At 42.5% G+C, this 57671-nt stretch carries 47 protein-coding genes, 5 tRNA genes and 1 pseudogene (1 of these 53 running past the window's edge); 18 read left to right on the top strand and 35 right to left on the bottom strand.

The window, feature by feature from the left end:
* From FTV50_RS09655 to FTV50_RS09595, 13 genes are all read right to left on the bottom strand, one after another.
* Positions 1-245, bottom strand: the 5' end (the start) of a protein-coding gene (locus FTV50_RS09655) for a TPM domain-containing protein (RefSeq protein ID WP_180024291.1). The gene continues 823 nt to the left of window position 1, outside the view; the window shows 245 of its 1068 coding nt (coding positions 1-245); the start codon lies at positions 243-245; its stop codon lies off the left edge, out of view.
* Between the two features lie 29 nt (positions 246-274).
* On the bottom strand, positions 275-865 hold the full coding sequence (locus tag FTV50_RS09650) for a LemA family protein (RefSeq protein WP_067762997.1): 591 nt from the start codon (positions 863-865) through the stop codon (positions 275-277).
* Positions 866-1013: 148 nt separating this feature from the next.
* Positions 1014-1898 (bottom strand): metal-dependent hydrolase, encoded by an 885-nt coding sequence (locus FTV50_RS09645; protein ID WP_180024290.1) that lies wholly within the window; start codon positions 1896-1898, stop codon positions 1014-1016.
* Positions 1899-2137: 239 nt separating this feature from the next.
* Entirely contained in the window at positions 2138-3559 is a 1422-nt protein-coding gene (locus FTV50_RS09640) for an FAD-dependent oxidoreductase (protein WP_180024289.1), read from the bottom strand.
* A gap of 69 nt (positions 3560-3628) precedes the next feature.
* Entirely contained in the window at positions 3629-8104 is a 4476-nt protein-coding gene (gene gltB, locus FTV50_RS09635) for a glutamate synthase large subunit (RefSeq protein WP_180024288.1), read from the bottom strand.
* Between the two features lie 445 nt (positions 8105-8549).
* The gene (locus FTV50_RS09630) at positions 8550-9389 is read right to left on the bottom strand and encodes a hypothetical protein (protein WP_180024287.1); all 840 of its coding nucleotides are present in this window, start codon (positions 9387-9389) and stop codon (positions 8550-8552) included.
* Positions 9390-9396: 7 nt separating this feature from the next.
* The gene (gene aroB, locus FTV50_RS09625) at positions 9397-10479 is read right to left on the bottom strand and encodes a 3-dehydroquinate synthase (RefSeq protein WP_180024286.1); all 1083 of its coding nucleotides are present in this window, start codon (positions 10477-10479) and stop codon (positions 9397-9399) included.
* A 14-nt stretch (positions 10480-10493) separates the two neighbouring features.
* The gene (gene aroK, locus FTV50_RS09620) at positions 10494-11039 is read right to left on the bottom strand and encodes a shikimate kinase AroK (protein ID WP_078189378.1); all 546 of its coding nucleotides are present in this window, start codon (positions 11037-11039) and stop codon (positions 10494-10496) included.
* A 36-nt stretch (positions 11040-11075) separates the two neighbouring features.
* A complete protein-coding gene (gene pilQ, locus FTV50_RS09615; RefSeq protein WP_180024373.1) occupies positions 11076-13190 on the bottom strand; it encodes a type IV pilus secretin PilQ in 2115 nt (704 codons plus the stop codon).
* 61 nt (positions 13191-13251) lie between these two features.
* A complete protein-coding gene (locus tag FTV50_RS09610; protein WP_078192530.1) occupies positions 13252-13779 on the bottom strand; it encodes a pilus assembly protein PilP in 528 nt (175 codons plus the stop codon).
* Positions 13776-14498, bottom strand: coding sequence for a type 4a pilus biogenesis protein PilO (locus FTV50_RS09605; protein ID WP_078192531.1), 723 nt, complete (start codon positions 14496-14498; stop codon positions 13776-13778). The genes FTV50_RS09610 and FTV50_RS09605 overlap by 4 nt, the downstream gene beginning before the upstream one ends.
* Positions 14495-15181, bottom strand: a complete 687-nt coding sequence (locus FTV50_RS09600; RefSeq protein ID WP_180024285.1) for a PilN domain-containing protein — start codon at positions 15179-15181, stop codon at positions 14495-14497. Before FTV50_RS09600 ends, FTV50_RS09605 begins: the two co-directional genes overlap by 4 nt.
* Complete coding sequence (locus FTV50_RS09595) at positions 15181-16239, bottom strand: pilus assembly protein PilM (protein WP_078192532.1); 1059 nt, start codon at positions 16237-16239, stop codon at positions 15181-15183. Before FTV50_RS09595 ends, FTV50_RS09600 begins: the two co-directional genes overlap by 1 nt.
* A 165-nt stretch (positions 16240-16404) precedes the next feature.
* Between FTV50_RS09595 and ponA the strand changes: the two genes are divergently transcribed.
* A complete protein-coding gene (gene ponA / locus FTV50_RS09590; protein ID WP_180024284.1) occupies positions 16405-18945 on the top strand; it encodes a penicillin-binding protein PBP1a in 2541 nt (846 codons plus the stop codon).
* A gap of 55 nt (positions 18946-19000) precedes the next feature.
* Here the strand turns inward: ponA and FTV50_RS09585 are convergent, their stop codons facing one another.
* From FTV50_RS09585 to FTV50_RS09545, 9 genes are all read right to left on the bottom strand, one after another.
* Positions 19001-19804, bottom strand: a complete 804-nt coding sequence (locus tag FTV50_RS09585) for a putative RNA methyltransferase (RefSeq protein ID WP_180024372.1) — start codon at positions 19802-19804, stop codon at positions 19001-19003.
* Positions 19805-19881: 77 nt separating this feature from the next.
* On the bottom strand, positions 19882-21000 hold the full coding sequence (mraY, locus tag FTV50_RS09580) for a phospho-N-acetylmuramoyl-pentapeptide-transferase (protein WP_180024283.1): 1119 nt from the start codon (positions 20998-21000) through the stop codon (positions 19882-19884).
* A complete protein-coding gene (gene murF / locus FTV50_RS09575; protein ID WP_180024282.1) occupies positions 21000-22409 on the bottom strand; it encodes a UDP-N-acetylmuramoyl-tripeptide--D-alanyl-D-alanine ligase in 1410 nt (469 codons plus the stop codon). The genes mraY and murF overlap by 1 nt, the downstream gene beginning before the upstream one ends.
* Positions 22410-22418: 9 nt before the next feature.
* Positions 22419-23915 (bottom strand): UDP-N-acetylmuramoyl-L-alanyl-D-glutamate--2,6-diaminopimelate ligase, encoded by a 1497-nt coding sequence (locus FTV50_RS09570; protein WP_180024281.1) that lies wholly within the window; start codon positions 23913-23915, stop codon positions 22419-22421.
* A 10-nt stretch (positions 23916-23925) separates the two neighbouring features.
* On the bottom strand, positions 23926-25752 hold the full coding sequence (gene ftsI / locus FTV50_RS09565; RefSeq protein ID WP_078192538.1) for a penicillin-binding protein PBP3: 1827 nt from the start codon (positions 25750-25752) through the stop codon (positions 23926-23928).
* 12 nt (positions 25753-25764) lie between these two features.
* A complete protein-coding gene (ftsL, locus tag FTV50_RS09560; RefSeq protein WP_078189390.1) occupies positions 25765-26097 on the bottom strand; it encodes a cell division protein FtsL in 333 nt (110 codons plus the stop codon).
* Positions 26098-26107: 10 nt separating this feature from the next.
* On the bottom strand, positions 26108-27019 hold the full coding sequence (rsmH, locus tag FTV50_RS09555) for a 16S rRNA (cytosine(1402)-N(4))-methyltransferase RsmH (RefSeq protein WP_180008673.1): 912 nt from the start codon (positions 27017-27019) through the stop codon (positions 26108-26110).
* Positions 27020-27204: 185 nt separating this feature from the next.
* Positions 27205-28221, bottom strand: coding sequence for a sulfate ABC transporter substrate-binding protein (locus FTV50_RS09550; RefSeq protein ID WP_180024280.1), 1017 nt, complete (start codon positions 28219-28221; stop codon positions 27205-27207).
* A gap of 249 nt (positions 28222-28470) precedes the next feature.
* Positions 28471-29478: a sulfate ABC transporter substrate-binding protein gene (locus FTV50_RS09545; protein ID WP_180024279.1), complete on the bottom strand. Its 1008-nt coding sequence runs from the start codon at positions 29476-29478 to the stop codon at positions 28471-28473.
* Between the two features lie 381 nt (positions 29479-29859).
* On the opposite strand from FTV50_RS09545, the gene FTV50_RS09540 reads away from it, so the two are divergent.
* The 4 genes from FTV50_RS09540 (at position 29860) to FTV50_RS09525 (ending at position 32494) form a co-directional block, all read left to right on the top strand.
* Positions 29860-30153 (top strand): hypothetical protein, encoded by a 294-nt coding sequence (locus FTV50_RS09540; protein ID WP_078192541.1) that lies wholly within the window; start codon positions 29860-29862, stop codon positions 30151-30153.
* A gap of 169 nt (positions 30154-30322) precedes the next feature.
* On the top strand, positions 30323-31831 hold the full coding sequence (gene gltX, locus FTV50_RS09535) for a glutamate--tRNA ligase (protein WP_180024278.1): 1509 nt from the start codon (positions 30323-30325) through the stop codon (positions 31829-31831).
* A gap of 91 nt (positions 31832-31922) precedes the next feature.
* Positions 31923-31998, top strand: a tRNA-Glu gene (locus FTV50_RS09530).
* A gap of 154 nt (positions 31999-32152) precedes the next feature.
* Complete coding sequence (locus tag FTV50_RS09525; protein ID WP_078189395.1) at positions 32153-32494, top strand: hypothetical protein; 342 nt, start codon at positions 32153-32155, stop codon at positions 32492-32494.
* A gap of 25 nt (positions 32495-32519) precedes the next feature.
* On the opposite strand, the gene FTV50_RS09520 is transcribed toward FTV50_RS09525, so the two are convergent.
* The gene (locus FTV50_RS09520; RefSeq protein WP_078192543.1) at positions 32520-33491 is read right to left on the bottom strand and encodes a zinc transporter; all 972 of its coding nucleotides are present in this window, start codon (positions 33489-33491) and stop codon (positions 32520-32522) included.
* 354 nt (positions 33492-33845) lie between these two features.
* On the opposite strand from FTV50_RS09520, the gene FTV50_RS09515 reads away from it, so the two are divergent.
* Positions 33846-34256: an SEL1-like repeat protein gene (locus FTV50_RS09515; protein WP_180024277.1), complete on the top strand. Its 411-nt coding sequence runs from the start codon at positions 33846-33848 to the stop codon at positions 34254-34256.
* Positions 34257-34319: 63 nt separating this feature from the next.
* On the opposite strand, the gene ettA is transcribed toward FTV50_RS09515, so the two are convergent.
* Positions 34320-35981 carry an energy-dependent translational throttle protein EttA gene (gene ettA, locus FTV50_RS09510; protein ID WP_078192544.1) on the bottom strand — a complete coding sequence of 554 codons (1662 nt, stop codon included), beginning with the start codon at positions 35979-35981 and terminating at the stop codon, positions 34320-34322.
* Positions 35982-36300: 319 nt separating this feature from the next.
* Here ettA and FTV50_RS09505 point away from each other — a divergent pair, with 319 nt between their 5' ends.
* From FTV50_RS09505 to FTV50_RS09450, 12 genes and pseudogenes are all read left to right on the top strand, one after another.
* On the top strand, positions 36301-37578 hold the full coding sequence (locus FTV50_RS09505; RefSeq protein ID WP_180024276.1) for an O-acetylhomoserine aminocarboxypropyltransferase/cysteine synthase family protein: 1278 nt from the start codon (positions 36301-36303) through the stop codon (positions 37576-37578).
* Between the two features lie 399 nt (positions 37579-37977).
* Positions 37978-38865 carry an SDR family NAD(P)-dependent oxidoreductase gene (locus tag FTV50_RS09500; protein WP_180024275.1) on the top strand — a complete coding sequence of 296 codons (888 nt, stop codon included), beginning with the start codon at positions 37978-37980 and terminating at the stop codon, positions 38863-38865.
* Positions 38866-38968: 103 nt separating this feature from the next.
* Positions 38969-40280 (top strand): annotated as a pseudogene (locus FTV50_RS09495) (FAD-dependent oxidoreductase).
* Between the two features lie 96 nt (positions 40281-40376).
* Positions 40377-41159: a bifunctional phosphoribosyl-AMP cyclohydrolase/phosphoribosyl-ATP diphosphatase HisIE gene (hisIE, locus tag FTV50_RS09490; RefSeq protein WP_180024274.1), complete on the top strand. Its 783-nt coding sequence runs from the start codon at positions 40377-40379 to the stop codon at positions 41157-41159.
* A 9-nt stretch (positions 41160-41168) separates the two neighbouring features.
* Positions 41169-42671, top strand: a complete 1503-nt coding sequence (locus tag FTV50_RS09485) for a UvrD-helicase domain-containing protein (RefSeq protein ID WP_111884125.1) — start codon at positions 41169-41171, stop codon at positions 42669-42671.
* 46 nt (positions 42672-42717) lie between these two features.
* Entirely contained in the window at positions 42718-44121 is a 1404-nt protein-coding gene (locus FTV50_RS09480; protein ID WP_180024273.1) for an ATP-binding protein, read from the top strand.
* Positions 44122-44465: 344 nt separating this feature from the next.
* On the top strand, positions 44466-47306 hold the full coding sequence (locus FTV50_RS09475; RefSeq protein WP_180024272.1) for a monovalent cation/H+ antiporter subunit A: 2841 nt from the start codon (positions 44466-44468) through the stop codon (positions 47304-47306).
* Position 47307: 1 nt separating this feature from the next.
* Positions 47308-47673 (top strand): Na+/H+ antiporter subunit C, encoded by a 366-nt coding sequence (locus FTV50_RS09470; RefSeq protein ID WP_078192550.1) that lies wholly within the window; start codon positions 47308-47310, stop codon positions 47671-47673.
* Positions 47673-49481: a monovalent cation/H+ antiporter subunit D gene (locus FTV50_RS09465; protein ID WP_180024271.1), complete on the top strand. Its 1809-nt coding sequence runs from the start codon at positions 47673-47675 to the stop codon at positions 49479-49481. Before FTV50_RS09470 ends, FTV50_RS09465 begins: the two co-directional genes overlap by 1 nt.
* A 1-nt stretch (position 49482) precedes the next feature.
* Positions 49483-50004, top strand: a complete 522-nt coding sequence (locus FTV50_RS09460; RefSeq protein WP_180024270.1) for a Na+/H+ antiporter subunit E — start codon at positions 49483-49485, stop codon at positions 50002-50004.
* Positions 50001-50276, top strand: coding sequence for a monovalent cation/H+ antiporter subunit F (locus tag FTV50_RS09455; RefSeq protein WP_078192553.1), 276 nt, complete (start codon positions 50001-50003; stop codon positions 50274-50276). Before FTV50_RS09460 ends, FTV50_RS09455 begins: the two co-directional genes overlap by 4 nt.
* Positions 50277-50288: 12 nt before the next feature.
* The gene (locus FTV50_RS09450) at positions 50289-50690 is read left to right on the top strand and encodes a Na+/H+ antiporter subunit G (RefSeq protein ID WP_180024269.1); all 402 of its coding nucleotides are present in this window, start codon (positions 50289-50291) and stop codon (positions 50688-50690) included.
* On the opposite strand, the gene FTV50_RS09445 is transcribed toward FTV50_RS09450, so the two are convergent.
* The 11 genes from FTV50_RS09445 to FTV50_RS09395 all read right to left on the bottom strand — a co-directional run bounded on the left by FTV50_RS09445 (position 50656) and on the right by FTV50_RS09395 (position 57608).
* Complete coding sequence (locus FTV50_RS09445) at positions 50656-51159, bottom strand: hypothetical protein (protein ID WP_180024268.1); 504 nt, start codon at positions 51157-51159, stop codon at positions 50656-50658. The two genes, FTV50_RS09450 and FTV50_RS09445, sit on opposite strands and share 35 nt — an antisense overlap.
* Complete coding sequence (locus tag FTV50_RS09440; RefSeq protein WP_180024267.1) at positions 51084-51305, bottom strand: hypothetical protein; 222 nt, start codon at positions 51303-51305, stop codon at positions 51084-51086. The genes FTV50_RS09445 and FTV50_RS09440 overlap by 76 nt, the downstream gene beginning before the upstream one ends.
* A complete protein-coding gene (locus FTV50_RS09435; RefSeq protein WP_180024266.1) occupies positions 51289-51537 on the bottom strand; it encodes a hypothetical protein in 249 nt (82 codons plus the stop codon). Before FTV50_RS09435 ends, FTV50_RS09440 begins: the two co-directional genes overlap by 17 nt.
* 170 nt (positions 51538-51707) lie before the next feature.
* The gene (locus FTV50_RS09430) at positions 51708-52115 is read right to left on the bottom strand and encodes a ribosome-binding factor A (protein WP_078189413.1); all 408 of its coding nucleotides are present in this window, start codon (positions 52113-52115) and stop codon (positions 51708-51710) included.
* Positions 52115-54808, bottom strand: coding sequence for a translation initiation factor IF-2 (gene infB, locus FTV50_RS09425; protein WP_078192557.1), 2694 nt, complete (start codon positions 54806-54808; stop codon positions 52115-52117). The genes FTV50_RS09430 and infB overlap by 1 nt, the downstream gene beginning before the upstream one ends.
* Before the next feature lie 10 nt (positions 54809-54818).
* The gene (nusA, locus tag FTV50_RS09420) at positions 54819-56303 is read right to left on the bottom strand and encodes a transcription termination factor NusA (RefSeq protein ID WP_180024265.1); all 1485 of its coding nucleotides are present in this window, start codon (positions 56301-56303) and stop codon (positions 54819-54821) included.
* A 35-nt stretch (positions 56304-56338) separates the two neighbouring features.
* Complete coding sequence (rimP, locus tag FTV50_RS09415; RefSeq protein ID WP_078192559.1) at positions 56339-56863, bottom strand: ribosome maturation factor RimP; 525 nt, start codon at positions 56861-56863, stop codon at positions 56339-56341.
* A 216-nt stretch (positions 56864-57079) separates the two neighbouring features.
* A tRNA-Met gene (locus tag FTV50_RS09410) sits at positions 57080-57156 on the bottom strand.
* A 90-nt stretch (positions 57157-57246) separates the two neighbouring features.
* Positions 57247-57323 (bottom strand) — tRNA-Met (locus tag FTV50_RS09405).
* Between the two features lie 58 nt (positions 57324-57381).
* Positions 57382-57458, bottom strand: a tRNA-Met gene (locus FTV50_RS09400).
* Between the two features lie 73 nt (positions 57459-57531).
* Positions 57532-57608 (bottom strand) — tRNA-Met (locus FTV50_RS09395).
* Positions 57609-57671 lie beyond the last annotated feature (63 nt).

The following is a 57671-nucleotide window of genomic DNA, read 5'->3' as shown; positions in this document are numbered from 1 at the left end:
TCTCCATCTACCATATCATTGGCAATATTCGGCTGCTGAATTTTGATTTCAGGCTGTGCTGTTGTTTCTTTTTGCGTAGCTGACTGCTGATCTTTTAATATTTTACCGACAACAACTGTTTCAGCATCTACATCTGTAGCGGTGGCAGTTTCTGCATGTGTGAAACCCACCACACACAATAAGCATGCTAAAACCATGCGCTGCAACCACAACAAACCTGTATGTTTTAGCTCAAAATACACCATCAGCCCACCTCACAATGCAGTGACGCCAATTAATTAAAATCAACTTTTGGTGCAGTTTGTGCACTTTGCTCTGCGCTAAAGTTAGGCTTTGTATCCATACCAATGACTTTAGCCGTCATCACTTGCGGGAATTGGCGTGCATAGCCATTAAAGTCTTGTACCGTAGTAATGTAGCGATTACGTGCGACAGCAATTCGGTTTTCAGTGCCTTCAAGCTGTACCTGTAAATCACGGAATTGCTCATTGGCTTTTAAGTCTGGATAATTTTCCGAGACTGCAATTAAACGAGAAAGTGCGCTGGTCATCTGCGCTTGTGCTTCTTGATATTTTTGGAACAGTGCTGGATCTTCTAAAACTTCTTTATCCACTTTTAGACCTGCTACATTGGCACGTGCCTGCGTTACTTCCGTTAGCACTTGCTCTTCATGTTTTGCATAGCCTTTTACAACATTCACCAAATTAGGCACCAAATCTGCACGGCGCTGATATTGGTTTTGTACTTCAGACCATGCTGCCGTAACGGCCTCATCTTTGACTTGTAAAGTGTTATAGCCACAACCGCTTAATGTTAGTGTGCTCACAAGGGCTACAGTGAGCATGCTTTTTTTCATTAAATTCATATCCCTTAACCTCAAGTATTTATTTGTAATTGTTTAAATAAATTCATTCTAACCTGAATTTTTACCTTTTTTATGTATTTTCTTTGTGATCCATTTTATCACCTATTCTTTTTATTCAAAGAAAAGCCCTCTTTCGAGGGCTGCAATCTTAACTATATAAAATTTGTGTTTGATGATCTTGAAAACCTTCAAATTGGTAGTCTTCAGCAAGTCTAGTTTTCCAATAACCGACAATTTTACTGTAATCAATCTCAGCGGGATGAAATCCTGCTTTGTAATAAGATAAGTATTCTGGCAACAACTGAACAAACATTTTGCCCAATAAATATATACCAAATAAATTACCTCCCACTTTAGGTAAGCTTTTTTTCTTATCTTGCAAAAACAATCTAGTGGCAGAATAAAAAGTTAAGCTCGCAAAACCTGTGGTCACACTGCGCATAATCATGCGACGGATTTTGTCATCACCATAGACATGTTGATAGACATCAAAAGCTACTGCACGGTGTTCAATTTCTTCAATTGCATGCCACACCCATAGTTTAATCGCGTCATCATCCAAAGTACTGAGCACTTCAGGATGTCTTAAAATATACCCCCCCAACAGCGCAGTAAAATGTTCAAAAGCACAGGTAATAGCGAGTTGTATTTTGGGATGTAGATTTTTTACATACCTATCTTTTCGAGCTAACCATGCTTGAAAGCGATCCAAATTATAGCTTTCACTGCGCCAAGCATCATTAAATTCTGCATGTGCTTTTGAGTGCATCGCTTCTTGCCCAATGAATGCTGCGATCTCAGCTTGTAATTTTTCATCACTGACTTTATCGCGTACATTACGCACGCTATGCACAAAGAATTGCTCACCAATGGGAAAGGTCGATGACAATGCCGTCAACAAATGCGACATGACCGGTGAGTTGGCAAAATAATGCCGGCGAATCGCTTTAGGATTGAATTGTGCTCGACGTACCGTAATGCCTATGGCTTTAGGACGATTTAAATATGCTTTTTGTGTCGTCACTTGCGTCATGGTCGCTTCCTAAGATTTGGATCATGATCGCAGTATGTAATTCCTAAGCTCTTTCACACATGGCAAAATGTGCTAGCACACTTGCATAATTCACCATTCTAAAGCGCTGTCTGACAACTTTTCAGCGTATTTATCTGCAAAATCCATTTACTTGTCATTTGAGGTAAATTCCAAAAAATAAAAACCCGCCGAAGCGAGTTTTTTGAATAAATCCAATGCAATCACTGGCATGTCATGACTTAAACATCTAAGTAGTCAAGAATACCTTCTGCAGCTTGGCGACCTTCCCAGATTGCGGTTACCACAAGGTCAGATCCACGGACCATATCACCACCGGCAAAAATTTTCGGATTCGATGTTTGGAACTTAAATTCTTGCTGTTCAGCAGCAATGACGCGGCCTGAACCATCCATACTGATGTTTGATGTAGTAAACCAATCTGCGGGGCTGGTACGGAAACCAAAGGCTAGCAATACTGCATCTGCTGGTAAAATTTCTTCTGAACCCGGAACTGGTTCAGGGCTACGACGACCGCGACTATCAGGTGCGCCAAGCTGTGTAGTCACAACTTTAACACCTGTCACTTTGCCATTTTCACCCACAATTTCAATTGGCTGGCGATTAAATTGGAAATCCACACCTTCTTCACGTGCATTTTTCACTTCACGACGTGAACCCGGCATGTTTTCTTCATCACGACGGTAGGCACAGACAACGGATTCGGCACCTTGACGGATCGAGGTACGGTTACAGTCCATCGCGGTATCACCACCACCGAGAACAATCACTTTTTTGCCTTCCATGCTGATGTATTCAGATGGATCTTTTTCCCAACCTTGCGTACGGTTGACATTGGCAATCAAGAAATCCAGTGCATCATGAACACCAACAAGATCTTCACCCGCAAAACCACCCTTCATGTAAGTATAGGTTCCCATACCCATGAATACAGCGTCGTAATCAGCCAAAAGCTGATCAATGGTCACATCTTTACCAATTTCAGTATTTAGACGGAATTCAACGCCCATGCCAGAGAAAATCTCACGGCGACGTTTCATTACGTCTTTTTCCATTTTAAATTCTGGAATACCAAATGTCAGCAAACCACCAATTTCAGGGCGTTTGTCGAATACAACTGGCTTCACACCATTACGTACAAGAATATCGGCACAGCCAAGGCCAGCAGGACCTGCACCAATAATCGCAACTTTCTTGTCTGTCCACTTAACGTGTGACATATCTGGACGCCAGCCCAATGCAAAAGCCGTATCGTTAATATATTTTTCAGCATTACCAATGGTGACTGCACCAAAGCCGTCATTTAGCGTACACGCGCCTTCACATAAACGGTCTTGCGGGCACACACGACCACAAACTTCAGGCAAGGTGTTGGTTTGATGACACAATTCTGCCGCTTGGAAAATGCGACCTTCTGCAATCAGTTTTAACCAGTTTGGAATGTAGTTATGTACTGGACATTTCCATTCACAATACGGGTTACCGCAACCTAAGCAGCGGTGCGTTTGATTTTTTGCAACTTCAGCTGTAAACGGTTTATAGATTTCCACAAATTCTGCTTTGCGGACAACTAGATCTTTTTTCTCTGGATCTTGGCGTGCTACATCCAGGAACTGAAAGTCATTATTTAGGCGCTCTGCCATGTCTCTCTCCGTGGGTAGGTGTAAGCATGTTTGGACTTACACCTGCCTATCAAATCTGCAGTAGTGGAATTATTGTGGATCAGCTTGAGTTGTTTTCAACAAAGTCTGCAAATTAGCAGCTTTTGGTTTCACAAGCCAGAATTTGCGGCTATAGAAGTCAAACTCGTTGCGGATCTTATACGCCCAAGCACTACCTGTTTCTTTAATATGTTCATCTAAGATACGGCACAAGAACTCTTTGTGTTCTTCCATCGATTCTGTAGAGATACGGTTCAATTCAATCAGTTCGTGGTTGTAGTGGTCAACAAAGTCATTGTCGAGGTCGAGCACATAAGCGAAACCGCCTGTCATACCCGCACCAAAGTTATGACCCACTTTACCCAATACAGTCACGATACCACCCGTCATGTATTCACAGCAGTGGTCGCCTGCACCTTCAATCACGGCAAACGCACCTGAGTTACGTACAGCAAAACGCTCGCCTGCTGTACCTGCAGCAAACAATTTACCGCCTGTTGCACCATATAAACAGGTGTTACCAATGATTGCAGTATTTTGCGTTTGGAACGGTGAACCTTTCGGTGGGAAGATCGAGATACGACCACCAGCCATACCTTTACCCACGTAGTCATTCGCATCGCCTTCTAGGCTGATGTGTAAACCACCTGCGTTCCAAACACCCAATGACTGACCTGCAGTCCCTGTTAATTTAACTTTAACAGGATGTGCTTCCATGCTGAGGTTGCCATAACGTTTTGCAATCTCACCCGAAATACGCGCGCCAATTGAACGGTCACAGTTACCGATAGTGAAGCTATATTCACCGCCTGTGCCTGCTTCAATCGCTGGCAGCATTTCAGCTACCATTTTCTCAGCCAAGAGGCCTTTATCAAATGGTGCATTACCTTGTACTTCACAGTACTGTGCTTTGCCTTCAGCCGCAGGATGCGATTGGAGCAATGCGCTCAAATCAAGGTGTGCATGTTTTTCAGTTTCACCCGGAAGCATTTCCAGTAAATCTGTACGGCCAATCAAATCTTTCAGACTTGAAACGCCTAGCGCTGCTAACCATTCACGTGTTTCTTCCGCAATAAAGTGGAAGAAATTGATCAACATTTCAGGCTCACCAATATAGTGTTCCTGACGTAAATGATCTTGTTGTGTTGCTACACCGGTCGCACAGTTGTTTAAGTGACAAATACGTAGGTATTTACAACCCAATGCGATCATCGGTGTAGAACCGAAACCGAAACTTTCAGCCCCAAGAATCGCTGCTTTCACAACGTCTAGACCTGTTTTCAAGCCACCATCGGTTTGTACACGGACTTTGCCACGCAGGTCATTCACACGAAGCGCCTGATGCGCCTCAGATAGACCAAGCTCCCATGGAGAACCTGCATGGTGAATTGAAGAAAGTGGAGAAGCCGCTGTACCGCCGTCATAACCAGAAATGGTAATGAAATCTGCGTATGCTTTTGCTACACCAGCCGCAATCGTACCAACACCCGGCTCAGAAACCAACTTAACGGACACCATCGCCTGTGGGTTAACCTGTTTTAAATCGAAAATTAACTGTGATAAATCTTCGATTGAGTAGATGTCGTGATGCGGCGGCGGAGAAATTAATGTCACACCCGGTACTGAGTAACGTAAACGTGCAATTAAGCCATTCACTTTACCGCCCGGCAACTGACCACCTTCACCTGGTTTTGCACCTTGTGCCACTTTAATTTGAAGGACTTCTGCAGAAGTTAGATATGCAGGGGTCACACCAAAACGGCCAGATGCAATTTGTTTGATTTTCGAGTTACGAATAGTGCCGTAACGCGCTGGGTCTTCACCGCCCTCACCTGAGTTCGAGCGACCACCAATGGTATTCATAGCGATTGCAATAGCTTCGTGCGCTTCAGGCGATAATGCGCCTAAAGACATCCCAGCCGAGTCAAAACGTGGCAGAATCTCTTCTACGGATTCAACTTGATCGAGTGCAATCGATTGATCTGTTTTCAGTTTGAATAAGTCACGAATCGTTGCGATTGGACGGTTATTCACTAGCTCTGCGTATTCTTTAAAGTCCGCATAATTACCAGAACGCACAGATTTATGCAGTGCATTGATCACATCTGGGTTAAATGCGTGATATTCCTTACCGAATACAAATTTCAGCATACCGCCTTGATCAATTGGTTTACGTGATTTCCACGCCAAATCGGCCAATTTTTTCAAGTCATTTTCTAGATCAGAGAATGTTGCGCCTTTAATACGGCTCGGCACGCCAGTAAAGCATTTTGCAACCACTTCATCAGAGAGGCCGACCGCTTCAAACAACTGACCGCCACGGTAAGAGGCAACAGTAGAAATACCCATCTTAGAAAGGACTTTCAATAAGCCTTTCTCAATACCTTTACGGAAGTTAGCTTGCGCATGAATTGGATCACCCAACAACTCACCTTTCGCGATCAAGTCATTGATCACGTCATATGCAAGGTAAGGATAGATCGCTGTCGCACCGAAACCAAGAATCACCGCAAACTGGTGTGCATCACGTGCTAAACCAGTTTCGACAATAATGTTGGCATCGGTACGAAGACCCACATTGATTAAATAATGGTGAACCGCGCCAGTTGCCATCAATGCATTTGCAGGTAAGAAACCTTGACGGATTTTCTTATCAGACAATACAAGTAAAGTCTTTCCATCGCGAATCGCTTGTGCTGATTCTTCACAAATACGCGCGATGGCAGCTTCTAAGCCTTCATCTTCTGCATAGTTCAGGTCGATGTCTGCAATCTCGTACCCTTTACGGCCAAGGGTACGGATTTGATGCATTTTCGAATTTGACAGTACAGGGCTTGAAATGATCAGACGATCTGCATGCTCTGGACCTTGTTCAAATACATTTTGTTCACGGCCGAGACATGTCTCTAAGGACATTACGATCGATTCACGTAATGGATCGATTGGCGGATTCGTAACCTGCGCGAACTGCTGACGGAAGTAGTCAGACACATGGCGCACTTGACGAGACAATACTGCCATTGGCGTATCGTCACCCATTGAGCCCACGGCTTCCTGACCGCTTTCAGCAATTGGACGAAGCAATTGGTCACGCTCTTCAAAGGTAACCATGAACATTTTTTGTGAAGCTTTCAGGTCATCGCCTTTTAAGCCTTGGTCACATAAATATTCTTCGAGCTCTGGACTGCCTTGCACACGTACTGAGTTTTCACGTAACCACTGACGGTACGGACGCATACGTTTGAGGTGATTACTCACATCTTGAGTATCGAGCATTTTGCCGGTAAAGGTATCAATCACCAAGATTTGACCCGGACCGACACGGCCTTTAGACACAACGTCTTCTGGTTCATAACCCCAAACACCAATTTCTGACGCCAAGGTGATGTAACCATTTTTGGTAATTACCCAACGTGCTGGACGTAAACCATTACGGTCAAGCATACAAATCGCATGACGACCATCTTGAATTACCAGACCTGCTGGACCATCCCATGCTTCCATATGCTTCGAGTTGAATTCGTAGAATGCACGTAAGTCCGCATCTAAAGTTTCAACGTTTTGCCAAGCAGGTGGAACCAACATGCGTAGCGCACGGAACAAGTCCATACCGCCACCGACAAGGATTTCCAGCATATTATCTAAGCTTGAAGAATCCGAACCTGTACGGTTTACAATTGGATTCAGCTCAGTTAAACCCGGCAATAATGGGTTTTCAAATTTTGGTGTACGTGCCATCGCCCAGTTACGGTTTGCGGTAATGGTATTGATCTCACCATTGTGTGCTAAGTAACGGAACGGCTGAGCCAATGGCCAACGAGGCAAAGTATTAGTTGAGAAACGCTGATGAAATACAACAATGTGTGACTTTAAACGCTCATCAGCAAGATCGGTATAGAAGTCAGCAATGGCTGCTGGCATCATCAAACCTTTATAGCTGATCACAGTTGAGCATAAAGTGGTTACATAGAAGTATGGGTCAGCAGTCAGCTGTTGTTCTGCACGACGACGTGCCATCACCAACTTACGGTTGAATTCAACCTCTGAAACACCCATTGGGCAATTCACGATAATTTGTTCAAATGCAGGCAATGACTGCATCGCGATTGAACCCAACGCATCGTTATTGGTTGGCACAACACGCCAAGCGATGACTTTACAACCTTCGTCTTCGATTTCTTTGGTTAAAATTTGTTTTGCATGTGCGGCTAATGCAGGGTCTAGGTTTAGAAATACCGTACCTACAGCAAAGATTTCACTCAATGTAATGTCACTGAGTTTTTTCGCTTCTTCACGGAAAAATTCTTTTGGCATAGCAAGGAGTAGACCACAGCCGTCACCGGTTTTGCCATCTGCGGCAATACCACCACGGTGGGTCATACAACTTAAACTATGCATTGCGGTTTTGACGAGATCATGGCTTGCATCACCCTGCATATGGGCGATTAAACCGAAACCACAGTTATCTTTAAACTCATCCGGTTGGTATAAACCTTGAGCGGGAGCTACAGTATTAGGCGATGGCATGTGCATAGCGTACCCTTCTTTTCTTTACAGCTCTTTCGAGCACTTAACAAACTAATTTCTTGTTGCGATTCGTCTTAACTTACTCACATGAATTGTTCTGTCGAGCAAAATTATTTCTTATTCACACCCTTAAGATAAACCGAATTCATCTTAGATGCATGAATAAAAGTCAAATTTTCTGCTTTTGCAGTTCAGATCAGGGATAACGACTGGATTAATGACTTCGCACTTTTATCGAATCATTTTCGCGCCAAAACAGGGAGAAAAGTTCAATTTACGCACCAATCAAGCAATTTACATGCCAACTTGATGCATTTTCTCCTAAGATGGCTGATTACAAACATTTTTTAGTTATAACAAATAATTTAAATTGTTCTTTTATAATTTTATGCACTTTTTCTGTGCAGTTTAGACTTTTCCTAAGACATCTTGCGCTATTTTAGAACTAATTGAATGGATCGGTTACTTCTTGCTCTACCGGTGCAGGTTTTGGACGTGGTGCATCTACACTACTTTGTGATTTTTGCACATCAATCACATTCCCTTCAGCATCACGGCGAGTCACCGTAGTACTTGTTGTTGCATTAGCTGGAGTTGTTACCGACGCTGCAGCCGCTGCTTTTCGTGCTGCGATTTGAGCTTCATCAATTTTCGGTAAAGGCACAGACTTTAATTTAACAGCATATAACTTTTGACTCGACGACATTTCTTCCGCGCCTAAGTCATTCACATATGCTTGATATTGTTTAAATTCCACAACCTTAGGTTTAATTGATGCAGGCAAAGCAATATTGAGGCTCGACATTGCAGTTTTCGCATCATTTTGAGACGAATATGGTCCTGTTAAAATGACGTATTGCTCAGGATGGTCTTCACCAGAAAGACGTAGATAAATAAATTTGTGACGCTCAGGCTGCTTGCGTAAGAAGCTTTTTAAAATATCTTCTTCAGAAACCCTAAATAATTCAATACCATAAAGCTTGACAGAATCATTGATAAATTTAGTGCCGCGAAATTCTGGTTCATGTTGAGCCGTAGCAACCACACGGGTCGTCATATCAAGCGGACGCACTTCGTCATTTAATGCACCAAGATGGGACATTGCTGCCACTTTCTCTGGCTGAATTTGTAAATCGACTTCGGTTTCCGCTTGTTTTTCAACTTCAACCAATTCTTTGGTATCTGTAATCGCCCAAAAAACCAATGCAGCGAACAGACACACAGCTCCACCCACCAACCATGTGTAGTGATGAACTTTTTGCCATTGAGACTGCCGCGCTGCCATGATGTACCTACTCTGCCTGATTTGCCAAAATTGCCTGTTTCATTAATTCGACATCAAACTCTTTGGTGATGATGGCCTGACCTAATGATTTCAGTAAAATAAGTCGTAATTGCCCATTCAATACTTTTTTATCATGGGACATATACGCCAAAAATTCCTCTAGCGGAATTTTAGGACAAACTATCGGTAATTGTGCACGTAAAATGATTTTTTTTGTACGCTCTAAATCTTCAACTGTGATCCAGCCCATACGATGGGACAAATCTGCAGCCATCACCATCCCTGTTGCAACGGCTTCGCCATGTAACCATTCACCATACCCCAAGTACGATTCAATCGCATGGCCAAAGGTATGACCCAAGTTTAATAACGCACGCTCACCTTGTTCTTTTTCATCATTGGCCACAATACGCGCTTTATGGGCACATGAACGATAAACCGCTTCAGCCAACAAAGTTGCATCACCTGCAACTAAAGCATCCATATGCTGTTCAAGCCAAGTTAAGAATTCAACATCACCCAACAACGCATATTTGATCACTTCAGCCAAACCTGCAGAAAGTTCACGCGCTGGCAAAGTTTTTAATTGCGCCATATCCGCAAGAACCACTTGGGGTTGCTGAAAGGCACCAATCATGTTTTTACCTAGTGGATGGTTAATCCCTGTTTTGCCACCAACACTTGAATCCACTTGAGAAAGTAAAGTCGTCGGTACTTGAATAAAATACACACCGCGTTGATAGCATGCAGAGGCAAAACCGGTCATATCTCCAATAACACCACCACCTAATGCCAAAACCGTACAATCGCGGTTAAAGCCTGCTTCGAGCAAGGCATCAAAAATTAAATTCAAATGGTCTAAATTTTTATACTTTTCACCATCAGGCAAAATACATGTCGCAACAGTTTTCCCTACTGCCTCAATTGCTTCTACATAATGTTTTAAATAGAGCGGGGCAACTGTGGTATTAGAGACAATCATCACTTGTTTACCCTGAATATAAGGCTCAAGTAAAGTTTGTGGATTAAGGTCACTCCCAATAAAAATAGGGTAGCGACGATCACCGAGTTCAACATGTAAGGTTTGCATGAATTTAACCTTTTCTAACGAGATATATTTTGTGAAACAATTAAATTAAAAATTTTTTGCGCAAGATCTCTCGCCGCACCTTGATTGGTTTCAATAATATAGTGGGCGACTTCACGATAAAGAGGATCACGGGCAGCCAATAAATCTCGTAGCTTTTGCTCTGGATTTTCCACTTGAAGAAGTGGGCGATTTTTGTCGCGGTAGGTTCGTTGTAACTGAATTTCCACCGGAGTATATAGATAAACAACAATACCTCGTTGTTTTAAAAATTCACGATTTGGGGGCTGAGTCACAGCACCACCGCCAGTCGCCAAGACCAGTTGTTTCTTTGCAGTTAACTCATCAATGACATTCGTTTCACGACTTCTAAAGCCTTTTTCCCCTTCCTTTTCAAAAATCCAAGGAATGGTCGCACCTGTTTTACGTTCAATTTCATGATCACTGTCTAGAAATTCACGTCCTAACAATTCTGCTAAATGTCGCCCTACGGTTGTTTTTCCTGCCCCCATTGGCCCTACCAAATAGATATTTGGTAGGGTTTCAAACTCTTTGCTTGGCAAGGAGTCACCTATTTCTTTTGTTAAATTGAAAATATATTAATGATTTCTGGTAACACTGTCATTAACAATTCGCGGAGTAACAAAAATCAGTAACTCATTTTTTGCATCGCTTTTCATATCTTTACGGAATAAGCGACCCACATAAGGAATATCACCTAAGAACGGTACTTTAGTTTGCTTACTTTGTGTTTCCTGATTAAAAATACCGCCGAGCACAACAGTTTCACCATTGTTGACTAAGACATCGGTATTAATTTCATTTTTATTCAGGATGATTTCACCATTTTGTGCATATCCTGCTGGTGAGTCGCTCTTGATATTCAGCTTCATTTGCACTTTACCATCTGGAGTAATGCTAGGCGTGACATCCAGACTTAATAAAGCTTCTTTAAACTCGGTAGAAGAAGTCGCATTTGAACCTGTACCCGTTGTGGTTTGATATGGAATTTCTTGACCTGATGCAACTTTGGCGGGTTGTTTATCCGCTGTCAGTACTTTTGGTGTAGAAATGACTTCACCATAACCATCTGCTTGTAAAGCAGAAAGCTCTAAATCCAACATAAAATCAGAAAGACTAATTAAGCCGAACGCAATTCGACTGGCACCTGCAGTAGTCACCCCTAAGTCCACGTTTAAGTTACTTGGACGCTGAATCGTATATTTACCATCATCATCCGGTGTTTTTAAGTCCCAAAGCGTAGTATCACTACCACCCACCAATAAATGGTCATTTTGGTTAATCCCTTGAGACAAGAGACCCCATTTCACACCCATTTCTTTGGTAAAGTCAGTAGATGCTTTTACAATACGTGCTTCAACCATGACCTGCTTGACTGATACATCAAGCAAATCCACCATCTTACGAATCTGATCAATGTTTTGCGCGGTATCATTAATAATCAGTGTATTTGTACGCGTATCTGCAGAAATCGTTCCGCGTGGACTTAACAAATTACCCCGATCATCATCAGCATTATTACTATTATTTGACGAACCGCTATTACCCGCAGTTTTAGACTGCGTAATCAGCTTCTCTATCTCAGCAGCTTTTGCATAGCTTAACGTTAAATATTCAGTCTGTAATGGTGCCAACTTCATACTTTGACGTAAGGCTTTTGCTTCTTCTTCTTCCGCTTTAATCAACTCAGATACAGGCGCAATCCAAATCACATTACCATTACGACGTTTGTCCAAATTCTTGGTTTTCAATACGATATCTAGTGCTTGATCCCAAGGCACATCTTTTAAGCGAAGTGTAATATTTCCTTGAACCGTATCAGCAGCAACCATATTGATTTCGGTAAAATCAGCCAAAAGTTGCAGCACACGACGTACTTCAATATCTTGGAAGTCTAATGAAATCTTCTTACCGGTATAATGATTGGCAGCTTTAGGACGTAATGGATTCTTATCTTCCGGACGTTTCAAACTTACCGTTAATTTATTATCAGTTTGGTACGCCATATATTCATAGCTGCCCGTCGACTGAATGGTAATCACACCATTACCGCCATCATTATGTGCATCCACCGTTGCAACAGGTGTTGCAAAATCATTGACATTTAAACGGCGAGTCAAATGTGCAGGTACTTTATTGCCTAAAGTACGGATCACCACTTTACTGCCTTGCTGTTGAACATCAACGGGAGTATTTCCACCCAGTAAATCAACAACAACTTGACCTTCACCATTAGAACCACGGTGGAAACCAATATTTGAGATGCCCTGTTGCTGACGTTGTGCTACAGGCTGTACATAATTTGCAGCTTGTGCAGAGTTGATTTTTAAAATAAAGGTATTACCTTCAACACGCGTGGTAAAAGCGCCAGCATTGGCTAAATTCACAGTTAAGCGCGCACGTTGTGCATCCGAACTCACATCCACAGTGCTCGCTTCAGCCGTTGCAACAGGAATTGAACTTTGTTTTAAATTTTGCTGTGCTTTATCAAAGTCTAAAACTAGTCGTGATGGTTGATCGAGTTGATAAGCTTGTGGTTGCGGCGGCAAGCCATTAAACATCACGCGAATTTCAGTCCCTTGACCTGGAATTTGCATTGGTACCACATTGGTTACACTCACCTGAGCATTGGCAACTTGCATCATCGCCATTGCAACAGCCCCCATCGAAAACTGACGAAACACATGATTCATTGTATTGCCATCCCCAAAAATAAAATCTTGTACACTATTCTTCATTTTTATTCCTTTAAGCTTAAGGTGCTGGTCCAATTAATATGAGACTTCTAGGACGCTCTACATATCCTTCTCGCCCATCCGGAATAATCTCAATCAAATCAATTTGCGTCGGGGTAATATTTACCACTCGACCATGATTGAGCCCCATATAACTTCCACGTTGAATACGCTCAACTTCACCATCAGGTGTCTGAATCAAGGCTAGTATTTGCCCAGATTGGTTACGCATACTACCCTTCATATTCAGGGTTTCGAGTGCATAACTCTCCAAAGGTTGAGGCTGACGGCTCAAGTTTGGATAAACACGCTTACCTGCCATGATTTTAAGTTCTGCTGCCAAGGAACTTGGCAAGAACGGACTTTTTAAAGAATGCGCCGCATAATTAAAAGTTTCGACAGGTACAAAATCTGGCGCAGGTTCAATCGCTAGTGGAGCTTGATTGCGTATATTTGCCATCTCTTGATTGACCACATCAATACGTGATTCACAACCAGCCAATACAAATCCAACCATCACAGAAAGTGCCAATTTATTCATTTTCATTTTGGAGCCTCCTGTGTGCTTGCTGAATCTGCAGCTTTCGCAGCACTTTCAGTATTCCCTTCATAACGATATGTTTTTGCAGAAATCACATAGTCAATTTTTGGAATATCTGAGTTCTTTTCTTTATTTTCAGTTGCTGTAATCGTTAAATTATGCAAAGTCACAATCCGTGAAAGCCCCGCAATGCTACTTACAAATGAACCAAAGGCGTGGTAATCACCTGTTGCCTCAATATGAATTGGCTGTTCCGTAAAGAACTCTTGCTTCACTTCAGGCTCAAGACGAATAATTTTAAATTTCAATCCAGAATTCACGCCTGTTAAGTTGATATCTTCAACCAAACCTGGAATTTCAGTTTCTTTCGGCAATTGTTCTAATTGTTGATTAAAACGTGCTTCCATATCCTGCAACTGCAGCTGATATTGTTGCAAATTACGTAGTTTTGAATCTTTTTCACGAAACTCATTTAACAAATTTTGTTCTTGTGCATTGGCACTTGAAATAGCTTCAATCTTGCCTTTAATCGCCAAGAAATAGCCCAAAATTGCCACAAGGATAATGATAAAAATCCAACATGTAATTTTGACTGAAATTGGCCAACTACCATAGTTATTCGGATCTAGCGTATTGAACTGCTGTACAAACTTATCAAAAGTCATTTTCTTTTTCGGAATGACCACAGCATCTTGATTCAATTGTTCAAATTCATCACGACTCATTTTGCAGCCTCCGGAGTTGGTTTTGCTGCAGTTTGTGCGTCAGATGTTTGCGCCGATGAAGCTGACTGTCCTGCATTTACTGCTGGATCATTAATGGTCGGCTGCGCAATTTGCTCCAAATCAGCAGTCACAGTAAATGCACCATAAGATTCTTCTACGCGAGGAACCACTGACGTCGGCGCTTTGTCTTTTTTCTCTTCCGCCACAAGGAATGAGCTCATGAAGGCATTACGATACCAAGGTGATGCTTCCAAATTACGCAGTAGATCTGCAACAGTGTTTGGACTTTCCGCACGCCCTTCGATCATAAATTTGTCGCCATTACGTTCAAATTTTGTGATGTACATATTGGCAGGTGTCACACGAACCAATTCATCTACAAGATGTACAGCAATTGGACGTTGACCTTGTAAGCCTTGAATCAACTTCATTCGTTCAATAATGGCATTACGCTGTTCTTGTAAACCATCCAAAGACTTTAATTGAACATCTAAGTTTTGGTTATGACTGATAATCAATTGGTTCGCTTGTTCTTGATCTTTTAATTTGTGATCAAAGTACAACCATGTTAAACCAACCCCAATTACCCCAATTAAGAAAGCCCCAATACAAAGTGCAATAAATTCTTTTTTTCGTTTCTCTCTTAGCTCATCACGCCAAGGGAGCAAGTTAATTTTTGCCATTAATCAAAACTCCTCAATGCTAGACCGCATGCCACCATGAGTGATGAGGCATCATTTTCAATTTTTTTAATATCAATTTGAGGTGAAAAACCCATTTGTAAGAATGGATTGGCAATCGTGACGCGGTAACCCAATTTTTGTTGAAGTAATTTTGCAAGCCCCGGAATATTGGCATTCCCCCCTGCCAATAAAATATGGTCAATTTCGTTGAACTGTGAAGATGAGAAAAAGAACTGTAAAGAACGTGCTGCTTGTTGAACGACAGCTTCTAAGAAGGGTTCTAAGACTTCGATATCATAATCATCTGGCAAGGCACGTGTTTTTTTCGCTCGACCTGCTTCTTCGAAAGACAATGCATAGCGATTTTGAATTTCCTGTGTCAATTGTTTGCCACCAAACACTTGCTCACGGGTATAAATCACTTTGTTATTCTGCATGACAGATAAGGTCGTCATACTATGACCAATATCTAAAATACCCACGGTATTCACACCCATTGGCAAAGTATCTGAGAAAACTTTAAATGCATTTTCAATTGCAAAGCTTTCTACATCACCAATTTTTGGTGTAAGACCAGCAAGCTGAATGACTTCCGCACGCGCTTCAACATTTTCAATACGCGTAGCGACAAGCAAAACATTGACACGATTTGGGTTGGACAGACGATCTGGCAAGACCTCAAAATCAAGGCTCGCTTCATCAAGTGGGAACGGAATATATTGCTCAGCATCATCACGAATCTGAATTTCACGTTCATCATCGTTCATATCTGCGTCCATTTCGATGATTTTTGTAATCACCATCGACGTTGGAACCGCCAAAGCTGCATTAGTGGTCTGCGTATTGGCCAAATTAATTGCGCGCTCTAAACAGTCACCGACAGCTTCCGGATTCAATATGTTCTTTTCAACAACACTTCCTTCTGGTAATGGCACCAAAGCATAGCTTTCTACCCAATACCGCCCACTCTTTACAGAAAGTTCCAAAACCTTAACAGAAGTCGAACTAATATCTACTCCTATTAACCCCTTATTTGGCTTACGATATAACCTGAGCACAATATAATTCCTATTATTTTTTTATCCCCAAAAAAATTAACCCACTAATTAGCATTGGTCTATAATTTTATACAGATACAATAACTCATCTAACAATCCGTATATCGAAAGGATATACTGACCACCAATTAGTTTGCCATTAGCTCTTATTAAAACTTACTTGTTATGAAAAAGCTATCTTGTTCAGGCCTTGTTCATCCATTTTTTTTGGCCATTATTATTATTTTGGTCGCAATTCCAATGGGTTTCTATGGCATGTATCTCTATATTGCCCCGTCTTTGCCTGAAATGTCCATCTTAAAAAAGGCTCCATTATTAAAACCATTGCAAGTTTATAGTGCTGATAATGAGCTGATTGCAGAATATGGTGGCAAACTTTCGGTTCCTGTAGAGTACGACCAAATCCCGTCTCATTTCATTCATGGCTTTTTAGCTGCGGAAGATTCTTCGTTCTTTGAACACAGCGGAATTAGTTTCAAAGGATTGGGGCGTGCCGTCAGTGAAAGTATTACAGGCTCAGATGTGCAAACGGGTGGTTCAACCATTACCATGCAGGTTGCAAAAAACTATTATCTGACTCCAGAGCGTACTTTAAAACGTAAACTAACCGAAGTTTTCCTTGCTCGAAAAATTGAACAAAATCTAAGTAAGGAAGAAATTTTAACGCTGTATGTTAACAAAATCTTTTTGGGCAAAAATGCATACGGGATCGCAGCAGCTGCAAAAATTTATTATAACAAGAGCTTGCAAGATTTGAGCTTGGCTCAAATGGCAATGATTTCAGGCCTACCCAAAGCACCATCAAAATATAATCCTGTAGCCAATCCAAAACGTGCTTTAGAGCGTCGTAATTGGATTTTAGGACGTATGTTGCAATTGGGTTATATCAATCAATCGGAATATCAAGAAGCAATTGCTGAACCAATTAATCTCGATATGCCTGACCGCGGAGTTAGCAACAAATTCCCCTATGTCGGGGAAATGGTTCGCTCTGAGCTCGTAGAAAAGTTTGGCGAACAAGCGATAGATTCTGGCTATAAAGTCTATACCACCATCAACAGCCAACGCCAAGCCTATGCTGAGCAAGCTGTGCAAGATGGTCTTGAAGCTTACGATAGACGACATGGTTGGCGTGGTGCAGAAGCACATGATGAGCCATTAAAAAACTTTATTCCATATGCTAACACTTATCCTGCCGAAGTCACTAAAGTCAATAACACCAGTATCGAAGTGTTGATGCAAGACGGCAGTAGTGTGACTGTTCCATGGTCAGGTCTGTCTTGGGCACGTCCCTATCGCAATGCCAATAGTGTAGGCAATGCGCCAAGCAAAGCCTCACAAATTGTTAAAGTAAAAGATATTATTCGCCTACGTCCGAATGCTGATAAAAGCTCATGGGCTTTGGTGCAAATTCCAAAAGCGCAAGGTCAATTAATCGCACTCAACCCCAATAATGGTGGCATTGAAGCCATTGTCGGTGGTTATAATTTTTATCAATCTAAATTTAACCGTGCTCTACAAGGCTGGCGTCAGCCGGGTTCAACCATTAAACCCTTTGTTTATGCTTTAGCACTTGAACGCGGTATGACTCCATACTCCATGGTCAATGACAATCCAATTACGATTGGCAAATGGACGCCTAAAAACTCTGACGGTCGGTATTTAGGGATGATACCTCTACGCCGTGCCCTCTATTTATCACGTAACACAGTTTCAGTTCGCTTATTACAAGTCGTCGGAATTGAACGTACTCGCCAATTATTTATGGATTTTGGCTTACAAGAAAACCAAATTCCACGTAACTACACCATTGCTTTAGGTACCCCACAGGTGTTGCCGATTCAAATGGCGACAGGTTATGCGACATTTGCCAACGGTGGATATCGTATTCAACCGCACTTTATTAGCCGTATTGAAGATGCTTATGGCAAAGTGATTTATCAAGCCAATCCTGAATATGCATGTATTCAATGTATTAATCAAAAAGACGAAGTTGAATCTGCAGATCCAACCACGCCGGATGATGAAGTGATTGAAGTCACTAATCAGAATAACAAGCCCGCTGAATCAAAAATTTCCGATACTGAAGCAGCAAACTATAAACAAGCTCAGCGAATTTTGAAGTCAAGTTCGGCCTTTGATATGGCGAACATCTTGCGTGACGTGATCCAACATGGTACAGGTCGAGCGGCTTTAAAAATTGGTCGCGGAGATTTAGGCGGTAAAACCGGTACAACCAATGACGCAAAAGACGCGTGGTTTGCTGGATTTAATGGAAAATTAGTCACTGTGGCTTGGGTCGGTTTTGACCAACCCTCTACCTTAGGTCGTCGTGAATATGGTGGTGTTGCAGCTCTGCCAATTTGGTCAGATTTTATGGCGAAATCACTCAAAGGCACACCTGAAGCTTGGGTGCGTTTAGACACTCATGCCAAGAATCCAATCAATCGCAATTCAGCTAAAGCGACTCAAGGTCAACCTGAACAAGATCGTGCAGCAACGCCGCCAATGGCTCAACCGCTGTATCGTCCTGCTCCTGTTGTACCAAAACCACAGGCCACGCAAAATGATTTTGAAGATCTTCCACGGTCTGCTGAAACCAATCTTGCACCTACTCGAACTGCGCCACCACCAATGCAGCCTAAACCACAAGGTACAGAGCATAAAACTGACGCACTTGATCATCTCATCGATCAAGTTCAGTAAATAAGCTGCATAAAAAAGCCCTCAAACGAGGGCTTTTTTTATCACTTCCAATGCATTATTTCTTTTTAAAGAGATAAATTTGATACTGCGCTTGCAACTCAAATTGTTCATTTTTTTCTAAAGCTTCTCGACGCTCAGCTTTGACTTTATAGGCATAAGGTGTCATTGCAATTAAGTTTTTGAGATCCTGCTGAGAAAGTGACATTTTCGCCTGTACTACTTGCTCACTTTCCAATTCAAAGTCAGCAGCTAGTTGTTCCACAAATTTATGCGGTTCATGGGGTTTTACTTCTTCAAATAAGGCTTCACGCATTGCATAAAGATGCTCTGGCGCAGGTGTGACCACCATCAAGTGCCCCTCAGGCTTTAACACACGAAGGATTTCTTCTTTAGGAATAGGACTAAATAAACTCGTACACAAGTCAATTGAGTGATCTAACACAGGCAAGGTCGCCCCTGTCCCTACCACCCAAGTCACCTCTTTATTCAGTTTAGCGGCGACTTGCACAGCATTTTTAGCGATATCGACACCCACACACTGTAATACTTCAGCTTGCATCGCATTGGTGTAATAGCCTTCACCACAGCCAATATCCAACAAGTTTTCAACACGTAACTTTTGAATCAAAGCCACCACTTCCTGTTGCAAAGGTGCATAGTGACCTGCACTTAAAAATGCTCGACGCGCCTGTACAGATTCAGGCGTATCACCCGGGTTTTTACTGTGTTTATGTTGAACCACATGTAAATTGACATAGCCTTGTTTTGCAACATCATAGCTATGATTATTTTCACAGCGCCATGTCCGCTCTGTGAGTTTCAATGCTTCACGGCATACAGGACACATCAACAGGTTCATCATTTACTCCACTATATTTTTGAAATAAAAAAACCGGCATCTGTGGGAGCAAATGCCGGTTTCGTTTATTTATTTGCTTAACGTAATTTTAAAGTCATTAGACCCAAAACTACCAGCATAATTGTGATAATCCAAAAACGAATCACCACCTGAGTTTCACGCCATCCCTTTTTCTCATAGTGATGGTGCAGCGGTGCCATTAAGAATACACGCTTGTTCCGCATACGCAGTGAGCCAATTTGCAAGAAAACAGAAATAGCTTCAACCACAAAGACACCGCCCATAATGGCAAAAACGATTTCTTGACGAACCATGACTGCGATCGTACCGAGCATCGCACCTAGAGATAAGGCACCGACATCACCCATAAACACTTGAGCAGGATGCGCATTAAACCATAAGAATGCCAAACCAGCACCGATTATTGCCGCACAGATCACGACCAGTTCAGATGCATATTTCACATAAGGAATATGTAAATAATCGGCAAAACGAACATCACCAGCCAGATAAGCAAATACACCTAAACCTGCGGCAACCAAAACGATCGGCATAATCGCCAGACCATCTAAACCATCGGTTAAGTTCACCGCATTAGATGCACCGTTAATCACCAAATAAGTAAAGACAATAAAGCCAATACCGAGTGGAATAATAGACAACGGAATGCTAATTTCTTTAAAGAATGGAATCAGCAGATCCAACATATTTGAGGTATGTACTGGGTTTGCTTGCTGTGTCGCAATCACATAGAGCGCAATACCGGCGCCTAACGATGCCACAGAAGTCCAAAAGAATTTCTTCTTCGCAGGCAGACCGGCATTGTCTTTATAACGGATTTTAATCCAGTCATCTGCCCAACCCACAGCACCAAAGATCACCATCACGCCAAGTACAATCCATACATAAGGGTTTGAAAGATCGGCCCAAAGTAAGGTTGAAATCCCAATAGACAGTAAAATCAACACACCGCCCATAGTCGGTGTGCCCATTTTTTTGGCATGATTTTCAGGTGCAAATGAACTGACTGCCTGACCATATTTGAGAGCTTGCAATTTGCGGATCATCACAGGTCCAAGCAACAGACCAATGGCCAATGCCGTTAAGACACTGAGTAGCGAACGAAGCGTTAAATAACGAACAACCTGAAACGAGCTGTGATAACCCGCAAGCTGCTCAAATAACCATAACAGCATTAAAGTTTCTCCATCAATTCAGCCATCAAAGTTTCCATGTGGGTATAACGAGAACCTTTAAACAGGAAACTCATGGACTGAGGCTGATGTGTTTTGACTAGACTAATTAATAACGGTAAAGCCTGTTCTTGAGTAAGAAAGGCCTGTAATTTTTTACCATATTGGGTACTGCGCGCGCCTTCTTGCACAGCAGGTGAAAACTCACCGACAGCAACGACAAATTGAAGACCAGAGTGTGAGACAAGATCACGTCCCAACATGTAGTGCTGCTGTGCAGCAGATGAACCTAACTCACCAATATCCCCAATGACCATGACTTTGATGCCATCTTGCTGCGCAAGTACATCAGCAGCAGCACGCATTGAGGTTGGATTTGCATTGTAAGTATCGTCAATAAACAAGTAATCTTTGTGTTGAATAAAGTTTAGACGACCTTTGGCACCAGTTGCATGTTCAAGACCCACAACGATGTCATCTAAACTCACGCCAATCGACAACGCGAAAGCTGCGGCTGCAGTGGCATTTTGCACATTATGTTCACCAGCAAATGGCAGTTGAACAGGACGTGCACCTTGTGGCGTATTTAAGATAAAACGTGAAGATTGAGCCTGAAGCTCCGTCTCAGTCGCAAAGACATCCCCGCCCTGACCAAAACTCATTACTTGCTCAGTTTGCACCGCTTGACGAATGGCATCTGTAAAATCATCTGCCGCAGGAACAATCGAAGTTCCTGTTTTCGCTATATGTGCATAAATTTCAGACTTGGCACGACAAATGCCATCACGCCCACCAAATTCACCCATATGAGCAGTGCCAATATTTAAAATACCGGCAACCTGAGGCTGTACCAAATTTGAGGTGTAATCAATTTCGCCCTTATGACTGGCACCAAGCTCCATCACGGCATACTGATGTTCTAGACGCAACTCAAGTAACATCATCGGTACGCCAAGGTCATTATTTAAATTACCGCGCGTAATTAATGTTGGTGCAAGACGAGAAAGGATACTCCCGAGCATCTCTTTGGTTGTGGTTTTACCACTGCTTCCTGTCAAGGCAATGACTTTTAAAGCTGGGTTTTGGGCACGACGAAATGCACCCAAATGTCCAAGCGCCAAACGTGTATCTGCAACCACCAACTGATAAATATCCACATCGACCGGATGACTGACAATGGCAATTTCACAACCCTTTTCAGCCACTTGAGCAAGGAAGTCATGCGCATCAAAGCGTTCACCTTTCAGGGCAAGAAAAGCGTCACCTTGCTCTGCATGACGTGAGTCGGTCAAAATTCGTTTTACAGAACCTGTCGGCGCTTGATTGTTATGCCAGTGACCTTGTGTCGCTTGAACCAACTGTTCGGCAGTCCATGGTTCTAACGGAACCGTACTGGTCGTTGAAGTATGCATATCTGTTTCCTATTGCGCTGGATAAGCCGAGTCAGTGTTGTGATGTTGTGAATCAATCGCTGATTTCACTTCCACCACATCATCAAACCAATGTCGAACACCATCAATTTCTTGATAGTTTTCATGGCCTTTACCAGCAATCACCACAATATCACCCGCTTGGGCATGGTTGACTGCGAATTTAATCGCTTCACGGCGGTCATGGATTTCATGGACAGTTTTTCCAGTAAAATCAATACCAGCCTTCATATCTGCAAAAATTTGTTCTGGGTTTTCAGTACGTGGATTATCCGAGGTAATCAACGCAACATCTGCATGGTTTAATGCCGCTTGTGTCATCAATGGACGCTTACCACGGTCACGATCACCACCACAGCCAAACACCGCCCATAACTGTTGCGATACATGACGTTTTAAGGTCTGTAACACTTGAACTAAAGCATCTGGTGTATGTGCATAATCCACCACGAACAGGCGTTCATCATCACGAATCACTTGCATACGACCCGGTGCACCTTTTAACTCGGGCGCAGTTGCGATCAAGGCAGATAAGTCAAAACCTGCTTGCTCCGCTGAAATTAAGCTCGCCACAATATTTTCAATATTGAAGTGTCCCAATAATGGACTTTGCACCACAAATTCAGCCTGAGCAGTACGCAATTTAAATTGTGCGCCCGTTAAGCTGTATTGAATATCCGTCACTTGATAATCCGCAGCCTGACGCGTTGAATAAGTCAAAATTTTAGGCTGAGCCGGATTTTGGCGTGCGGCATTCAGCATCACTTCTGCATGTTCATCATCGAGATTGATGACTGCAACTTTGAGCGATGGAAACTGGAACAAACGTGATTTCGCTTCAGCATAGGCTTCAAGGGTTTTATGATAATCCAAATGATCACGACTTAAATTGCTATATGCGGCAATTTCAATTGCACAGCCATTTAATCGACCTTGTTCTAATCCGTGCGAACTTGCCTCTATGGCAGCAAACTCTGCACCCTCAAGCGCATAGGCATGCAATGCATTTTGCATATGTAACGCATCTAAAGTGGTGTGAGAAGAGGCTTCTAAATTCGGTAAAATTCCGTTACCAGTGGTTCCCATCACTGCACATTTTTTGCCTTGCAACATGAGTAATTCAGCGATTAAACGAGAGATCGTGGTTTTACCATTGGTACCCGTCACTGCCAAAATTCGTGCAGCTTGAACCGGTTGAGTCGCCTGTAAATATTGCTTTTGCCACTGCCCCATCAATTGACGCACATCAGCGATCACGACACTTTGATCCAAGCCCAAATCAGTTTCGGAAATAACTGCCAACGCACCATTTTCTAACGCTGTACGTGCAAATTGTGCTGTTTTTTCAGGTTGCGAAAACGAAGTCAGGGCAATAAATATTTGCCCTGCTGTAACTTTGCGACTATCCAGATTGAAGCCCTGAAAGGATTGCGACATCCATTCAGCGGGCTGTTCAACGGTGTATAGATCTTGAAACGTAATTTTCATTCATCACCTATTACTGGATCTTAGGAGTGTCTAAAGGTTTATCTAAAGGTACGTTCATTAAACGTAAAGATTCTTGCATTACACGAGCAAAAACGGGTGCAGCCACCAGACCACCGTAATACTGACCTGTTGGGTTTTCCACCACAACAATCATGGCCAAACGTGGATCACTCACTGGTGCGACACCAGCAAAGAGTGCACGATATTCTGAAGTCGAATAGCCTTTACGGTCTGCACGTAATTTATGTGCTGTACCAGTTTTACCCGCCACGCGATAACCCGGAATATTGGCTTGACGTGCCGTACCACCCGGCAAGGTCACCGCTTCCATCATTAAAAGTACTTGATCAGCAATTTTAGGGTCAACCATCTGCTCACCTTTCGGCTTTTCCTCAAGCTTGTACAAGCTCAGTGGCATTTTGACGCCCTTATTGGCAATCATGGCATATGCATCAGCCAGTTGGAGCACTGTAGCGTTCAAACCATAACCATACGCCATGGTTGCTACTTCAGACACATTCCATTTGCTCTTCGGCAAAATCAGACCAGCACTTTCACCGGGGAATTTCACCGCTGAACGTTGACCAAAGCCAAGACGTTGATAGAAGGTCGGCAATGTTTCATAAGGGAGAGATAAAGCGATTTTTGCCACACCGACGTTAGACGATTTTTGAATAATGCCGCCCAAAGTCAGAGGGCCATAGTTATGCGTATCTCGGATAGTATGATTCCCTACACGCATAGAACCGGGTGTGGTATTTACAACGGTATTTGCCGTGTATTTACCGCTTTCCAATGCCATTGCCACGGTCAATGGCTTCATAGTTGAACCTGGCTCAAATGAGTCAATTGCACCACGGTTACGCATGGCATCTTTATTTAAGACACCTTTTTTATCATTTGGGTTGTAAGACGGCCAAGAGGTCATCGCTAAAATTTCACCCGTTTTGACATCGACAGCAATCGCTGTGGCAGAACGTGCGTTATTGGCTACGCCGGCTGCAGTCAACTCACGATACATAATGTATTGCAAACGTGAATCAATACTCAGCGTGATATTTTCACCCGACTCAACTTCTTTCACGATCTCAGGGTCTTTAACGCGGTTGCCCTTTTTATCACGGACAATTTGCTGCGCACCATCTACGCCTGCAAGACGTTCATTCAATTGCATCTCTAAACCTTCGATGCCCATACCCTCACTATTGGTTAAACCAATAATTTGTGAGTTTGGCTGAGGCTGTGGATAGTAGCGCTTATAGTTTTTCTCTGTATACACTCCCTGAAAGTCACGTTTCATGATCAATTCAGCTTGTTGTGGTGGCACTTCTTTCTTTAAAACTAAATAACGAGAACGTGGACGCTCATTCATTTTGCGTCTCAGTTCAGCACGATCCATCCCTACAGCATCAGCAAGTTCATCTAAATTCAGATTTTTATCCGGTAATTGACGTTTTAACTTACGGTTGTTTGGATCTTTAGCCAATTCGGCCGTAATTTCTTCAAAGAGTTTTTTATTGTCAAAATAATCACGTGGATCGATCACGATTTTCATGATCGGAGTACTAATGGCTAAAGGAACGCCGTGACGGTCATAGATTACACCGCGCATGGCTTTTAAGGTTTCAGTTCTTAAAATTTTGGCATTGGCTTTATTTTGTAAAAAGTCTTTATTGATGATTTGTACATAAAAAGCCCGCCCGACCAATGCAATAAAGCACAGTAAAACCACTGCCCACATCAAGTGATAGCGCCACATCTCCACCGAAATGGCTGTACGACCAGTAACAGACTGCTGTTTTTTACGCGGAGTTTGTTTGTTTCTCTTTTCAACCATGTGACCGGCAGCCTATTTTTTCTGTTCTGGAGTTTGTGGCAATGAAATAACAACGGTTTGTGCAATAGGAGGCGAATACATCCGTAATTGGGTAACTGCACGTGTCCCAATTTGGGCTGTTGCACCAAAAGTTTGTTGTTCGATCAGCAAACGTCCCCATTCTGCATTGAGGTCATCCCTTTCACGCATATAGGTACTCAATTGACGATAATCTTGGCGATATTCAAAGACTTGAAACACCACCATAATCGCACTCACAAAAACCAAGAGCAATAAAATGCCGTATGTAATGATTTTCTTTGACTGCGATTGATCAGAGTTTTTTTCGATTGCTTCGGTTTTCATTCTTTGCCTTTTAAGCTAAACGCTCTGCCACACGAAGCCAAGCACTACGAGATCGTGGATTGGCTTTAACTTCTTCTTCACTTGCTTTAATTCGTGACACTTTTTTTAAGCGACGGGTATCTTCGCGTTTTTGTGGTAAACCCCAGCCTGTGTCTTCTGCAAGTGTAGATTCTTTTTGAATAAATTGTTTAATTAAACGATCCTCTAAAGAGTGGAAACTGATCACTGCAAGAGTGCCTTCAGGTTTCAGCATATCCACCGCTTGAGGTAAGAAGATATCAATATCGTCGAGTTCTTTGTTAATAGCAATACGAATTGCTTGGAAAGTTCGTGTCGCTGCATGTTTATTTTTTTCCCATTTCGGGTGGGCAACTTTCACGATTTCTGCCAATTGAGCTGTAGTTTCAATATACCCTGCCGCTTTAATCGCTTTGGCAATACGGCGGCTATAACGCTCTTCACCATATTTAAAAATAATATTGGCCAAATCTTCTTCTTCAATATCAACCAACCACTCTGCGGCTGTTGGACCTTGTGAATTGTCCATACGCATATCAAGTGGGCCATCTTTCATAAAGCTAAAGCCACGCTCTGCTTGGTCTAGCTGCGGAGATGATACCCCTAAATCCGCCATAATACCGTCGACCAAATCGATACCTCGACTACGCAGTTCTTCTTTTAAGTCTGCAAAACTAGCGTGAATGATTTTAAAACGCGCATCTTCTTGTTCTAATTCTGCTGCAACAGCCAATGCTTGCGGGTCTTTATCAAAGGCATAAACACGTGCGTTTTCATCTAATTTAGACAGTAATAAACGCGTATGACCACCACGCCCAAATGTGCCATCTACGAAAATTCCTGTATTGCGATCTGCCAGTAAAGCATCAACAGTTTCATGAAGTAATACAGAAATATGCGACATAAGGGTTCGTTCAACACAGCTAAAAATGTAACTGCACATTATTACCTTGTTTTAGCAAAGCTCCAAACGTCTTTTTGTACAGAAATATTACTTTCCATAGAGAAAACCGTTTTTATTTTTTGCCATCCATTAAAAAACCTCCCGAAGGAGGTCTTTGTACATCTCAAATCATAGATTTCGATGTATTAGCGCTTGTTATTATAGATCTGATCGAAGATCGCACCATTCACAAAATGTGTTTGTTGAGCTTTTGCCCAACCACCAAACACTTCATCAATGGTAAAGGTTTTTAATGGCGGGAACTGTGATTTATATTTTGCTAAAACTGCTGCATTACGTGGACGATAGAAATGACGAGCAGCCATCTCTTGACCTAATGGAGAATAAAGATAATTGATATAGCCTTGAGCTAACCATTTATTACCATTCTTATCGACAGTTTTGTCTACGATTGCCACTGAAGGCTCAGTCAAAATCGACATCGATGGATATACGATATCAAATTTGTTTTTACCCAAAGTTTTTTGCGTAACTAAAGCTTCGTTTTCCCAAGTCAATAACACATCACCAATACCACGTTCTGCAAATGTAGTCATCGATGCACGTGCCGCAGAGTCCATTACTTTTACGTTATGGTACATCTTACCCACGAAATCTTTGGCTTTCGCTTCATTACCACCCGGCTGTTTCAAAGCATAACCCCAAGCTGACAAGTAAACCCAACGTGGGAGACCGCCAGTTTTCGGGTTTGGGGTAATAATTTGTACGCCCGGTTTGGTTAAATCAGACCAATCTTTAATATGTTTCGGGTTGCCCTTACGCACCATGAAGACAATCGTTGAAGTATATGGCGCTGAGTTATGTGGAAACTCTTTTTGCCAACCCGGCTGAATCTGACCAGACTTTACAATTTCTTCGATGTCATTGGCCAAGGCCAAAGTCACGACATCACCTTTTAAACCATCAACCACGGAACGGGCTTGTTTACCTGAACCACCATGTGATTGTTTAAATGCAACCGTTTTACCGGTACGCTCTTTCCAATATACACCAAATGACTTATTAAATTCGTCATAAAATTCACGCGTTGCATCATAAGAAACGTTTAAAAATTCACGATCAGCGGCCTGAGCAGACGCTGAGAAAGCAACACCAGTGGCAAGCAACGCAGCACTAAGCCACGCCTTAAATTGAGTTTTCATAACAGCCAGCATAAAGTTATATTCAATACTGCTAAATATATGAAATAAAGTCATAAATCGCAATTGCAGCGTGTTTAAACGTCTTGCTGGATACAGCTAACGCAGCGAATTTAATTGTTTGTTTTTCATATTAAAATACACAAAAACAATCTACTTATTCCCTATATATAGATTTTTATGCATTACATATGCAAAAAAACGGATAACCCCAATTATCCGTTTTTACACCAATCAACTTTATTTGCAGACTTACTCTTTATTCTTTTCACTATAGATTTGATCGAAAATCGCACCATTCACAAAATGTGTCTTTTGCGCTTTTGCCCAACCGCCAAACACTTTATCAATGGTAAAGGTTTGAACTTTCGGGAATTGAGCAGCGTATTTTGCTGTGGCTTTTGCATCGCGAGGGCGGAAGAAATATTTACCTGCCAGCTCTTGGCCCTTAGGTGAATATAGATAGTTTAAATAACCCTTCGCCAAATTTCGATTACCATTTTTGTCGACGGTTTTATCTACTACAGCCACCGAAGGTTCAGCTAAAATCGAAATAGACGGATAAACAATGTCATATTTATCTTTGCCTAGGCCCTGAGTCGCTAATAGTGCCTCATTTTCCCAAGATAGTAAGACATCTCCAATGCCACGCTCAGCAAAGGTCGTGAGCGAACCACGAGCACCAGAATCCAATACTTTGACATTGCTATAGAGTTTTTTCACCAATTCTTTGGCTTTGGCCTCATTTCCACCCGGCTGTTTTAAAGCATATCCCCAAGCTGATAAATAGATCCAACGCGGTGCCCCACCTGTTTTTGGATTTGGCGTAATAATTTCAACACCCGGTTTGGTCAGGTCATTCCAATCTTTAATTTTTTTCGGGTTGCCCTTACGCACCAAAAATACGATAGTTGAGGTATACGGTGCAGAATTATGTGGAAATTGTTTTTGCCAATTTTTATTGATTTGTCCAGTCGCCACAATTTCATCAATATCATTGGCCAATGCCAAAGTGACAACGTCTGCTTGTAAACCCGTTGCTACTGCACGAGCTTGTTTGCCAGAACCACCATGTGATTGTTTAAAGTTAATCTCTTGTCCTGTACGTTTTTTCCAATATTGTCCAAATTCTTGGTTATATTCCTGATAAAACTCACGTGTTGGATCATATGAGACATTTAAGAAACCTTTTGCGGCATATACCTGTACTGCTACCCCACCCAATAAAGCGAAAATACCCGATGCTATTATTTTTTTCATCTGCTCAAACTCAAATTGATCTTGAGAGCACTATATAAATCAAAAATAACTTTAACAATCAGCTATCTATAATATAAATTCAAATCTATTTCTGTTTTAAAGATATCTAAAAATAACGTATTTAAAGCTTTAATTCTGCTAATACAGCAACAATCAGAAGCGATCTCCATGCTATCTTCATAGTTGTTTGCTAAAACATCCGAAAATCTGGAGAAAACAGTCTATTTAGGTAATCCTAGTACAGACTTTTTTAGTTTTTTTGTAAAAATTGTGACGTAGTTCTACTTTTTAATTACGAAAGATGGTTAAATCGTAGTCTAAATATTAAAACTATTTTGCAAATAAAAAGTTCCATCACCAAAACTAGGGGGAGATTTGGACATGAAATTTTCATACGCATTATGCCTAGGCTTAAGTTTAAGTGTGACTGCACAGACTGGTTTTTGTGCTGCAACCAGCACCGCATCGAATAACAAACTTACGATGCCTGCTGAACGTACCTCATTGATCGAAAAAGCGATTAATCAGCAAAAATCTGAAGGTAAAGGCCGTACAGACGATAATTTAAAAGTACTTACGTCTATTAAAGCTGCACCGACTCAAAGTTTCTTTGCATCACAAAACCAAAGTTTTTCTCGTTTTGTTCAAGCCATTTTTTCTGGTAGCAACTCATAACGACATCAGCATACTGATGCTGTCCAAGCTATTGTTTTAGACGAGTTCCCCTACTGTCGTCTAAAAAATACTAAAAAACGCCTGATCATTCAATGTTGAATTAAGCATTAAGTGATCAGGCTTTTTCGTTATAATAGATCCCAATTTACATTCTGATTAAAAGCTGATTATGACTGTTCGTACTCGTATCGCACCTTCTCCTACTGGTTTCCCGCATGTTGGGACTGCTTATATTGCATTGTTTAACTTATGTTTTGCGAAGCAACATGGCGGTGAATTTATTCTTCGTATTGAAGATACAGACCAACTGCGCTCTACCCCAGAATCTGAGAAAATGATTTTAGATTCATTGCGTTGGTTAGGTTTGAACTGGTCAGAAGGTCCAGATGTGGGTGGCCCTCATGCGCCATACCGTCAATCTGAACGTATGGACATTTATAAACAATATGCTTTGGAACTGGTTGAAAAAGGCCATGCATTCTACTGCTTCGCAACAGCAGAAGAACTCGATCAAATGCGTGCGGAACAACAAGCGCGTGGTGAATCACCGCGTTATGACGGTCGTGGCTTAAAACACACTCCAGAAGAAGTGGCACAGCGTTTGGCTGCTGGTGAACCGCATGTTATTCGAATGAAAGTGCCTGAAGAAGGGATTTGTAAATTTAACGACTTACTGCGTGGTGAAGTCGAAATTCCTTGGGCGCAAGTCGACATGCAAATTCTACTGAAAACCGATGGTTTACCGACGTATCACTTAGCAAACGTGGTTGATGACCATTTAATGGAAATCACTCACGTAATTCGTGGTGAAGAATGGATTCCATCTGCGCCTAAACACCAATTATTGTACAAATATTTTGGTTGGGACATGCCTGTACTTTGCCACATGCCGCTGTTACGTAATCCAGATAAATCAAAACTGTCTAAACGTAAAAACCCAACCTCAATTAACTACTACAAAGACATCGGCGTTTTACCTGAAGCATTATTGAACTACTTAGGCCGTATGGGTTGGTCAATGCCAGATGAAAGTGAAAAATTCACTTTGGCTGAAATGATTGAACACTTTGACATTCAACGTGTATCGCTAGGCGGTCCAATCTTTGATGTTGAAAAGCTAAACTGGTTAAATGGTCAATGGATTAAAGGTTTAACACCGGGTCAATTGCTCGATACCCTACTGGCTTGGAAATCAGATCGTAATACCTTGGAAGAAATTGCTGCTGCGATTCAACCGCGTATTAATTTATTGTCTGAAGCAGTGAATTGGGCAGGTTTTTATTTCAACCAATTTCCAACACTCAGCAAAGAACAGTTTGAAAGCAAAAAATTGACTGAAGAACAAGTGCGTCAAAGCCTTCAATTTGCCATTTGGCGTCTAGAAAGCATGTTCACTTGGAACAATGACACCGTCAGCCAAACGCTTATGGATTTGGCGAACCAAATGGACATTAAACTTCGTGACTTCATGCCAACCTTCTTTATTGCTATTGCTGGTTCGACATCTTCGACACCGGTTATGCAATCGATGGTAACCATTGGTCCTGATTTAACCTTTGCTCGCTTACGTCATGCACTTGAAATTGTGGGCGGCCCGAGTAAAAAAGAAACAAAAGCATGGGAAAAACTCAATGAAAGCTTAAAACTGCCGAAAAATGATGCAGTTGATGAAGCTTAATTGATTTTTTAGTTGACGGATGGGCGTTATCCCCCTAATATAGCGCCCATACCGAGAGATGGTGTCAACCAACTCTAAGTTGCCTCAAATTGTCCCTATCGTCTAGAGGCCTAGGACATCGCCCTTTCACGGCGGTAACCGGGGTTCGAATCCCCGTAGGGACGCCATATTCAAGGTGATGCAAATCATCTTATAAAAAACCCAAGCATTATGACTTGGGTTTTTTATTGCCTAAATTTTATCTGATTTAAATTTACGGTATTTTTGCTTTCTGCGTCATTCTGATTAAAATAAACCATAGATTAAAATTATGGAGTTGCAATGCAATACCGTTGCCCTAAATGTCAAAGCCCTAAAATTATGCCTCTTGCGCAAGCAGGCCAGCCTGTTGCTCGTCCTGTCGTGCCTAAAAGCCTGATTATCCTCATCCCTGCGGTATTTATTCTTTTACTGTTGGTGATTATCAGCATCGCAATGTGGATTTTTGGTGACGGTGCAGGCACTACATTACAAACTGCAACTGTTGTTGTATTTATTGCTTGCTTGATTGCTGGCTTCATGTTCTATCGCGACCTGCCAGATTTCAAAATTTCAATGCAAGGTTTTATGCAATCACAGAAAAAATGGAAATGCCGCGAATGTAATCATGAATGGGAAATCTAAGCCGGCCATTTAAATTACATCAGCATTAGTGCTGATGTGATTCATCATGAGAATGCGCGTGATCATCTTGATGATGCCCATGTGCATGATCAGACTTTTGGGTATGTTGGTGTACCACACATTCATCTTCTTCGATTTGTAATGTCATCTCCGTGATTCCATGTTCATGTTGCAACATTTCAATCGCCTCAAAATACAAGGCATTACGATCGGCTTCAGGTGCAAAGAGATGAACTGTCAAATGCACATTCTTTGATGTTATTGCCCAGACCTTTAACTGGTGAATACTCTCTACCCCATTGAGTGCCAATAAATCATTGCGTAACTTTTCTATGTCAATTTCTTCAGGCACGCCTTCTAATAAAATATTGATACTTTGTTTGAGTAAAATCCAAGTCCTTGGTAAAACCCAAAAGCCAATGAGCACCGCAATTAGTGTATCGACCCACATCCAGCCCGTAAAATAAATAATCGCTGCACCAATAATTACACCAACCGAACCTAGGGCATCACTCAACACTTCTAGATACGCCCCCTTCACATTCAAGCTTTCTTGTGAACTGGAAAATAAAATACGCATCGAGATTAAGTTAATGATCAAACCAATAACGGCGACAATCATCATGCCCATACTTTGAATTTCCGGCGGCGTTGAAAAGCGCTGATAGGCCTCATACAAAATATATATTGCAACTACAAATAACATCAAGGCATTAAACAAGGCAGCCAAAATCTCAAAACGCTGATAGCCAAAGGTGCGTTTGTTGTCAGCAGGAAGCTTGCCAATTTTAATCGCGACCAATGCTATAGCAAGGGCTGCGGCATCGGTGAACATATGTGCCGCATCTGACAATAGCGCCAAACTTTGAGTCATAAATCCAGCAATGACTTCAATAATCAAAAACGTCGTGGTCAGTGCTAAGGCAAAACTTAATTTTTTGACATTCCCTTCCGTCACAACGGCATGGCTGTGGTCATGCCCATGATGCTCACTCATTATTTTCTGACCTTTATAAATTATATGTTCTTCAGTCTTGAGCTTAACAGGTGCAGTAAACGTAATAAAATTACATTATTCAACCAACAGCATGGCATTTTACTCTCAAACTTTAAAACTGCTTTTTTCAGCATCTACTTTCAATTTATTAAAAATAATTTTTCGCAATCTAGATGACTGAAATCACTTATAGATATTTTTCAAGAACTATTCACATATCATGACAAGCATGCTAATTTTCACCTTAAGTGTGATCTGTTTAAAACAATTAAATCATTCATCGCAGCGCACGAATGACTGCAATTAATATTTTTATTAATCAAGTGGTTATATTTAGCAACAAGGAGTTTAACAATGATGATACAAGCTCTGAAAAAAATCTATGCACTGTTGTCACAACAGATGAATCCAAAGTTGCAAGGAATGCACCTTTCGATTCCAGAAGCCGAGGGTGATTACGCCCAAGGGACTTATTTTGAAATTCTTGCGGCTCAACACCATCAAGACTTTCTCAGTCACCATACTATGGATTCAGCAGACCAATCCCCTACTGACTATCGCAATGCCATGTGGAATTTCTTAAGTGCCGCATTAAAAGGTCATAAAGATGCCCAATATCGTTTAGGTCTCGGTTATTTACGTGGAGAACTCGGCTTAGACCGCAATTATGAACTTGCAGAGCTTTGGCTCAGTAAAGCGGCTGCACAAGGCCATGAACAAGCAGACTACGTCTTACATCATGCCTATGAAGACATTGTTGTATAGTCATTGCTTCTCACGCAATAAAAAACCAGCCCGCAGGCTGGTTTTTTATTTTAAAACTGGAACTTAGTTACCAATTTTGCGGTATTTTTGACGCTTTGCAACAAGGTCATCACCATCACGTTTACGACGGTATTCTTCAAATTCATGGTAGTTACCCGTGAAGAATTCAGGGGTTTCACCTTCAAATGACAAGATGTGCGTTGCAATACGGTCGAGGAACCAACGGTCATGCGAGATCACCATGACTGTACCCGGGAATACTAAAATGGCATCTTCAAGCGCACGTAAAGTTTCGATATCCAAGTCGTTTGACGGTTCATCGAGTAAGATGACGTTTGCGCCCATTTGCAGGATTTTCGCAAGTTGTAAACGGTTACGTTCACCACCTGACAATTGACCTACACGTTTTTGCTGATCTTGACCTTTGAAGTTAAAGCGACCGATATACGCACGAGATGCGATTTCGTATTCACCAATTTTCAAGATATCTAAACCGCCAGAAACTTCTTCCCAAACAGTTTTGTTGTCATCTAAGGTGTCACGAATCTGACCAACATAAGCCACTTTAACAGACTCACCCAGTGTAATTGTACCTGTATCTGGTTGTTGTTCGCCTGTCATCATACGGAATAATGTGGTTTTACCCGCACCGTTTTCGCCCACGATACCTACAATTGCAGCAGGTGGTACAACGAACGATAAATCTTTATAAAGTGTACGGTCACCAAAGGATTTACTAATACCTTCAACTTCTACAACTTTATTACCTAGACGTGGACCAGGTGGAATATAGATTTCAGACGTTTCGTTACGCTGTTGGAATTCGCGTGAGTTAAGCTCTTCAAAACGCTCCATACGCGCTTTGTTTTTCTTTTGCTGACCTTTAGCATTTGAACGAACCCATTCAAGTTCTTTTTTCAATGCTTTAGCAAAAGATTCTTCTTGCTTCTGTTCTTGCTCTAAACGGGCATTTTTCTGCTCTAACCAAGAAGAGTAGTTGCCTTGGTATGGAATACCCATGCCGCGGTCAAGCTCTAGAATCCACTCTGCCACGTTATCCAAGAAGTAACGGTCATGGGTAATCGCAACGATCGTACCTGGGAAGTCTTTCAAGAAACGTTCCAACCATGATACTGATGAAGCATCCAAATGGTTCGTTGGTTCATCTAGAAGCAACATGTCTGGTTTAGACAATAACAAACGGCAAAGTGCAACACGACGGCGCTCACCACCAGACAACTTAGATACATCTGCATCCCAAGCTGGAAGGTTCAACGCTGCAGCAGCCTGATCCATTTGGTTCACAATGTTATGTGCATCCCATGAATGGATAATGGCTTCTAACTTCTCTTGTTCTTTTGCAAGTGCATCAAAGTCAGCATCTTCTGCTGCATATTCTGCAAACACTTCATCAAGACGCGCCAAAGCATCTAACGGCTCACGTAAACCGTCTTCAACGTTACCACGAACGTCTTTGCTTTCATCCAATGGCGGCTCTTGTTCAAGGTAACCAATTTTGATACCCGGTTGAGCACGTGCTTCACCTGAGAAATCTTTATCTACGCCCGCCATAATACGAAGCAAGGTAGATTTACCTGCACCGTTTAGACCAAGCACACCAATTTTTGCGCCTGGGAAAAATGATAAAGAGATGTCTTTCAGGATTTCGCGCTTAGGCGGAACCATCTTCGACACACGGTTCATCGTGTAAATATATTGGGCCACTTAGGACTCCTCAATAGTCAAAACATATACGGAACAACACAAAGTTGCCCCTGCTCAATTGAGCGAAAAAATAATCGGCTATTATACGCATAAAGTCGTGAAAAAATAAGGTTTCGCACACGCCTTCAATGCATTGTTACAAGTTTAATGGCGAACAAAATTTAAACATGCGTTTTTAAGCATAATTTCGCTCATCTTTAGCTGAAAATTTTTCAATAATATGAATAATTATGATATTCATTTTATAAATAAAGCACTTTTATTCATATATATAAGTGATAGACTGTTTAAAAAATTAGCTCACTTAGATGATGTAATCATGACATATAAAGACGAAACTTTAGCAATTCACGCGGGGTATACCCCGGAGCCAACCACCAAAGCGGTTGCGGTGCCGATTTATCAAACCACCTCATATTCCTTTGATAACACACAGCATGGTGCTGATTTATTTGACTTAAAAGTTCAGGGTAATATTTATACCCGCATTATGAATCCAACCACGGCGGTACTTGAACAGCGTGTTGCAGCACTCGAAGGCGGTATAGGCGCTTTGGCCTTAGCCTCTGGTATGGCGGCCATTACATATGCGATTCAAACCATTGCTGAAGCAGGCGACAATATCGCTTCAGTTTCGACCCTGTACGGCGGCACATATAACCTGTTTGCCCACACCCTGCCGAAACAAGGCATTGAAGTTCGCTTCTTTGATTATCAAAACCCTGAAGCGCTGCGTAGCCTCATCGATGACAAAACCAAGTTGGTCTTTGTCGAATCTATTGGTAACCCATTGGGCAATATTATTGACCTCGAAGCAATTTCGAAAATTGCGCATGAATTTGGCATACCTGTAGTCGTAGACAATACTGTGGCCACACCTGTTCTGCAAAAATCATTTGAATTTGGTGCCGACATCGTGGTGCACTCACTCACAAAATATATTGGCGGTCATGGTAATTCGATCGGTGGCATCATCGTCGATAGCGGCAAATTTCCTTGGGGCAAATACCCTGAACGCTTTAAATCACTCAACACCCCTGATCCAAGCTACCACGGGGTCAATTATGTCGAAGCTTTAGGTGACGCAGCCTACATTGCCCGTGCGCGCGTGGTCCCACTGCGTAATACAGGCGCTGCGATCAGCCCGCATAATGTATTCTTAATCTTACAAGGTTTAGAAACCTTAAGCCTGCGCATGGAGCGTCATACTGAAAATGCGCAAAAAGTGGCGGAATATTTACAAGCGCATCCAAAAGTAAAATGGGTCAACTACGCTGGCCTAAAAGACCATCCTCAGCATGCTTTAGCGCAAAAATATGTCAAAGGCAAACCATCTGCGATTCTTTCATTTGGAGTTCAAGATGGCCTTGCAGGCGGCACGCGTTTCATCGATGCGTTGCAGTTATTTACTCGCCTTGTGAATATTGGTGATGCCAAAAGTTTAGCTTGCCATCCTGCGACCACGACACATCGCCAGCTCAATGAAGATGAACTCAAAGCAGCCGGTGTCAGCGTTGATATGGTTCGTTTATCGATTGGGATCGAGCATGCAGATGACTTGATTGCCGACTTAGAGCAAGCCTTAGCTGCTGTTTAAACCACAAGTGCACAATCCACAGGCCTTATTTTTAAGGCCTGTTTTTATTTCCATTTCATTTAAATAACCCCCCACATTATCCGCCTTTCAATTTTGCGCATCTATGGCCCTGCTTCTATATTTATTTACAATTTTATTTATCTTGAAAATCGACTTTTTTACGTTGCAACGATGTGGATAAAAGCACTTCTCTTTCACATATTTATGTGTTAAAAATTGAGTAAATAGGGATTTTAATTTAGAGTAAAAACTCTAAATATTTTTTTATTATCAATTACTTATCATATGGCTTTTTTTAAATAAAACGCTATCATACCGCTGACTTAAAACAGCCCTGCACATAGCGTTGTCGGGCCGATAAATGAATACAATAAAACTGATTTAACAGGGAACCTCATCGTGAATTCAAGACTTGAGAAACGTTTCGTTGACCGTGTCAACGGCAAAACCATTTTAATCACGGGTGCATCGAGTGGTATTGGCTTAACCACAGCGCATCGCCTTGCCAATGCAGGCGCACATGTTCTACTGGTTGCACGTACCAAAGAAACTCTTGATGCCGTAAAAGCTGAAATTGAAGCCACTGGCGGTAAAGCCGATGTTTTCCCATGTGACCTCAATGATATGGAATCCATTGATGCTGTGGCACAACAAATCCTCGCTTCCGTCGATCATATTGATATCTTAATTAATAACGCTGGCCGTTCTATTCGTCGTGCCGTGCATGAATCAACCGATCGTTTCCATGATTTTGAGCGCACCATGCAGCTGAACTATTTTGGCGCGGTACGTTTGGTCATGAACCTGTTGCCAAAAATGATGATTCGTCGTGAAGGTCATATCATCAACATCAGTTCGATTGGTGTATTGGCCAATGCAACACGCTTCTCTGCATATGTTGCGTCTAAAGCCGCATTAGATGCTTTCAGTCGTTGCCTAAGTGCTGAAGTTCACTCGCATAATATTGCCATCACGTCGGTATATATGCCATTGGTGCGCACACCAATGATCGCCCCAACCAAAATTTATAAATACGTCCCAACCCTTTCTCCAGAACAAGCAACCGACCTGATTGCCTATGCCATCGTGAAACGTCCGAAGAAAGTGGCGACCAATTTGGGCCGTTTGGCTTCGATCACCTACTCCATTGCTCCTGACATTAACAATAAACTCATGTCGATTGGTTATAACCTGTTCCCAAGCTCTTCAGCGTCTATTGGTAAGCAAGAAAAACTCAATTGGGTACAAAAAGCATATGCTCGCCTATTCCCTGGTGAACACTGGTAAGACCTGACTCACCCTTTAAAAAGCCCTTTTGAGGGCTTTTTTTATGGGGTTTTATGCGGCAACTTTGCTACATTGGGCTGAGATAAAATCAACTTTTATAACAATGAAAACTCAAAATATTGCCATCATCGGTGCAGGTACGGCAGGATTGGCTGCTGCAGCAATGCTTGCTAATCAAGGCCATCAAATCTGCTTATATGAAAAAGTCTCACAACTTGAACCTGTGGGCGCAGGATTATTATTACAACCCGCCGGGCTTGCGGTTTTCGAACATTTAGGCATTTTGGAACATGCCTTAAGCCTAGGTGCTGTGGTAACAGGTCTGGAAGGTCAACTGGCTGGCGGCGACTTGCTGATTAACAGTCATTATCGACAAGCCGATGAACGTTCATATGGACTCGGCATTCACCGTGCCACACTCTGTCATGTCCTCGCATCCAAAGTCCGTGAATATCCTCAACACGTTGAGTGGTGCATGGCGCATGAAGTGCATGAACTTCAAGAATCCAGTGAGGGTATAAACGTAATTGGGCAGTCCGCAGATCAATCTTTTCAACGTCAGTTTGATCTCGTGCTGATTGCCAATGGTGCACGCAGCCATTTACGTCCTAAAGCGTGGGAAAAGCTCAACCAAGCTTATCCTTGGGGGGCGAAGTGGATCATCGTGCCTGAATGCGAAGTACTCAATCCGCAGATCTTGCATCAGTTCTATGACCGTTCCAATATCATGATGGGTGTGATGCCAACGGGAGCAATTCCAACGCAGCCTGAACAGCGACTTTCGAGCATTTTCTGGAGTCTGCCTACAGAAGATTTAGAGGGATTCTTAAAAACCAAGAACGCACAGCAGCAATGGTTGCTTGAAGTTTCAAAACGCTGGCCGAGTGTTGCAGAATGGTTAGCGCATGTGATTCCACATCCAGATGATCCGCAGCAATGGCTATCTGCCAATTGCTGCGGATCATCTGGATGTGGTGCTGAGCAAACTTGGTGAAGGTCGTATCGGCATATTAGGCGATGCTGCTCATGCCATGAGTCCACAGCTTGGACAAGGCGCCAATATGGCTTTGCTCGATGCATGGGCCATCAGTCAAGCTCTGCTTCAATATCAACAGGACTCCTCACTGCAAAACCTCTGGCAGGAGTATCATCAGCTACGGTTGCCCTCCGTGCGATTTTACCAATTTTTTAGTCGCTTGCTGACTCCTTTTTATCAATCACATCATCGCTGGACAGCACCGCTCCGTGATTTTTCATTTCGTGCTATGTATCAGCTGCCGTTTTTCCGCAAAGAAATGGCGATTACAATTTCCGGCTTAAAAACGGGTGCATTTGGGCAAATGAATTATGCTGACATTGCCCGAAAGCCTGCAGATGATTCTGCGGCTGAACTGCGCAATTTAAAATTTGATTAAGAATTAACTCCCCATCATTCTCTTGATGGCTTACACTATAGTGCTGCTCAAATGCTGCGGCATTTATTTTTTGATTTTTGAATTGGTGAAATCCTCATGAACAACCTGCAATGGCTCGATGAAGTAAAATTTAACGAACAAGGCTTAGTACCTGCTATTGCACAGCATCATCAAAGCGGGCGCGTATTGATGGTGGCATGGATGAACCGTGAAGCGTTGGCGCAAACTGCAGAAAAAAATCAAGCGGTGTACTTTTCACGTTCACGCAATAAGTTATGGCATAAAGGTGAAGAATCTGGCCATTTCCAAACCGTACATGAAATCCGTTTGGACTGTGATGCTGACGTGATTGTGCTACAAATTGAACAGCATGGCGGCATTGCCTGCCATACCGGCCGTGAGTCATGCTTCTACCGCAAGCTTACTGCCAATGGCTGGGAAATTGTCGATGCGCAATTGAAAAATCCTGCTGCAATTTATGGTGTAAAATCAGCAAATCCGCATACCCTTGCGATGAATGCATCCAATGCGCAATCTGAGCAAGTCGAAGTACTCGACTACTTAGGTAAAATGATGGCTGAACGCAAACAAGCTGATCCTGAGTCCTCTTATGTGGCAAAGCTTTACCATAAAGGCCTGAATAAAATTTTAGAAAAAATCGGTGAAGAAAGTGTTGAGACCATCATTGCCGCTAAAGATTTCAAAATCGAAGCCAATGAAGACAACAAAAACGATTTGATTTACGAAGTAGCAGACCTTTGGTTCCATACCATTGTGATGTTGGGTTATTTCGATATTGATCCTCAATTGGTACTTAACGAACTCGCTCGTCGTCAAGGCCTTTCCGGTTTGGTTGAAAAAGCCAACCGTCAGCACTAAGACGCAACCGTGCCAGATCTTAAAAAACCGACCGCGACCTATGAGCAGGCCACCGCCATAGATAACGCACGTCTTGGTAAATCATTTAAAGTGATTGCCTATGCTGGCACAGGTAAAACAACCACACTGCAAATGATCAGTGATGCCATGCCTCAGCGGCGTGGCATGTACTTGGCCTTTAACAAAGCCATTGCCACCGAAGCACAGAATCGTTTTCATCAAAATGTCGACTGTCGAACCTTCCACTCATTGGCTTATCGTAGTGTTCCACGTGGAGTGACTGACAAACTGCGTCTACCACGTTTAAGTCCGAGCTTTATTGCCAAAGAATATCGACTAGAACCGATCACCTTACGTCGTATGATGGGCGGTCGTTATGAAAAATATGTACTCATGCCTTCGCGTTTGGCAAGTCTGGTGGCAAACGCTGTCAGTTATTTCTGTTCGACCAGTTCACAGTACCCTGCCCCACGACATCTACAAGCACCGAGTTGGCTGCATCCGGACGATATCGAAAGCTTACAAAAGCATTTGTATCCTGCCATTGAACGTCGTTGGTTAGAGTCGATTGATCCGAACCATGCAGCAGGAATTGGACACGATATTTATTTAAAACTTTGGGCTTTGTCTGAACCGAATATTCCTGCCGACTACGTGTTGTTTGATGAAGCTCAGGATGCTGACCCACTAATGCTAGGGATTTTACTGAAACAGCGGAATACCCAAGTCATCTATGTTGGCGATGCGCATCAACAAATTTATGCATGGCGTGGCGCAGTCAATGCCATGCAGCAACTCCCTTTACCCGAATCCCGTTTAACCACGTCTTTCCGTTTTGGTGAAGAAATTGCCTTGAACGCCAATGCTCTACTGGGCGCATTGAACGAAACCGTGCCTTTATTGGGTAATCCGCAGCTCAACTCTAAAGTGGTCAATAAACCACATACCAAGATGCGCGATGCCATTTTATGTCGTACCAATGCACGTGCGATGGAACTGTTATTGGCGGGTTTGGTTAAGGGCGAAAAAGTTAGCCTGCAAGCAGATCATGCGCGACTCAATCGTTTTGTAGATGCTGCAGCCATGCTCAAGCAAGGCAAACGCGTAGTCGATGTCCCAGAGCTTGCGTGGTTTAACTCATGGCATGATGTGCATGAATATTGTGAAACCAATGACGGCAGCGATATTAAACCGCTAGTGAAGTTGGTCGATGACCACGGTACTGACCCACTGAAAAAGGCGCTGGCGAAAATCACCCCGATTGATCAAGCCGACTACATCATCTCGACCGCCCATAAAGCCAAAGGTTTAGAATGGGATCGGGTACATATTGAAGATGACTACCAATTTAAGCTCAACGATAAAGATTATAAAATTAGTGACGAAGAGTTACGGTTACTTTACGTGGCTTGCACACGTGCTAAAGTAAGTTTAAATATCCATCATATTTATGACTTGATGCAACACTTAAAACGTCAAATGCCCAAATCTTTGGCACAAGCGGTCAGCTAGTATGATGAAAAAGGTGAATAAACAATAAATCAGTAAAAGGTGCACCATGAAATTACAATCGATCCAACTCAAGCACACCCTTCATTTTACTGATATCACCCTCAATTTTAATTACCACGATCTGCCTATCACTTTAATTTTGGGTGATCAAAGTTCTGGAAAAACCTCCCTACTACGCTTTAGTTATCAGGCCCTCACTTGGTTCGCTGCACGCTATAAAGATTTACGTACCGCAGGCGTGGTAATGCTCGATCAAGACATCATGTTAAATCGCTTGCAATCGAAACTTGATATTCAAGTCAGTTTTCCCGAAGAGATTGGCTCATTTCAGCTTTCAAGTGATCAACAAGACCAAGACCCGCAATGTTGTTCATGGCAATTGTATAAAACCTTAAACAGTCAAGGCGTCGGCCTCAGTAAGGCCGAAACACAGCAATTAGAATCGATGGTTGCGCTGTATCAAAAAGCCCTCAAAGCCGATCCGTTACAAGGGTTGCCACTCATTGCCTATTACCCTGCTGAACGTTTCGTCAACGATGTGAATATTCTCAATAAAAATAATCCTGCTATTTTTCAGCCTTCGCATGCTTATGAAATATCGGCCATTCCCTTTACCACGTTTATTCGTTTTTTTGAGTGGTTTCGAGAAATATCCGACATTGAAAATGCGCAAAGTGCCGAATTAATTCAAAATTTATTACATCCTAAAATCCAAGCGAATATACCCAACGCATCAGACACGCCTCTTTTTGGGCATAAACTAGCACAAGCTCAGGCCGACCTACACGCGCCGTCACTCAGATCATTAAAACAAGCTTTAGAGACCGTGTTGCCCGAGGTGAGCAATATTTATCTGCAATATCACCCCAAATTACAGTTAATGGTCTGCTATCAAGGCAAAGACATGTTATTTCAACAGCTGTCGAATAGTGTGCGCAACCTTGTGGCCTTAATTGGTGATATTGTACGTCGCCTCTGTCTACTCAATCCTCATAGCTTATATCCTTGCCAAGAAGGTGACGGTATTTTATTGATCGACGCCATAGACCACCAACTCGATCAAAACATGACTCAAGTGATTTTGACCCGTTTAAATCAAGCGTTTCCACGACTCCAAATCATTGCCAGCGGCAACCGTCCTGAACTGATGGAACAGGCTTCTCGCTTTCAGTGCTTACAATTACAGAATAAAAAGCTCAGTGAAATTCAGCCTGAAAAACTACAAGAAACCTATGATCAAATTTATCAGCAGTTGCAACTCGGATCTAAACCATCGCTTCCACCTAAAACTGAAGAGACTGAATTAAATGAGCCGCTGAACCATCCGGATACCATCCAACACATGTTGCAATTAATTCAGACACAACTAACCGAGCAGCAGCAACAAGAATTGGTTAGGGCTTTATCACAGCGAGGTGATCAGGACGTTACAATCCAACCACTGAGTTAAAAATACTGAGGCTGATTGGCTGAGTATAATACACCGACTCGATGTTTAAATATTCAGCAACAAGGCCGCAATAGATGTCTAGACAGTTTCGTCAGGCGTATAATGTGTAAGTGGTTCATAAAAAAGATTGATGTTGTTTTACGCATGTAATATGATCGGTTTTATTTGCAATTTTCATAGTAACATCGGAAATTGCTATCGCTTCACGAGTTGCGCAACACAGCTTGTTTTTAATTTTTTTTTGACACACATGGCTTTCAAGATTGAATTTTTGGACTGCTCTTTGCTGTCCTGTAATCCTTGAAAGATGAAATACACCTAGGTTTCACCGCCTAATCAAGACAATGGATACGAGTGTGCTACCGATTATTATATTGTTACCGTTAATACTAGGCACAACACTTGTCTCGTGGTTGAAGCAATTCTCTCGCGGGGTAACAGCTTTAGGGGCGATTGGCGTCAGCCTCAGCAGTTTAGTTTTATTATTGAGTCAGGCTCAAGATGTATTTAATGGCAAAACCATCATTCAAACATGGCCATGGCTCACTCAAGTTGGCATTGATTTCAGTTTCCGTCTCGATGCACTGGGCTTATTGTTTTCCCTGCTCATTACCGGGATCGGCACCTTAATTTATATCTATGCCTACTATTATTTAAGTCCAAAGAATTCGCTCAGTAAACTGTATGTTTTATTGATGCTGTTCATGGCTGCCATGCTCGGCATTTCATTGTCTAATAATTTAATTTTATTGCTTATTTTCTGGGAACTTACCAGCATTTCATCTTTCCTTTTGGTTGGTTATTGGAGCAATTACGACGCAGCTCAGCGTGGCTCTCGAATGGCTTTGACCATTACAGGTATGGGTGGTTTATGTATGCTGGGTGGTTTTGTTCTGTTGGCGCAAATCACGGGCACCTATCAGATTGATCAAATCCTAACCATGAGTAGTCAAATTCAGCAGCACTCGCTTTTTGTACCCACACTGCTATTAATATTAATGGGAGCATTTACTAAAAGTGCGCAGTTCCCTTTCCATTTTTGGTTGCCAAATGCTATGGCGGCACCGACCCCCGTCTCGGCCTATTTACACTCTGCCACGATGGTGAAAGCCGGAATTTTCCTGCTTGCACGCTTATTACCGATTTTTGCAGGCGCTACGTTGTATCACAACTTGGTCACCTTTATTGGCTTATTTACCTTATGTATGGCAGCATTCTTTGCCATTTTCAAAGAAGATTTAAAAGGGCTTTTGGCCTATTCCACCATCAGCCATTTAGGTCTGATCGTTTGCTTATTGGGGATCGGTTCTCCCCTTGCAGTTGCGGCAGCCATTTTCCATATCATTAACCATGCGACCTTCAAAGCAGCCCTATTTATGATCGCGGGGATTATTGACCACGAATCAGGCACACGTGATTTACGAAAACTCTCTGGTTTATGGCAATTACTTCCGTTTACCGCAACGCTAACCATGATCACTGCGGCCTCTATGGCAGGTGTCCCATTAACTAATGGTTTCCTCTCTAAAGAGATGTTCTTTACTGAACTTTTAGCCAACCTGACTGGGCCAGTGATGATCGTGTCGGCTATCATCGCTACTTTTGCCGGTATCTTTGCTGTCGCGTACTCAGTACGTTTGGTTCATGGGGTGTTTTTTGATGGTCCACTGGGGAAAGAAATTCCCAATAAAGAAGCACATGAACCACCGTTTGGTATGCGCGCACCAGCAACATTACTGGCTGCTTTATGTATTTTAGTTGGATTATTCCCTGCCCTATTGGTTGAGCATATAGTCAACAGCACAGCACGTGAGAGTATTCAAAACCCTGTGTTTGAAGGTACACATTTAGCGATTTGGCATGGTTTAAATGCACCGCTTTTGATGAGTGTAATAGCACTATTGGGTGGTTTAATTTTCTACTTCGCATTGGCAAAGGGCGGCAAATTACGGCGGATCGACTTAGATCCATTTTTGGGTCGTTTGCAAGGTAAAGTGCTGTTCGACTTATTTTTAAAATATCTTTTACTCAGCTCAAGAAAATTCCGTCGCTTTACTGAAAATGGCAAATTACAAAGCTATGTATTGTGGATTTTAATCTTTAGTGTAGCCATCGTCATCGTTCCATTTTGGCTGCAAGGCATCGGCACAGGCAGTCGTGAACTGGTACATGCTCCGGTCATCGCGATCGTTCTGTGGCTATTATTATTCTCTGCATGTTGGATGATGCTTTGGTTCCACCATGAACGTATTAAAGCCGTCCTCATCAGTGGTGCAGTCGGTCTAGTTGTGACCATGGTATTTATCTGTTTCTCCGCTCCCGATTTGGCGTTAACGCAGATTACTGTTGACGTGGTGACCACCGTGCTCTTACTCATGAGCCTATCGTTATTACCACAGCTCACCCCTTATGAGTCGAGCGTGTCACGTCGTTGGCGAGATGCATTGATTGCGATTATTGCAGGTCTAGGGATTGCATGGATTTCATGGTTGATCATGACCCGTGATCACAATTCCATTTCATGGTTCTTCATGCAGCAGTCTATCCCACTTGGTGGTGGTACCAATGTGGTCAACGTGATCTTGGTGGACTTCCGTGGTTTCGATACCTTTGGTGAAATTACCGTACTGGGAATTGCTGCAATTGGTACGCTATGCATGATGGATGGTATGCGTGCTCATGGCACCACCATTACGCAAGGTCTGACCTATCGTTTTAATCCGTCGCCACTGATGTTCCGTATTACCTCATCTTGGATTTTGCCTTTGGCCTTGGTGATCAGTCTGTATATTTTCCTACGGGGTCATAACTTACCTGGCGGTGGATTTATTGCAGGTTTAATTACCTCTTTAGCCTTAGTGATTCAATATATCGCGCTCGGTCAAGACCGTGCCGAACAATTGATTGGTGCAAAATCAGGTCGCTTATATGAAGTGTGGATTGGTATTGGTTTAACCATTGCGGGTTTGACAGGGATCGCTGCTTGGCTATGGGGCCGCCCATTCCTGACCAGTGCTCATATCTATGTCTCACCACCCATTTTAGGTGAAATGCACCTTGCCTCCGCTGCCCTCTTCGACACAGGTGTCTACATCACCGTGGTGGGCGCGACGATGTTAATGATTTCCGTCTTAGGCGACTCGCGTCACTCGAGTATGTCTGGTCCAGTTCCAAGAGGCGAATAAGATGATTAGTTTAGAATTTTTACTCGCTTCAGCCATTGGCTTACTGACCGCAACAGGGGTATACCTGATTTTGCGGGCACGTACCTTTCCTGTCGTGCTGGGTTTAGCCATGATTGGCTATGCCGTCAACTTATTTTTATTTGTCATGGGGCGTATTCATATCAACGCACCGGCTGTGTTAACGGAAACAACCAAAGCGACCGATCCTTTACCACAAGCCTTGGTCCTAACCGCCATTGTGATTGGCTTTGCGACCACTGCCTTTATCGTACAATTGGCTCTGCGTAGCCGCTATGAAACCGGAACAGATCATGTGGACTCCAAAGAAGAAATACCGCAAATTGACCCGCGGGAGGATGAGCCATAATGCATGATTTCATCCAATTTTGGACTACCCACAGCCCGATTTTCAGTATTTTAATTCCTGCAATTACTGCATTTATTTTAGTCCTGTTGGGCAACCCCGGCTCTGGCTCGTTGGCACATGACTGGCGACAACCTTGGCGTCGTGGAATCAGCTATGTTTCTGGCATCCTTGGGCTGATCACATCTATCAGTTATTTGATGATCGCCAGCTCTGGCCAAGTCTTGGTTTATAACCTGAGTGAATGGGCCGCACCGTTTGGTATTGTCTTAGTTCTAGATCGACTCTCAGCATTCATGTTGGTGCTGACTTATGGTCTTGCTGTGCCAGTGATGTGGTTTGCCAGCAAAGAATGGGATGAGCGTGGTCGTTATTTCCATGCCATGTGCCATTTCTTACTGATGGGTTTGTGTGGTGCGTTCCTGACAGGCGATTTATTTAACCTATTTGTCTTCTTTGAAATCCTGTTGATGGCATCGTACGTTTTGCTCTTACACGGCCAAGGCAAAGCACGTTTTCAATTGGGGATTCATTACGTCACCATTAACCTATTTGCCTCTGCCCTCTTCCTGATCGGACTCGGGATGATTTATGGCAGTGTAGGTAGCTTAAATATGGCAGATGTTGCACGACTGATGCCTTTGCTTGAAGCCGATCAACATCGTATTGCTGTAGCTGGTGCATTGTTACTGTTTACCGTCTTTGGCATCAAGGCAGCAATGCTGCCTGTAGGTTTCTGGTTACCAAAGACCTATGCTGTGGCAACCACTCCTGTCGCAGCCTTGTTCACCATCATGACCAAGGTCGGCATCTATGCCATTCTCCGTGTTAATGGCACTGTGTTTGACGATGGGATTAGCCGTGAAATCTTACAACAGTGGCTGTTACCGATTGGTTTAGTGACGTCGCTCTATGGTGCTTATGGTGCAATCGGAACGGATCGTTTACGTCGTTTTGTCGGTTTTATGATTTTGTCTTCTATCGGCACAATATTGGTTGCGATTTCACTCTTTAATATGGATGCATGGGCTGCAGGACTTTATTACCTGATTCACAGTACCATTATTGGTGCAGCTTTTTATATTCTATCGGGTTGGATTACCTCACAACGCGGCGAATTTAAAGATCATTTTAAACTTGCGCCCCGCATGAAACAGCATAATACAGTTGCTGTCTGCTATTTTATCATTGCGTTGATGATGGCTGGTCTACCACCATTTAGCGGCTTTTTGGGTAAAGTATTTATCTTACAAGCAACAGCCAATTCACCTTACCAAATCATGATTATTTTAATTGTTTTGTTGGTGAGTTTACTCAGTATCATGGCATTTACCCGCGCTGGTTTTGTACTTTTCTGGCGTTCATCTCGTCCAGAAGATGATATTGATACTGAAGAATATCAACGTTATCAGGCTTTGCCGAATAAGGCTCCGCTACGCAATGACAAGACCATTTATCTACTATTAACAGCGCTTGTGGGATATATGGTCTTTGCTGCACCAATCTATGACTATACCTACAAGACTGCGCAGCAAATTCAAGACAACCCATTATATGAATCGTTGCTATTGAAAAAGGATAAAGAAGGTCAAATTATCAGTGTTCAACCTTATGATCCTGAAAATTTACCTGAAACCAAATATGGTGGCGAATCAGCGGATCCAAATGCACACCTCATCCCTGCATTGATTGCGCCTGAAACCCTAAATGGCGAACATATTTCTGAATATAAGCGACGCCAAATTCAGGGACAGCAACAAGAAGAAAAATTGCCTGAAGAGACCCAGCTGAAACCAATGGAGGTGCCTTAACATGGCGACAATATCTTTCTTCAATCGCTGGTTTCCGCATCCATTGGTATCAGTCATGGTTGGTCTGAGCTGGGTGATGTTAGCGCACAGTTTAGATGCAGCCACACTATGCATGGCCTTGGTTTTAGCAATTGTTATTCCGCGAATGGTTCGCCCTTTTATTGATCGAACACCCAATATCAACTGGCTAGCAGCATGTAAATTATTCTTTGTGGTGTTATGGGATATTATTGTCAGTAATATCCATGTTGCAAAACTCGTCCTTGGTCCGACACATAAATTGCATCCGAAATGGTTTCGTGTTCCTCTCGATACACAGCATGAAGAAGTCAATTCTCTGCTTGCGATGATCATCACCACGACGCCCGGTACGGTGTCTGCCGGAATTGACCAAGACCGTGGTGATATTTTGGTCCATGCTCTGAGCACGGATGATCCTGAAGCAGAAATTCAAACCATTAAAGAGCGCTATGAGCGCCCTCTCATCCTTATTTTTGGCGCTGATACAGGAGATTCTGCATGACAATTTTACCTTATGCGCTTGGCATTTGTTTAGTTGCGGTGACGATCTCGATGTTACTGTGCCTCATCCGCTTGGTGATGGGACCCTCAGTTGTGGACCGACTACTTGCTTTAGATACTTTGTTCTTAAATGCCACCTGCTTAATCGTCATTTTAGGTATTTATTGGGCAAGTACATCAATGTTTGAAGGGGCTTTATTGGTTGCCATGCTTGGGTTTGTATCTACAGCCGCTTTAGCACGCTATTTCACCACTGGACATGTCATCGACTAGGAGTCCTTTAATATGCAATTAGTCATGGAAATTTTGGTCTCGATTTTTTTGGTGATTGGCGCTTTTTTCATGTTGGTCGGCGGTATTGGCATGGTTCGCCTACCTGACTTATTTATGCGACTGCACGCACCGACTAAATCAAGCACCTTAGGTTTAGGAAGTTTTCTAATTGCTGCAATTATTTATGCAGCATTTCAAGGCCGTTTTGGATTTGCAGAAATCCTGATCACGCTTTTTGCTTTTATCACTGCACCGGTTTCTGCAAACCTCATGGCACAAGCGGCATTACATTTACGACTGCGCTCGATGAGTGGTGATGCACCAGAAGCGCTTAATCGCCCTCTTCCTTGGCAGCGAACTCGGCGCCGTGCATTTCACTCTAAACTCCATTCAAAACCGGAGGATCTGGATTAAATCTAGATCCAGTTTGATTATCCCTTATAGCCCAAAAGTCTTTAATTTTCATCCATAATTTCTCAATTACATTCCCTTGAGCCATATATTGCAAACGTTTTTGGTTATAAGGTGTTTTTTTTAAACCATACTGCCTAGCTAAATCAATCAGTAAGTTAGTCTCAAAACTACTTTGAAAATTGTTATACCAGCCAGGCTGATTCTGGCTCATCTCAAGATTCGCCAATTCATAAAACAGCTGTGCCATCACGGCATCCTGTCTTGAAACAAAATTCTTCCGCTCACTGATTTGTAAGCTGACCTGTTCTCGTATGGCATCGTATTCCGCTGTTGTGGGTTTCCGCTGATCCTTCCAATGTCCATCAGGAACATAGCCTGTTACATAATATACATTCAACAATAGATATTCATGAAAATATTTTGCTGTCGCACTTTTTCTTTGGCTGTTAAAATATTCAGATGAATCCATTCACTGCCAAGATGTATCGATGGATCACGCTTCATACCTTCTGCAATCCAATTTTTGGCCAGTTTAATATTGCCGATCAACTCATAAGCTGTGCCTAAATTCACTGCCGTCTTCGGTAAACTTGGATGCTCAATTTCCAATTGCACGTAAAACTTTAATGGCTAAATCGTAACGGCCTGCGTAGATCTGATGTACGGCATAATCATTTTCTGCCTGATAGTCTATTGGGCTAGGATGCCTTGATACAAAGTTATTCAATTTCTCGTCATGATGTTCTTCGCGTTGATTTTCTTTTTGTGAATCAGATGTATAAAAATCTTCTACATAGGTATTTAAACATGCCCAACTTGGCATAGTAATAAATAATGCGCTACTCAAAAGGATTATTTTTTTCAATTCATTATTTTACAGATTGGCGGATTAAATATCATGTTCGACCTGTCTTTCATTGGCATATTATAATTTTAAAGTGATTGAGTTTTTAAATTACCGTTATTCAAACATAAAAAAGCCACCCAAAGGTGGCTTTTTTCATTCAGCAAACTGAATTATTCATCATCTTTTTTTGCTTCGTCAGTAGGAGGTAAGTCCTTGACTGCTTCCGCAATTAGACCAAACATATAGTTGCCATAAGCATTTGTTTTGTCGTAATGGAAACGCAAACGTGGCGTAATACGTGTTTTGATACGACGGCTTAGTTCATGACGCAAGAAACCAGATGCTTTATTCAAGACATCTAAAGTCTCTTTATTTGCGGCTTCACTTTGCTCATCGCCTAGCTCACGACCCATTACAGTCACATAAACTTCGGCATATCCTAAGTCTGGGCTCACCTTCACGGCAGAGATGGTCACGAGACCACCTAAGCGTGGATCTTTCAGCTCCTGACGGATCAGTTCTGACAACTCACGTTGTACTGTATCCGCCATACGCTTCAGACGTTGACTACCCGCCATTAAAGACTCCGTTTAATTAATTGAACATCGTACACTTCAATCTTATCTTGTGCTTTGATGTCTTTATAGCCTTTCACCGCAAGACCACATTCCATACCGGCACGAACTTCTTCAACCACATCTTTGTAGCGACGAAGAGATTCAAGCTCGCCTTGGAATACCACCACGTCATCACGTAATACGCGAATCGGTTTATTACGGTGTAATGTACCTTCAAGTACCATACAACCTGCAGCAGCACCGAATTTACTTGAGTGGAACACTTCACGTACTTCAGCAACACCCAGAATTGTTTCACGGTGTTCAGGCGCCAATTTACCGCTCATCGCATCTTTCACATCATCAATTAATTGATAGATGATCGAGTAGTAACGAATGTCGATACCATCAGCATCAGCTTTTTGACGTGCAGTATTATCAGCACGTACGTTAAAGCCGAGAAGAACCGCTTCTGAAGATTCAGCAAGTGTTACGTCAGACTCAGTGATCGCACCAACACCTGAACCAATAATACGTACTTTTACTTCATCAGTTGCAAGTTCAGCAAGTGCAACGTGTAATGCTTCCAAAGTACCACGTACGTCTGTTTTCAATACCACGTTGACAATAGGCACATCTTTCTTGCCCATAGACGCCATGATATTTTCAAGACGCATCGCAGATTGACGCTCAAGACGTTTTTGACGTTCACGATCCATACGCGCATCAGCAACTTCACGTGCTTTTTTCTCGTCATTTACAACAAGAACTTCATCACCCGCCATTGGCGCTTCTGGTAGACCCAAGATTTCCACAGGAATCGAAGGACCAGCAGATTTAATACGTTGACCATTTTCATCTGTCATCGCACGTACACGACCGTATGACGAACCTGCAAGAACAAGGTCACCCACTTTCAATGTACCGTTTTGAACAAGAATCGATGTTACCGCACCACGCCCTTTGTCTACACGTGCTTCAATTACAACACCTTGTGCTGCACCCTCTTCAGATGCTTTAAGCTCAAGAAGTTCGGCTTGAATTGAGATCAAGTCAAGAAGTTCGTCGATACCTGCACCGGTGTGCGCAGAAACCATTGCCACTGGAACGTCACCGCCCCATTGCTCAGGTACAATTTCTTTCGTCGTCAACTCATTCAATACGCGATCTGGATCAGCAGACTCTTTATCCATTTTGTTGATAGCAACAATAATTGGCGTACCTGCTGCACGTGCATGGTCAATCGCTTCCGCAGTTTGTGGCATAACACCATCATCTGCTGCAACAACCAAAACTACGATATCTGTAGATTTCGCACCACGTGAACGCATTGCAGTAAATGCTGCGTGTCCCGGTGTATCTAAGAAAGTAATAATACCTTTTTCAGTTTTCACATGGTAAGCACCAATATGCTGTGTGATACCACCTGCTTCACCTGCAGCCACTTTAGAGCGACGAATACGGTCAAGAAGTGATGTTTTACCATGGTCAACGTGACCCATAATTGTCACAACTGGCGGACGAGTGGTTTGGACACCACGCGCTTCTTCAGCTGCTTCAAGTAAGTTGTCTTCTGCTTGTGTATCCGAAACAAGTACTGGATTGTGACCCATTTCTTCAACAACAAGTGCTGCAATTTCTTGATCAATCGCTTGGTTTTGAGTAACCAATTCCCCCATTTTCATGAGTGATTTGATAACTTCGCGAACTTTAACCGCCATTTTCGCAGCCAAGTCAGCAACAACAATCGTTTCACCAATTTCAACATCATAAACTTGTTTTTTAACTGGTTTTTCAAAGCCATGCTTGTTCGCTTGACTTGTTTTTAAACCACGTTTATGTGAGTTATCACGGAAAGATTGCTCTTCGCCACGACGACCACCTTTTTTAGGTGAACGTGAATTGTTGGTATTGGTACCACGTTTAATTTCACGGTCTTCTTTCGCAAATGAATCTTCATATGCCTGACCTACAAGGCCGGCAGCAAGCGGAGAATCATCTACAACACGAATGGTCGCAGTAGTATCTTCGTTAGAATACTTAGACGCCATTTGACGCATTTGCTCAAGCGTACGTTGTTGCGCTTCTTCAGCGGCTTTACGACGCGCCGCTTCTTCTACAGCTTTCAATTGTGCTGCTTGAGCTTCACGTGCTTTTTTCTGTTCTAGAGTTTCAACAGGTTTTGTAATTGGCTTGTTGTTTGACTTACGTTTTACAACAACCGCAGCTTTCGGTGTTTCTTGCTTCGCATGTTCTTGCTTCGCAGCAGCGCGCATTGCTTCTAAAGCTTGTTTCGCTTTAGATACTGGTTGTTGCTTCGGTTCTTCAGCTTTCGCTTCAACCTTAGGTTCCTGTTTACGTGCTTGTTGGTCAGCTTGTGCTTTCGCTAATGCTTCAGCTTTAATTTGCTCAGGATCCGGTTTAACAAATGTATGTTTCTTACGAACTTCTACATTAATCGTTTTTGCCTTGCCCGATGTACTCGCCACTTTAGCAGTACTGGTAGTTTTACGTTTCAACGTGATTTGTCCTGCATTGCCCGCATCCTGACCATGAACTTTTTTCAAATGGTTAACGAGGGCATTTTGTTGTTCAGTGGAGATAATATCGTCAGGTTTAGTTTGTGGTAAACCCGCATCACGAACCTGTTCCAGTAGCTTCTCAACTGGACGACCCACGCTGAGAGCTAACTCCTTAATCGACTTGTCCGTCATATATTACCTCCTAGTTAAACCATGATTCGCGCGCTTTCATAATAAGTTGACCTGCTTTTTCCGCACCTAAACCTTCGATATCAGAGATATCGTCAGTGGCTTGATCTGCAAGATCATCTACAGTTACCACACCGCGAGCGGCAAGCGCATATGCGATTTCTTTAGTCACGCCTTCCATTGCAGCAAGCTCTTCACTTGGCTCTTGGATGTTTTCTTGTTGCTTCAATGCATCAGCCAATGCAATTTCTTTTGCACGACCTTGTAGCATTTCAACAGTTTCAGCATCAAGTTGGATCTCATCGAATGTTTCCGCAGGAACATACGCGATTTCTTCTAATGATGTGAAACCCATTTCAACTAACGCCATCGCTAAGTCTTCATCAATATCTAGACGTGTAACAAACATATCTAAATATTGTTGCGCTTCGTTTTGTTGGCGTGCGTGATATTCTTCTTCAAGCATCATATTGAGCTTGTAACCAGTCAATTCAGATGCTAAGCGTACGTTTTGACCTTGAGAGCCAATTGCACGTGCTAACTGATCACTCGTTGCAAAAATAATATCTGCAGTACGTTCTTCTTCATCAATCACGATACCTGATACATCAGCAGGCTCTAGAGCACTTGCAATGTATTGTGCAGCGTCATCAGACCAAACGACTACATCAATACGCTCACCATTTAACTCCGATTGAACTGCTTGGATACGTGTACCACGCATACCAATACATGCACCTACAGGATCAATACGGTGATCGTTTGTTTTCACAGCGATTTTAGCACGAACGCCAGGTTGGCGTGCAGCAGCCTTAATCTCAATGATTTCTTCAGCAATTTCAGGAATTTCTTTCTTCATCAATGCAATAAGCATTTCTGGTTTAGAACGAGAAAGTAATAACTGAGCACCACGGCCTTCACGGTTTACGTTAAACAAAATCGCGTTTACACGTTGTTTAGGACGTAGAATTTCTTTAGCGATCATTTCTTCACGCGCAAGATATGCTTCTGCATTGTCACCTAAATCAATGATAAAGCCATCTTTGGTTTGTTTTTTCACTTCACCGTAGATGAGTTCACCAACTTTAGATTCGTAAGCATCTGCAATTAGCGCACGCTCTGCTTCACGAATTTTTTGAACAATCACTTGTTTCGCAATTTGTGCCGCAATACGACCGAAATCAATCGACTCAACTTCAAGTTCACGGATATCCCCAATTGCCCATTTTGCAGGATCTACATCAGAGATCGCATCTTGGCATGCTGGCATTTCGTGATCTTCGTCGGCCACCACTTCCCATTGACGGAAAGTACGGTAATCACCAGTACGACGGTCGATTTCTACACGTAGACGAGCTTCTTCCGAGTGAGTTCCCTCGTAGAATTTCTTCTTAGTCGCTGCAACTAAAGCTTGTTCAAGCGCTTCAAAAATTGCATCACGACTTACACCTTTTTCGTTACTAACCGTTTCTACTACGGTAAGAATTTCACGAGCCATAAGTCACCTATTCGTTCAGATTCTTATTTATTAAATTAATCTTGGAAAACCAGATTTGCTTTATCAATATTGTGGCTGTCAATATCCAACACTTGTTGCTTTTCAACTTCAACCTGAATCATTTCGTTCTCAAGGTCTACGTTAACAAGTTTGGCTTGGAATTTACGACGATTATCTACAGCACTGATCAAACGCAAAGCGACTTGCTGACCAATGTATGCCGTCATTTGTTCCAATTTAAAGAACTGACGATCCCAACCTGGAGATGACACTTCTAATGCATATTCGCCTGAAATTGGATCATGTACATCCAACATCGCACCCACTTGCTGAGTGACACGAACACAGTCCTGCACGCCGATACCACGGCCTTGCTCAACTTCGCCATCTTCATTGATGACAGGTTCTGCATTTTCATCAACTTCACGGTCGATATAAATACGTAACAGTGAACGTTTTCCTTGAGGTTGGAAATCAATCCCCCAAAGTTCTACATCACATGCTTGCACCGCTGGGGCAATTAAGTCCTGAAGTGCTTGAGTTTTATTTGATAGCTTCATTTACTCTCGTCAAATTTGTGCGATTCGATGGTCGAAATGACCACTACAGACCAATGCGAAACTATAGTAGTAGTGAAACATGACGGTTTGACCAAAATACTGTCGACACTACACGATAGCCAATAAAAAAGGGCGTAAATCGCCCCATTATTACACAGAAAACCATAGTCCACTGTGCAAAAAGGCCCACCTAGTTGTGAGCCTCTTTTAGAAACTTGGTAGCGGGAGCTGGATTTGAACCAACGACCTTCGGGTTATGAGCCCGACGAGCTACCAGACTGCTCCATCCCGCATCAACATGCAAAAATTATATACAATTTCTTGGTCATTTTCAATCTAAAACAACCTGAAGAATTGCCCTACTGAGTTGCATCTCAGAGGATTGGTAGCGGGAGCTGGATTTGAACCAACGACCTTCGGGTTATGAGCCCGACGAGCTACCAGACTGCTCCATCCCGCATCAACATCACAATGACTTTCAGATAAACTGCTTATATAGATTGTGTGCTATATAAGATTGGTAGCGGGGGCTGGATTTGAACCAACGACCTTCGGGTTATGAGCCCGACGAGCTACCAGACTGCTCCACCCCGCATCAATATGCAAATAGTTTTCTCAGCTTTAAAAGCTGTCCATTTAAAAGTTTGCATCTTAAAAATAGAATTGATTGGTAGCGGGAGCTGGATTTGAACCAACGACCTTCGGGTTATGAGCCCGACGAGCTACCAGACTGCTCCACCCCGCATCAATATGCAAATAGTTTTCTCAGCTTTAAAAGCTGTCCATTTAAAAGTTTGCATCTTAAATA

Source organism: Acinetobacter sp. YH1901134 (genome assembly GCF_013416965.1).
GTDB lineage: Bacteria > Pseudomonadota > Gammaproteobacteria > Pseudomonadales > Moraxellaceae > Acinetobacter > Acinetobacter amyesii.
This window is presented reverse-complemented; position numbering and strand designations above follow the sequence as displayed.

What these genes read in the sequence shown, in the direction of transcription:
- FTV50_RS09450 (WP_180024269.1), top strand. Translation starts at nt 50,289, where the DNA reads ATGCAATTAGTCATGGAAATTTTGGTCTCGATTTTTTTGGTGATTGGC.
- FTV50_RS09475 (WP_180024272.1), top strand. Translation starts at nt 44,466, where the DNA reads ATGGATACGAGTGTGCTACCGATTATTATATTGTTACCGTTAATACTA.
- FTV50_RS09605 (WP_078192531.1), bottom strand. Translation starts at nt 14,498, where the DNA reads ATGAGTCGTGATGAATTTGAACAATTGAATCAAGATGCTGTGGTCATT.
- mraY (WP_180024283.1), bottom strand. Translation starts at nt 21,000, where the DNA reads ATGCTGTTATGGTTATTTGAGCAGCTTGCGGGTTATCACAGCTCGTTT.
- hisIE (WP_180024274.1), top strand. Translation starts at nt 40,377, where the DNA reads ATGAACAACCTGCAATGGCTCGATGAAGTAAAATTTAACGAACAAGGC.
- murF (WP_180024282.1), bottom strand. Translation starts at nt 22,409, where the DNA reads ATGCATACTTCAACGACCAGTACGGTTCCGTTAGAACCATGGACTGCC.
- FTV50_RS09465 (WP_180024271.1), top strand. Translation starts at nt 47,673, where the DNA reads ATGCATGATTTCATCCAATTTTGGACTACCCACAGCCCGATTTTCAGT.
- FTV50_RS09545 (WP_180024279.1), bottom strand. Translation starts at nt 29,478, where the DNA reads ATGAAAAAAATAATAGCATCGGGTATTTTCGCTTTATTGGGTGGGGTA.
- FTV50_RS09480 (WP_180024273.1), top strand. Translation starts at nt 42,718, where the DNA reads ATGAAATTACAATCGATCCAACTCAAGCACACCCTTCATTTTACTGAT.
- FTV50_RS09455 (WP_078192553.1), top strand. Translation starts at nt 50,001, where the DNA reads ATGACAATTTTACCTTATGCGCTTGGCATTTGTTTAGTTGCGGTGACG.
- FTV50_RS09650 (WP_067762997.1), bottom strand. Translation starts at nt 865, where the DNA reads ATGAATTTAATGAAAAAAAGCATGCTCACTGTAGCCCTTGTGAGCACA.
- FTV50_RS09600 (WP_180024285.1), bottom strand. Translation starts at nt 15,181, where the DNA reads ATGGCAAAAATTAACTTGCTCCCTTGGCGTGATGAGCTAAGAGAGAAA.
- FTV50_RS09645 (WP_180024290.1), bottom strand. Translation starts at nt 1,898, where the DNA reads ATGACGCAAGTGACGACACAAAAAGCATATTTAAATCGTCCTAAAGCC.
- pilQ (WP_180024373.1), bottom strand. Translation starts at nt 13,190, where the DNA reads ATGAATCATGTGTTTCGTCAGTTTTCGATGGGGGCTGTTGCAATGGCG.
- FTV50_RS09515 (WP_180024277.1), top strand. Translation starts at nt 33,846, where the DNA reads ATGATGATACAAGCTCTGAAAAAAATCTATGCACTGTTGTCACAACAG.
- ftsL (WP_078189390.1), bottom strand. Translation starts at nt 26,097, where the DNA reads ATGAAAACCGAAGCAATCGAAAAAAACTCTGATCAATCGCAGTCAAAG.
- FTV50_RS09550 (WP_180024280.1), bottom strand. Translation starts at nt 28,221, where the DNA reads ATGAAAACTCAATTTAAGGCGTGGCTTAGTGCTGCGTTGCTTGCCACT.
- gltX (WP_180024278.1), top strand. Translation starts at nt 30,323, where the DNA reads ATGACTGTTCGTACTCGTATCGCACCTTCTCCTACTGGTTTCCCGCAT.
- rimP (WP_078192559.1), bottom strand. Translation starts at nt 56,863, where the DNA reads ATGAAGCTATCAAATAAAACTCAAGCACTTCAGGACTTAATTGCCCCA.
- FTV50_RS09430 (WP_078189413.1), bottom strand. Translation starts at nt 52,115, where the DNA reads ATGGCGGGTAGTCAACGTCTGAAGCGTATGGCGGATACAGTACAACGT.
- FTV50_RS09445 (WP_180024268.1), bottom strand. Translation starts at nt 51,159, where the DNA reads ATGGATTCATCTGAATATTTTAACAGCCAAAGAAAAAGTGCGACAGCA.
- FTV50_RS09610 (WP_078192530.1), bottom strand. Translation starts at nt 13,779, where the DNA reads ATGAAAATGAATAAATTGGCACTTTCTGTGATGGTTGGATTTGTATTG.
- FTV50_RS09470 (WP_078192550.1), top strand. Translation starts at nt 47,308, where the DNA reads ATGATTAGTTTAGAATTTTTACTCGCTTCAGCCATTGGCTTACTGACC.
- FTV50_RS09460 (WP_180024270.1), top strand. Translation starts at nt 49,483, where the DNA reads ATGGCGACAATATCTTTCTTCAATCGCTGGTTTCCGCATCCATTGGTA.
- FTV50_RS09640 (WP_180024289.1), bottom strand. Translation starts at nt 3,559, where the DNA reads ATGGCAGAGCGCCTAAATAATGACTTTCAGTTCCTGGATGTAGCACGC.
- FTV50_RS09525 (WP_078189395.1), top strand. Translation starts at nt 32,153, where the DNA reads ATGCAATACCGTTGCCCTAAATGTCAAAGCCCTAAAATTATGCCTCTT.
- FTV50_RS09520 (WP_078192543.1), bottom strand. Translation starts at nt 33,491, where the DNA reads ATGAGTGAGCATCATGGGCATGACCACAGCCATGCCGTTGTGACGGAA.
- rsmH (WP_180008673.1), bottom strand. Translation starts at nt 27,019, where the DNA reads ATGTCGCATATTTCTGTATTACTTCATGAAACTGTTGATGCTTTACTG.
- FTV50_RS09585 (WP_180024372.1), bottom strand. Translation starts at nt 19,804, where the DNA reads ATGAACCTGTTGATGTGTCCTGTATGCCGTGAAGCATTGAAACTCACA.
- gltB (WP_180024288.1), bottom strand. Translation starts at nt 8,104, where the DNA reads ATGCCATCGCCTAATACTGTAGCTCCCGCTCAAGGTTTATACCAACCG.
- FTV50_RS09630 (WP_180024287.1), bottom strand. Translation starts at nt 9,389, where the DNA reads ATGGCAGCGCGGCAGTCTCAATGGCAAAAAGTTCATCACTACACATGG.
- infB (WP_078192557.1), bottom strand. Translation starts at nt 54,808, where the DNA reads ATGACGGACAAGTCGATTAAGGAGTTAGCTCTCAGCGTGGGTCGTCCA.
- FTV50_RS09570 (WP_180024281.1), bottom strand. Translation starts at nt 23,915, where the DNA reads ATGAAAATTACGTTTCAAGATCTATACACCGTTGAACAGCCCGCTGAA.
- aroB (WP_180024286.1), bottom strand. Translation starts at nt 10,479, where the DNA reads ATGCAAACCTTACATGTTGAACTCGGTGATCGTCGCTACCCTATTTTT.
- FTV50_RS09505 (WP_180024276.1), top strand. Translation starts at nt 36,301, where the DNA reads ATGACATATAAAGACGAAACTTTAGCAATTCACGCGGGGTATACCCCG.
- nusA (WP_180024265.1), bottom strand. Translation starts at nt 56,303, where the DNA reads ATGGCTCGTGAAATTCTTACCGTAGTAGAAACGGTTAGTAACGAAAAA.
- ftsI (WP_078192538.1), bottom strand. Translation starts at nt 25,752, where the DNA reads ATGGTTGAAAAGAGAAACAAACAAACTCCGCGTAAAAAACAGCAGTCT.
- ponA (WP_180024284.1), top strand. Translation starts at nt 16,405, where the DNA reads ATGAAAAAGCTATCTTGTTCAGGCCTTGTTCATCCATTTTTTTTGGCC.
- FTV50_RS09540 (WP_078192541.1), top strand. Translation starts at nt 29,860, where the DNA reads ATGAAATTTTCATACGCATTATGCCTAGGCTTAAGTTTAAGTGTGACT.